This is a genomic window from Pseudomonas syringae, assembly GCF_000737245.1.
GTDB classification, from domain to species: Bacteria; Pseudomonadota; Gammaproteobacteria; order Pseudomonadales; family Pseudomonadaceae; genus Aquipseudomonas; species Aquipseudomonas syringae_J.
Genome location: NZ_JPQU01000041.1, coordinates 1 through 57671 on the forward strand (window position 1 = coordinate 1; position 57671 = coordinate 57671).

48 protein-coding genes and 2 pseudogenes (1 of these 50 running past the window's edge) are annotated in these 57671 nt (G+C 57.3%); 19 read left to right on the top strand and 31 right to left on the bottom strand.

The window, feature by feature from the left end:
- Positions 1-162: 162 nt before the first annotated feature.
- Together IV01_RS10705 and IV01_RS10700 are read right to left on the bottom strand one after the other, a co-directional pair.
- Complete coding sequence (locus IV01_RS10705) at positions 163-402, bottom strand: hypothetical protein (RefSeq protein WP_032629254.1); 240 nt, start codon at positions 400-402, stop codon at positions 163-165.
- Between the two features lie 156 nt (positions 403-558).
- Positions 559-2109, bottom strand: a complete 1551-nt coding sequence (locus IV01_RS10700; RefSeq protein WP_032629257.1) for a TerC family protein — start codon at positions 2107-2109, stop codon at positions 559-561.
- 422 nt (positions 2110-2531) lie between these two features.
- Here IV01_RS10700 and IV01_RS10695 point away from each other — a divergent pair, with 422 nt between their 5' ends.
- Positions 2532-3638: a Gfo/Idh/MocA family protein gene (locus IV01_RS10695; protein WP_032629259.1), complete on the top strand. Its 1107-nt coding sequence runs from the start codon at positions 2532-2534 to the stop codon at positions 3636-3638.
- 316 nt (positions 3639-3954) lie between these two features.
- Positions 3955-5532 (top strand): hypothetical protein, encoded by a 1578-nt coding sequence (locus IV01_RS10690; protein WP_032629260.1) that lies wholly within the window; start codon positions 3955-3957, stop codon positions 5530-5532.
- Positions 5533-5538: 6 nt separating this feature from the next.
- Here the strand turns inward: IV01_RS10690 and IV01_RS10685 are convergent, their stop codons facing one another.
- The 6 genes from IV01_RS10685 to IV01_RS10660 all read right to left on the bottom strand — a co-directional run bounded on the left by IV01_RS10685 (position 5539) and on the right by IV01_RS10660 (position 12458).
- Positions 5539-5943, bottom strand: coding sequence for a hypothetical protein (locus IV01_RS10685; protein ID WP_032629338.1), 405 nt, complete (start codon positions 5941-5943; stop codon positions 5539-5541).
- A 560-nt stretch (positions 5944-6503) separates the two neighbouring features.
- Positions 6504-7337, bottom strand: a complete 834-nt coding sequence (locus tag IV01_RS10680; protein WP_032629262.1) for an amidohydrolase family protein — start codon at positions 7335-7337, stop codon at positions 6504-6506.
- Positions 7330-8358, bottom strand: a complete 1029-nt coding sequence (locus tag IV01_RS10675; protein ID WP_032629264.1) for an NAD(P)-dependent oxidoreductase — start codon at positions 8356-8358, stop codon at positions 7330-7332. Before IV01_RS10675 ends, IV01_RS10680 begins: the two co-directional genes overlap by 8 nt.
- A gap of 6 nt (positions 8359-8364) precedes the next feature.
- Positions 8365-9417 carry a LacI family DNA-binding transcriptional regulator gene (locus tag IV01_RS10670; RefSeq protein ID WP_032629267.1) on the bottom strand — a complete coding sequence of 351 codons (1053 nt, stop codon included), beginning with the start codon at positions 9415-9417 and terminating at the stop codon, positions 8365-8367.
- 6 nt (positions 9418-9423) lie between these two features.
- Positions 9424-11367, bottom strand: coding sequence for a TRAP transporter large permease subunit (locus IV01_RS10665; protein ID WP_032629269.1), 1944 nt, complete (start codon positions 11365-11367; stop codon positions 9424-9426).
- A 74-nt stretch (positions 11368-11441) separates the two neighbouring features.
- On the bottom strand, positions 11442-12458 hold the full coding sequence (locus IV01_RS10660; RefSeq protein WP_032629270.1) for a TRAP transporter substrate-binding protein: 1017 nt from the start codon (positions 12456-12458) through the stop codon (positions 11442-11444).
- Between the two features lie 702 nt (positions 12459-13160).
- Here IV01_RS10660 and IV01_RS10655 point away from each other — a divergent pair.
- On the top strand, positions 13161-13451 hold the full coding sequence (locus IV01_RS10655) for a hypothetical protein (protein WP_032629272.1): 291 nt from the start codon (positions 13161-13163) through the stop codon (positions 13449-13451).
- Between the two features lies 1 nt (position 13452).
- Here the strand turns inward: IV01_RS10655 and IV01_RS10650 are convergent, their stop codons facing one another.
- Positions 13453-14217 (bottom strand): SDR family oxidoreductase, encoded by a 765-nt coding sequence (locus IV01_RS10650; protein WP_032629273.1) that lies wholly within the window; start codon positions 14215-14217, stop codon positions 13453-13455.
- A gap of 195 nt (positions 14218-14412) precedes the next feature.
- On the opposite strand from IV01_RS10650, the gene IV01_RS10645 reads away from it, so the two are divergent.
- A complete protein-coding gene (locus IV01_RS10645; protein WP_032629275.1) occupies positions 14413-14754 on the top strand; it encodes an FKBP-type peptidyl-prolyl cis-trans isomerase in 342 nt (113 codons plus the stop codon).
- Positions 14755-14949: 195 nt separating this feature from the next.
- Here IV01_RS10645 and IV01_RS10640 read toward each other — a convergent pair whose 3' ends face one another.
- The 3 genes from IV01_RS10640 to IV01_RS25930 all read right to left on the bottom strand — a co-directional run bounded on the left by IV01_RS10640 (position 14950) and on the right by IV01_RS25930 (position 19228).
- Positions 14950-15684, bottom strand: coding sequence for a hypothetical protein (locus tag IV01_RS10640; protein WP_032629277.1), 735 nt, complete (start codon positions 15682-15684; stop codon positions 14950-14952).
- A gap of 167 nt (positions 15685-15851) precedes the next feature.
- The gene (locus tag IV01_RS0125175; protein ID WP_050507678.1) at positions 15852-18701 is read right to left on the bottom strand and encodes a hypothetical protein; all 2850 of its coding nucleotides are present in this window, start codon (positions 18699-18701) and stop codon (positions 15852-15854) included.
- Positions 18674-19228 carry a toxin VasX gene (locus tag IV01_RS25930; protein ID WP_050507680.1) on the bottom strand — a complete coding sequence of 185 codons (555 nt, stop codon included), beginning with the start codon at positions 19226-19228 and terminating at the stop codon, positions 18674-18676. Before IV01_RS25930 ends, IV01_RS0125175 begins: the two co-directional genes overlap by 28 nt.
- Before the next feature lie 332 nt (positions 19229-19560).
- Between IV01_RS25930 and IV01_RS10635 the strand changes: the two genes are divergently transcribed.
- The 3 genes from IV01_RS10635 to ppk2 all read left to right on the top strand — a co-directional run bounded on the left by IV01_RS10635 (position 19561) and on the right by ppk2 (position 21522).
- The gene (locus IV01_RS10635) at positions 19561-19788 is read left to right on the top strand and encodes a hypothetical protein (RefSeq protein WP_032629279.1); all 228 of its coding nucleotides are present in this window, start codon (positions 19561-19563) and stop codon (positions 19786-19788) included.
- Positions 19789-19827: 39 nt separating this feature from the next.
- On the top strand, positions 19828-20532 hold the full coding sequence (locus tag IV01_RS10630; protein WP_032629280.1) for a YoaK family protein: 705 nt from the start codon (positions 19828-19830) through the stop codon (positions 20530-20532).
- A 72-nt stretch (positions 20533-20604) separates the two neighbouring features.
- Positions 20605-21522 (top strand): polyphosphate kinase 2, encoded by a 918-nt coding sequence (gene ppk2, locus IV01_RS10625; RefSeq protein WP_032629283.1) that lies wholly within the window; start codon positions 20605-20607, stop codon positions 21520-21522.
- A 27-nt stretch (positions 21523-21549) separates the two neighbouring features.
- Here the strand turns inward: ppk2 and IV01_RS10620 are convergent, their stop codons facing one another.
- Positions 21550-23400, bottom strand: a complete 1851-nt coding sequence (locus IV01_RS10620) for a pyruvate kinase (RefSeq protein WP_050507681.1) — start codon at positions 23398-23400, stop codon at positions 21550-21552.
- A 315-nt stretch (positions 23401-23715) separates the two neighbouring features.
- Here IV01_RS10620 and IV01_RS10615 point away from each other — a divergent pair, with 315 nt between their 5' ends.
- Positions 23716-24771, top strand: coding sequence for a permease (locus IV01_RS10615; protein WP_032629284.1), 1056 nt, complete (start codon positions 23716-23718; stop codon positions 24769-24771).
- Here IV01_RS10615 and mnmH read toward each other — a convergent pair whose 3' ends face one another.
- Both mnmH and selD read right to left on the bottom strand, forming a co-directional pair.
- A complete protein-coding gene (mnmH, locus tag IV01_RS10610) occupies positions 24772-25878 on the bottom strand; it encodes a tRNA 2-selenouridine(34) synthase MnmH (RefSeq protein ID WP_032629286.1) in 1107 nt (368 codons plus the stop codon).
- On the bottom strand, positions 25878-26912 hold the full coding sequence (selD, locus tag IV01_RS10605; protein ID WP_032629288.1) for a selenide, water dikinase SelD: 1035 nt from the start codon (positions 26910-26912) through the stop codon (positions 25878-25880). Before selD ends, mnmH begins: the two co-directional genes overlap by 1 nt.
- A 173-nt stretch (positions 26913-27085) precedes the next feature.
- Here selD and IV01_RS10600 point away from each other — a divergent pair, with 173 nt between their 5' ends.
- The 4 genes from IV01_RS10600 to IV01_RS10585 all read left to right on the top strand — a co-directional run bounded on the left by IV01_RS10600 (position 27086) and on the right by IV01_RS10585 (position 32205).
- A complete protein-coding gene (locus IV01_RS10600; RefSeq protein ID WP_032629341.1) occupies positions 27086-28021 on the top strand; it encodes an AEC family transporter in 936 nt (311 codons plus the stop codon).
- 67 nt (positions 28022-28088) lie between these two features.
- On the top strand, positions 28089-29045 hold the full coding sequence (locus IV01_RS10595; protein WP_032629342.1) for a class I SAM-dependent methyltransferase: 957 nt from the start codon (positions 28089-28091) through the stop codon (positions 29043-29045).
- Between the two features lie 230 nt (positions 29046-29275).
- The gene (locus IV01_RS10590) at positions 29276-30898 is read left to right on the top strand and encodes a methyl-accepting chemotaxis protein (RefSeq protein ID WP_032629290.1); all 1623 of its coding nucleotides are present in this window, start codon (positions 29276-29278) and stop codon (positions 30896-30898) included.
- A 74-nt stretch (positions 30899-30972) separates the two neighbouring features.
- Positions 30973-32205, top strand: coding sequence for an HD-GYP domain-containing protein (locus IV01_RS10585; RefSeq protein WP_032629292.1), 1233 nt, complete (start codon positions 30973-30975; stop codon positions 32203-32205).
- A 165-nt stretch (positions 32206-32370) separates the two neighbouring features.
- Here the strand turns inward: IV01_RS10585 and IV01_RS10580 are convergent, their stop codons facing one another.
- The 3 genes from IV01_RS10580 to IV01_RS10570 form a co-directional block, all read right to left on the bottom strand.
- Positions 32371-32805, bottom strand: a complete 435-nt coding sequence (locus IV01_RS10580; protein ID WP_032629294.1) for a nuclear transport factor 2 family protein — start codon at positions 32803-32805, stop codon at positions 32371-32373.
- Positions 32806-33056: 251 nt separating this feature from the next.
- Positions 33057-34709, bottom strand: coding sequence for a malate dehydrogenase (quinone) (mqo, locus tag IV01_RS10575; protein ID WP_032629296.1), 1653 nt, complete (start codon positions 34707-34709; stop codon positions 33057-33059).
- Between the two features lie 425 nt (positions 34710-35134).
- Complete coding sequence (locus tag IV01_RS10570; protein WP_032629299.1) at positions 35135-35839, bottom strand: GNAT family N-acetyltransferase; 705 nt, start codon at positions 35837-35839, stop codon at positions 35135-35137.
- A 186-nt stretch (positions 35840-36025) separates the two neighbouring features.
- On the opposite strand from IV01_RS10570, the gene yghX reads away from it, so the two are divergent.
- A complete protein-coding gene (gene yghX / locus IV01_RS10565) occupies positions 36026-36913 on the top strand; it encodes a YghX family hydrolase (RefSeq protein WP_032629301.1) in 888 nt (295 codons plus the stop codon).
- A 193-nt stretch (positions 36914-37106) separates the two neighbouring features.
- Here yghX and IV01_RS10560 read toward each other — a convergent pair whose 3' ends face one another.
- From IV01_RS10560 to IV01_RS10520, 10 genes are all read right to left on the bottom strand, one after another.
- Entirely contained in the window at positions 37107-37682 is a 576-nt protein-coding gene (locus IV01_RS10560) for a flavin reductase family protein (protein WP_032629302.1), read from the bottom strand.
- Positions 37683-37780: 98 nt separating this feature from the next.
- Complete coding sequence (locus IV01_RS10555) at positions 37781-39076, bottom strand: NAD(P)/FAD-dependent oxidoreductase (protein WP_032629304.1); 1296 nt, start codon at positions 39074-39076, stop codon at positions 37781-37783.
- 16 nt (positions 39077-39092) lie between these two features.
- Positions 39093-39824 carry an amino acid ABC transporter ATP-binding protein gene (locus tag IV01_RS10550; RefSeq protein ID WP_032629306.1) on the bottom strand — a complete coding sequence of 244 codons (732 nt, stop codon included), beginning with the start codon at positions 39822-39824 and terminating at the stop codon, positions 39093-39095.
- Positions 39821-40471, bottom strand: a complete 651-nt coding sequence (locus IV01_RS10545) for an amino acid ABC transporter permease (protein ID WP_032629307.1) — start codon at positions 40469-40471, stop codon at positions 39821-39823. Before IV01_RS10545 ends, IV01_RS10550 begins: the two co-directional genes overlap by 4 nt.
- Before the next feature lie 118 nt (positions 40472-40589).
- Positions 40590-41342 carry an ABC transporter substrate-binding protein gene (locus IV01_RS10540; RefSeq protein WP_032629308.1) on the bottom strand — a complete coding sequence of 251 codons (753 nt, stop codon included), beginning with the start codon at positions 41340-41342 and terminating at the stop codon, positions 40590-40592.
- Positions 41343-41422: 80 nt separating this feature from the next.
- Complete coding sequence (locus IV01_RS0125180) at positions 41423-42070, bottom strand: cupin domain-containing protein (protein WP_050507685.1); 648 nt, start codon at positions 42068-42070, stop codon at positions 41423-41425.
- A 590-nt stretch (positions 42071-42660) separates the two neighbouring features.
- Positions 42661-42909: a hypothetical protein gene (locus IV01_RS10535; RefSeq protein WP_032629310.1), complete on the bottom strand. Its 249-nt coding sequence runs from the start codon at positions 42907-42909 to the stop codon at positions 42661-42663.
- 69 nt (positions 42910-42978) lie between these two features.
- Positions 42979-43605: a glutathione S-transferase family protein gene (locus IV01_RS10530; RefSeq protein WP_032629312.1), complete on the bottom strand. Its 627-nt coding sequence runs from the start codon at positions 43603-43605 to the stop codon at positions 42979-42981.
- A 212-nt stretch (positions 43606-43817) separates the two neighbouring features.
- Complete coding sequence (locus IV01_RS10525; protein ID WP_032629314.1) at positions 43818-46196, bottom strand: TIM-barrel domain-containing protein; 2379 nt, start codon at positions 46194-46196, stop codon at positions 43818-43820.
- Positions 46193-47506: an MFS transporter gene (locus IV01_RS10520; RefSeq protein WP_032629317.1), complete on the bottom strand. Its 1314-nt coding sequence runs from the start codon at positions 47504-47506 to the stop codon at positions 46193-46195. The genes IV01_RS10525 and IV01_RS10520 overlap by 4 nt, the downstream gene beginning before the upstream one ends.
- A 152-nt stretch (positions 47507-47658) precedes the next feature.
- On the opposite strand from IV01_RS10520, the gene IV01_RS10515 reads away from it, so the two are divergent.
- A complete protein-coding gene (locus tag IV01_RS10515) occupies positions 47659-48780 on the top strand; it encodes a LacI family DNA-binding transcriptional regulator (protein WP_229636130.1) in 1122 nt (373 codons plus the stop codon).
- A gap of 102 nt (positions 48781-48882) precedes the next feature.
- On the opposite strand, the pseudogene IV01_RS0125185 reads toward IV01_RS10515, so the two are convergent.
- Positions 48883-49980, bottom strand: a pseudogene (locus IV01_RS0125185) (MFS transporter); the annotation flags it as partial.
- Between IV01_RS0125185 and IV01_RS0125190 the strand changes: the two are divergent.
- A pseudogene (locus IV01_RS0125190) lies at positions 49980-50495 on the top strand (TetR/AcrR family transcriptional regulator); the annotation flags it as partial. The pseudogenes IV01_RS0125185 and IV01_RS0125190 sit on opposite strands and share 1 nt — an antisense overlap.
- A 60-nt stretch (positions 50496-50555) precedes the next feature.
- On the opposite strand, the gene IV01_RS10510 reads toward IV01_RS0125190, so the two are convergent.
- Positions 50556-50954 (bottom strand): nuclear transport factor 2 family protein, encoded by a 399-nt coding sequence (locus IV01_RS10510; protein ID WP_032629322.1) that lies wholly within the window; start codon positions 50952-50954, stop codon positions 50556-50558.
- Positions 50955-51142: 188 nt separating this feature from the next.
- Between IV01_RS10510 and IV01_RS10505 the strand changes: the two genes are divergently transcribed.
- Genes IV01_RS10505 through IV01_RS10490 form a run of 4 tightly spaced genes read left to right on the top strand, consistent with a single transcriptional unit; the run spans position 51143 to position 56949 of the window.
- Positions 51143-52327 (top strand): ABC transporter substrate-binding protein, encoded by a 1185-nt coding sequence (locus tag IV01_RS10505; RefSeq protein WP_032629324.1) that lies wholly within the window; start codon positions 51143-51145, stop codon positions 52325-52327.
- Positions 52328-52352: 25 nt separating this feature from the next.
- Positions 52353-53222 (top strand): branched-chain amino acid ABC transporter permease, encoded by an 870-nt coding sequence (locus IV01_RS10500; protein ID WP_032629327.1) that lies wholly within the window; start codon positions 52353-52355, stop codon positions 53220-53222.
- Entirely contained in the window at positions 53219-55726 is a 2508-nt protein-coding gene (locus IV01_RS10495; protein ID WP_032629328.1) for an ATP-binding cassette domain-containing protein, read from the top strand. The genes IV01_RS10500 and IV01_RS10495 overlap by 4 nt, the downstream gene beginning before the upstream one ends.
- The gene (locus tag IV01_RS10490) at positions 55723-56949 is read left to right on the top strand and encodes an amidohydrolase family protein (protein WP_032629329.1); all 1227 of its coding nucleotides are present in this window, start codon (positions 55723-55725) and stop codon (positions 56947-56949) included. The genes IV01_RS10495 and IV01_RS10490 overlap by 4 nt, the downstream gene beginning before the upstream one ends.
- 267 nt (positions 56950-57216) lie before the next feature.
- On the opposite strand, the gene IV01_RS10485 is transcribed toward IV01_RS10490, so the two are convergent.
- On the bottom strand, positions 57217-57671 hold the 3' portion of the coding sequence (locus IV01_RS10485; protein ID WP_032629330.1) for a GntR family transcriptional regulator. 238 nt of this gene lie beyond the right edge of the window; only the last 455 of its 693 coding nucleotides appear in the window; the start codon falls outside the window, past its right edge; it ends in the stop codon at positions 57217-57219.

A 57671-nucleotide genomic window follows, 5' to 3' on the forward strand; every position in this document is an offset into this window, starting at 1 on the left:
GTCTGGAATGCAGCCTTCCCGGCTAAAGCCGGTCCCACGTCGTCACATTTTCTTGCGAGCAAACATAGAATCTCCCACAGAGATTCGGATCCACCTAAGCCTTCGTCACACAGCAAAAAGCCCGGTTTAACCGGGCTTGGGTTGCTCTACAAAAACCTGTAATCAATAGCGCTGATATTGGGAACCGAACTCTTTGCGGTTTTCCGCAACCACCACGGTTTTGCTCGACTCGACATGCGCACGGTCGAAGGTCTTGTTGCCAGGCCCGGCGATCTGTACTTGTCCGGCTGTAACGCTGGAAGAAGTCGCAGTGGCGGCAACCTGGGTGGGTGAGTTGCTGGCAAAAGCACCGGTAGCGGTCAGCAGGGAAAGGGCAAAACTCAAAGCGATAGTGCGTTTCATGATGTGGCTCCAAAGGTTGTTTCGAAGTGATGGGGCCAATCTAGATTCAACAACGCCTTATGAAAAACCAACTGTGCAGATACCGATTATCAGTCCCGCTGATGCTGGAGCGCGAGGCGTCTAGTCCGCGCTTGCCCAGCATCCACGGGCCATTGATCACTCAGGCTTGCGTAACAGGACCCGAGTCACCCGACGCTCTTCGACGTCTGTTACCGTCATGTCCCAGCCATCCCATTGCAGCGAGTCGCCCTTGCGCGGCAGGCGATCCAGCAGGCTCATGACCAGCCCGGCCAGTGTCTGGTAGTCCTCTGTGGCGTGCGCCTGAAAGCCGACCCGTTCACGCACCTGGCTGAGGTTCAAAGCACCGGAGACCAAGTAACCGCCCTGCTCCGCTACGATATCCGGCCCCTCGATTTCACTGGCATCCGGCAGCTCGCCAGCAATGGATTCAAGGATGTCGGTCATGGTCAACAGGCCAATGAAGTCACCGAATTCGTTAATCACAAACGCGATGTGCGTCGATTCCTTACGCATCTGTTCCAGCGCATTGAGGATCGTGAAGCTTTCCAGCAAGTTGATTGCCTTGCGCGCCATGAATTCCAGGTTCGGTTCGTTACCCGCCAGCAGCTCCTTCAACAATTCCTTCTTGTGTACGAAACCCAGCGGCTCGTCGACCCGGCCTTCGCGAATCAGCGGCAGGCGTGAGTAGGACGAATGCATCAGCTTGATACGCACGGTTTCCGGGTCATCTGCCAGGTCGATATGGTCGACTTCGGCCCTGGGGGTCATGGCTGAACGGATTGGGCGCTCGGCCAGTTGCAGAACACCACTGATCATCACCCGCTCGCGGCGATCAAACACTGCCGCAGTTTGCTCGCCTTCGAGCATGTCGGCAATTTCCTCACCCACCTCGTCAGCATCCAGCTTGCGACCGCCCAACAGACGCAACACCGCATGGGCTGTGCGCTCACGCATGGGCTTCATGCCATGCAGGGATTTCTTGCGACGCTTGCGAGCGATCTGGTTGAACAGTTCGATGAGGATCGAGAAACCAATCGCCGCATACAGATAGCCCTTCGGAATATGAAAGCCCAGGCCTTCTGCGGTCAGGCTGAAGCCGATCATCATCAAGAAGCCCAGACACAGCATGATCACAGTGGGGTGAGCGTTGACGAAGCGCGTCAGCGGCTTGCTGGCGATGATCATCAAACCGATGGAAATCATCACGGCAATCATCATTACAGCCAGATGCTCGACCATGCCCACGGCGGTAATCACCGCATCCAGGGAGAACACCGCATCAAGCACCACAATCTGCGCGACGATGGGCCAGAACCTGGCGTACGTCGAGTTGCTGGCGCGTTCGCTGACATGCCCTTCCAGCCGCTCGTGCAATTCCATAGTGGCCTTGAACAACAGGAACACACCACCAAACAGCATGATCAGGTCTCGCCCCGAGAAGCTGTGATCGAAGATTTCGAACAGCGGTGCGGTCAGCGTCACCATCCAGGAAATACTGGCCAGCAGGCCCAGCCGCATGATCAACGCCAGCGACAAGCCGATGACACGGGCCTTGTCGCGCTGCTCGGGCGGCAACTTGTCCGCCAGAATCGCGATAAACACCAGGTTATCGATGCCCAGAACCAGTTCCAGAACGATCAGGGTAAGCAGGCCAAGCCATGCCGTGGGATCAGCAATCCATTCCATACAGTTATTGAGTCTCTCGAAAACAGGTTTTGACGCACGCAGCAAGGTGCCGCGCATTCCGATTGGGCGCACGAGGCGAAGGGTAGAAAGGGACAGTCGGGGGAACTGATCCGCGTACAGCCATTCCGGCGACGGGATCGAAACTCAATTCAACGGGGGGATAACCAGAGCAATGGGGAGGCTCCTGAGCGGTGTTCATATGATCCTGACAGTGATAACGGACAGTGATCCTACAACGATAAAGTCACTTTCCTACGCATTAAAAGTATTACAAAGATTGACATCAATTTACCCCCATCTTTCTTGCCGATCGCCTTTAAGAACACCACGCCAGTTTTAAATTGGTTTGAACTTCCAGCCCCGATACGTGCCCCTTCTATAGGTGCCGGGCACACCGCCGGGCGATTCTGGAGGCTTATCTCATGCCAGATGCACAGGGCAAAGTTCGTTACGCAGTCGTCGCCGGGGGCTGGATTTCCCAAGGGGCGTTCATGCCGGGTGTTGATCAGACCGACAACTCGGTGATGACCGCGCTGGTGACCGGTGATCCGGTGAAAGCCGACAAGCTGGCAGAACTTTACGACTTGAAAAGCTACCACTACGACGAATTTGACACCCTACTCAAGTCCGGCGAAATCGATGCGATTTACTTGGCAACGCCGAACTTCAGGCATCGCGAATTCGCTGTACCTGCCTTGGAAGCCGGTATCCACGTGCTGCTGGAAAAGCCTATGGCGACCAGCGAAGAGGACTGCCTGGCCATCACCGAAGCTGCCGAGCGATCCGGCGCCAAGCTTATGATTGCCTACCGCCTGCACTTCGAACCAGGCACGGTGGAAATGATCAGCCGCATCCGGGCCGGTGATATTGGTGAGCCAAGGTTGTTTACCGCCACTTTCGCGCAAACTACCGACCCCAAAAACCATCGCATGCAAAGTGGCTATTGGGCGGGACCTGCGGCGGACATGGGGCCTTACCCGATCAACGCCGTACGCAGCCTGTTTGACGCTGAGCCATTGGAAGTCCATGCCGTAGGCGTTCATACCCCCGGCCGCGAAATCAATACACCGGATACCGTTTCGGTCACGTTGCGCTTCTCAGAAGAACGCCTGGCGCAATTCACCGTCAGCTTCAGCCTGCCGAGTACAGAGCGCTACCAGGTGATAGGTACCAAGGGCGAGTTTGAAGCCTCGCCAGCATTCGGTTTTGGTGAAGGCGTGGCGATCAGCTATAGAGCGATCATCGACAAAAAAACCAAAGAGCACACGCATCCGGTAGTCGATCAATTCGGAGGAGAAACCCAGTATTTTTCCGATTGCATTCTCCAGGACCGCGAGCCTGAACCAGACGGCGATGAAGGCTGGCGCGATGTACGAGTGTTGGCGGCTATCGAGCGCAGCCTGGCGACCGGCCAGACTCAGAAACTTGACCCGCTTCCTACTCGCCCCGGCATCAGCGTCGAACAGGCCCGCCGCCTGCCGCTGGCTAAAGTGCCGCAGTACATCAATACCGATGAGCCTAATGAGTGAATAGCGACACCGCTGTTCGCAGCCTGCGGTAGTTGCTAGAGCCAGCAGCTGCAAAGTTGTGCCCTGACTCAACCGCTGTAGGAGCGCGCTTGCCCGCGATTTGCGTCAGCTCAGGCAACACATTTTTCGCTGACACGCCGCATCGCGGGCAAGCGCGCTCCTACAAATAAAAGCATTCCAATTCGGGAAAGCGACGAACGCGGTTCATAGGGCACACCGCTGCTTGCAGCGCACGCACCTGCCAATCGCTAAAGTTTCCATAGCTCCGGCCGCTACAAAGTAGATACAAATACATTCAGGCCAGCATGGAAGCGCTATGAACTCGATATCGTTAATCACTGCAAACACGCCAGTCGTCGTCAGCCCTGCCACTCCAGCGGTGCCGCTTAACGAAGACAAAACTCGGCCCACACAGACCGACTCACCTGCCGCGGTGGTCATGCTTGGCCAGGACGTGAAGATCCCCAACTCCACCACGTACAACTCGTTGGGCGCGTTGGCCAGTTTCAATCCGGTCTACAGCCTCGAGCAGGATGTAAGCAATCCGCTGACCAAAGTACTGACCGGCAATATTCCTGCCGCATCGACGGCCAGCCGATTCCAGGGCCTCGGCGCAGCTTTGTTACAGCAGTTGGCCGAGGACGGCACCAGCAAGATTTCCCAATCGGTCATCCGGTCAGCCGCTGACAACGTGAAAAACGCCGCGGCGCTGGAGGTGGCCCAAAACCAGTTGCATGAAAAGGCAGATAACACCATCACCCTGACGCTGAAGACCAAAAGCGGCGCAACTATCACGCTGAACCTGACGAGTTCCAAAGATGGCCTCGGCGTGCAGGCCGATGTCAGCGGTGGCGAGCTGAGCGACAGCGAGCTTGAAGCACTGGGTTCACTAGCCGATTCCTTCCAGAGCGCGATCGACGGTCTCACTGCCGAGAAACCCCGCCTGAACCTTGGCGCGCTAGCCCAACTCGACCCAGACGTCTTTACGTCCGTTGACCTGAGCGCCCGTTTGAAACTGGGTGAGGATCAGTACCAGACCCTCAGTTTCAAAGCCGATGAAAAGAGCAAATCGGTTGAAATGAGCGGGCCAACCGGCAATGTTCAGTTGAGCGTCAAGAACAACAACGCCATTCTCGGGAACGCTCAACAACAGGCAAAAGCGGTACAAAGCTATCTTCAGCAGTTCGACGCCGCGCAAGAACGTGGCGAGGGTGATGAAGACCTGATGGCGCTGTTCAAGGACGCGTTTTCTTCGTTGCAGAACACCACCAAGAGCCTGACGACTCCGACCAGTAGCGTCAGCCTCAATCAGGTGGATCAAGCGATGTTGACCGGTCTTGCGGACTTCAGTGCATCGCTCACCCAGACCGCGAGCAGCCCCAACCCGATGCGCCCGAGCGAGGTCGACAAATTCTCATATAAGGCGTCCCAGACCACTGAGACCAAAGGAACTACGGCCGAAAACCGCTCAGTGGAGCAGAAGCAGACCTCCAGCCTGAATGCGGCCTACCACAAGAGCCTTTACCCAGGCGTAGCGTTGGCACTAGGGACGGACCCAGAGACGCAGAATTATAAGTACTACCTGATCGAAGACGAAGCCAGCAGCACGACCCGTATCGCCTACAACAAAGGCGCATTGGTAGAAGCCAGTTCCGTGCAATCCGCTCGCCAGTCCACCACCGTGCAGACCTACGAGCTGGCCAAACTGGTCGATACCGTGACAACCCCGAACGAAATTACCCATTCGCGCAACTTGATGGCCATGATCGACGCGGCCCTGCGCAACGACCGTAACTCCCAGCTGACCACAGGCAAGTCAACACTGGAAGATGATCTGAAGCCGGTGCATGACAAGGTACTGCTGCAATCCAATCCCTCTTCGATCGCCAGCTGATTGGCCTCAGGCATCGCGAAACAGATCGTGGGCATCCAGTAGTCGGTAGGCTATTTCAGGGTTCTTCTCCAGGCCGCGTCGGATGGCGGCCGGGATCGACTGCCGGGTCTTGCGACACAGGCCCGGTTGCTCGTCGATTTCAATAGCGATGCCGCGCATGGTCCGCACTTCGTTGAAGCCGGGCGCCACTTGCACGCGGATACCAAGCTGCTCCAACAGCCGTTGCTGCAGCCGCTGCAGATCCGCCAGGCTTTGCAGATTTTCCAGTCGTTCCAGCAGGCGTTTCTCCTCCTGACGGGTCAAGGCAAGAATCCGCTGCGCGGCCTCACTCTCACCGTCCAGCAGTTGCTCGCGTCCGCAAGTGCAGGCGCCGGGAGGACAAGGTTGGCGGATCGGGAATGAGACTTTCATGCAGCGCAGCATAGCGAGGCTCGCAGGCTTTGCACATCCACATCCGGATACTCGGCGTTCAGCAGCAGGACCGACCTCCTCCCCACCTTCTTGGTGTGCCAAACGTATCCAGAAAACCCCGCCGCCCACTCACAGTGGCCGGTTTTCGAAATCCGGCTCATCGATCAAGCCATTTAAAGCCTTGCGCCGGAAATCATTCAACACCGGGCTGACGGAATTTCTTTCCGGACTGCACGCCTGAGCACAGGCGGTCGGTCTATCCCTTGACTCTCATGAACGTTGGTATTTCCGCCAGGCAACCGGGGGATTTTTTATGCGCCGTATCAATCCCGGAGCAGCCGGAGTGGCCGCCTCACCTTCCGCGTCGACTAATTCGCGGACAAGCCAGAATGCTGCCCACAGGCTCCAACGAAAAAAATGCGCCCTCTGTGAGAGCGCCCTGTCCGAGGCCTCTGAAACACCGATGAAAAACACAGAACCTGTAGGAGCTCACGAGCAACGCGAGGCACCGATGGAGGCCTGTCTGAGAGCAAGCTGAAAGTGAACATCACCGGCTTTTATCAGCCACGCTCATCATCAAATCCATAAAGTTGCGCCGGGTTAGCGACCAGGATTTTGTGACGTACCTGCGGGTCAGGCGCCCACTCACTGAGCAACTCGAGCATCGCCAGATCATCCGGCAACGGGTTACGTCCAGGGTGCGGCCAGTTGCTCGCCCACAGGCAGCGATCAGGATGGATCTGCACCAGCGCGCGGGCCAGCTGGCTGACATCTTCGTAATGAGGTGCGCCAGTTTTCGACGTTTCGTACGGCGCTGAGACCTTGACCCAGACATCGCCGGTATCCAGCAACCGCAACAGGCTTTTGAAGCCCGCATGATCGCTGGCGACAGGCTCCAGAAACTTGCCGGTGTGATCGATACTCAGCGCGCTGGGCAATGCCCGAAGCCGCTGTTCGTAATCTGCCAACAGACGACCGTCGACCTGGAGATTGATCACCCAGCCGAGTTCGGCCACGCGTGCCGAAAGCGGCTCCAGCGCGTCCCAGTCCAACGCCCCCTGGGCATTCGGGACCAGCATGAAACGCACGCCACGCACCCCATTACGATGCAGCGCGACCAACTGCTCATCCGTGATATCGGGTTTGATCACCGCAATGCCTCGCGCAGCGTCTCCTGCCTGGATTAGCGCATCAAGCAGGCAGCGGACATCAAAGCCGTAGCCATTGGCCTGGACCAGCACGGCGCGCTCCAACCCCAGGCGTTGCTGGACCGTGCGGTAATCATTCCAACTGGCACGGGCGATTTGCTGGGTCAGCGGGAAGCGCTCCGGCTCATAGATATGCACGTGGCAGTCACAGGCACCGGGGATCAGTTGAGCCGTTGAGTCATTCATGGGACAGCTCCCTGGATGCATGGCTGGGCAGGCCAAATACCGCCGCTGCCCGGCTGGCATGTTCTAGATTGACAGCGCCCTGAGGTGCCTGCCCCGCCAGCAAGGCCTGAACCTGACGCACCGTGTCCATGGCCTGATGTTCACTGGCCTGCGGCGTCAGCCCGCCGATATGAGGATTGGCGATGATTTTCGGGTGTGCAGCGATATCCGGGCTGGGCATCTGATCTGCAGCCCGTCCCACATCCAGTGCGCAACCAGCAATCAGTGCCTGATCGAGTGCATCTACCAGGGCCTGTTCATCGACCAGCTCGCCACGGGAAGCGTTGACAAAAAAGGCGTGGGGCTGCATACGCCGCAGCGCGTTGGCGTCGAACAGATTCTGGGTTTGCGGACCTGCCGGAGCCAGACACACTACGTAATCCGAGGCCGACAAGAGTTGCTCGAAAGGCACCTGCTCGATGCCTGGCTCCTGAATGGAAAGCAGCGGGTCGCTGACCAGCACCTTCATATTCATCGCCCTCGCCATACCGGCCAGGCGCTTGCCGATAAAACCGTAGCCGACAATGCCCACGGTAGAACCGCGCAACTCCCGGCCCATGGCAATTTGCGGCGTGCGCCCTTGCCAGTAATCGGCAGCAGCGCGGCTCAGCCCTCGGCTCAAGTCGATCATCACGCCAATCACCCACTCGGCAACCGAGGTGTCGAAGCCGGGCGTGGCTTGAGTCACCAGCACCCCATGGCGGCTGGCAGCGTCGACGTCGATATTACGAATATCCACGGCCACTCTGCAGAAGGCAGCCAGCTCCGGCAGGCGTTCGAACAGCTCGGCAGGCGCTGCGGCATCCCGGCTGGAGACGATGATCTGACAGCCCTGTGCAGCCGTGACCAACTCATCCACGGAAAGCACGTGACGGGCGTTATTCAGTCTGACACTGGCACAACTGCGAAGCAGGGTCAGGGCGCGCTGCCCGTAATAATTTTCCAGGGTCTGCGGCGAATGGGTCAGGAAGATAGTGGTCATGTGCATTCATTCCCTATGCAGATTGGCCGGGCTGGCGACCGACTGACGATCGACCAACACCGGTTGAAAGATGAAATTGACTGGCCGCTGTCCCGGTTGACGAGAGCGATCAACGGCGCGCTGGACCATCGCGTCGGCCATCTCGGTAATCGGCATGGATACCGAGGTCAAAGCCGGATTGGTGAAGGCGGCAATCGACAAGCCGTCCATGCCCACCACTGACACATCCTCTGGCACCCGCAGTCCGGCTTGATGCAAACCTGCCATCAGGCCAATGGCGAGCATGTCATTGACGGTGACGATCCCGGTGGGCATGGGTTGCATGGCCTTGACCTGGCTCGCCATGGCAAAGCCCAGGTCGGCGAGTTCCGAGTCACCGAAAGTCTCTACCACCTGCCCCTCGATGACCTGAGCGCTGCCTTGCAAGCCAGCCTGACTGGCACGCTCCAGAAAGCCAGCAATCTTGTTGGCACGGCTCACGGTCTTGCCGCCCGGTACCAGAAATGCGAGGCGGGTGTGGCCGTAGCTGATCAGATGATCGGCAGCGATGTAACCGGCCTTGAAGTTGTCAGGCGACACGTGATCGACCGCCGAACCTTCCACCGGCAAAGTACTGCGGTCGTAACTCACCACCGCCAGCCCGCGCGCCACTGCGCCTTCAAGGTGGCGTTCGTCGTCCCGGGACGAGACGACGATCACCGCCTGCACGCCAAATGACAGCAGATCATCGAACATGCGCGCTTCATGCTGCTTGTCGCGATGAGTATTGGCCAGCAGCAGACGGTAGCCATAACGCTGCTGAGCCACCGCTTCGATCTTCAACGCCAGCTGCCCATACATCGGGTTGGCCGTGGACGGCACCAATAGACCGAGCATGGGGGTATGCCCGGTCTTGAGCTGGCGTGCTGCCCGGTTGGGTCGATAGTTGAGCTGGCCAATGGCGGCTTCCACCCGGGCGAAGGTGTCGGCACCCAGCTTTTCAGTACGCCCATTGAGTACATTTGACACCGAGCTAACCGACACGCCCGCCAGGGCTGCTACATCATGAATCGTTGCCATCTTTGCCTAACCCATATTGAAAGTGCGTGGCAGCCACAGGGAAATCGAGGGCACCAGGACCAACAGCACCAGCATCACAGCCAGCACCAGCAAGTATTTGAGCATCCGCCGAGACACGTCTTCGATTTTGGTCCCGGTCATTGCGCAGGTCGCGAACAGGCCCAGGCCAAACGGTGGTGAAAACAATCCCAGCCCCATGGCGATCACCGCTACTGTGCCGAAGTGCAGCGGATGTATCCCGACCTGAACCGCAATCGGCACCAGCAACGGGCCGAAGATAATCAGCGCCGGGGCACCCTCCAGCACCGCCCCGAAAATCACCATGATGATCACCGATGCAATCAGGAATGCCAGAGGACCAAAGTCGTGGGCCAAGGCCAGCATGAAGTCGGAAATGATCGCCGGGATTTGCAGGATGGTCAGGGCGAACGCCACGCTGGAAGCCGCCGCGATGATGAACAGAATGCCCGCTGCCATGGAGGCCGAACGCACGAATAGCTTGCCGATCGCCCGTGGCGTCAGCTCGCGAAACGTAATGCCACCCACCAGCAATGCGTAGACCACGGCGAATGCCGAAACTTCGGTGGAAGTCGCGACCCCGGAAGTTACGCCCTTGCCAATCATGCCGACCATGATCAAGGCCACCAAGGCCCCGCCGAGCAGCCGAAACAGTGGAGTGCGTTTGGGGAAGGCCTCGTCGGGATCCACCTTGCGGCCAAAGATCACCGCCAGCGTCGCCAGGCCCATGGCGAGAAATGCTGCCGGAACAATGCCCGCGAGAAACAAGCCACCAATGGAGATATTCGCCACGAAGCCCATGATGATCATGTTGATGCACGGTGGAATGGTCTCGGCCATCACTCCGGATGCAGCGAGTACCGCAGCCGTTTCGTTGGGGTCCTGGCGGGTGCGCCGAACTGCGGGCACTACGATGCCGCCCACCGCTGCGATGTCAGCCAGCTTGGAGCCGGAAACACCGGAGAAAAACGCCGTCGCCAGAATCGCGATCAGGTTCATCGAACCCCGGACCCGGCCGAAGATTCTGACCAGCAATTCGATCAGCCGCGAGGACATCCCGTTGACTTCCATCACCAGCCCGGCCAGCACAAAGAACGGAATTGCCAGCAGGACAAAGTGATCCATGCCAGCCATGACCTGCTGGGAATAGATCACCAACGGTAACGACGGATCGCCCATGAAATACAGCAGCGCGCACATGGCGAGCACAAACGCGATGGGCACACCGACCAGCAACCCGCCGACGAAACCCAGCAGCAGTAAGGTCCAGGGTTGGAGCGCCCATTCTTCAAACTGGCTGTTCCACGCCCAGATGGCACAACCCAGAGCCACACAACCAACCAGCGTCAGCCAAGTGGTACGAGTGGCGCCATGAATGGCATTGGCGACGCCCACCACGGTCATCAGCACTGCACCGACGAACACCGGCAACACGTTCAGCCACTGTGGCATCCCCATAGGGGTCGATACGTTGGTGGAATCCTCCAACAGCAGCCAGGAAGAAACCGCCAGACCGGCAGCCGTGCCTGCCACTGCCCAGCCACCGATCTGCAATGCGACCTGCTGCCAGGCGGCGGGTAGAAGCGCGCGGAAGAAATCCACGTGCACATGCTGACGCCGGGCAAGCACCGTCGCACCGCCCAGAAACACCAGCATCACCATCAGCCCACGAGCCACCTCCTCCGCCCAGTCCACCGGCTGATGGACGAAGTAACGCAGGATCACCGATGCGAATACCACCAGCACATCGACTGCCAGCACCACCGCGCATAAACGCTCAATGAAGGTACACAGCATCGCCAGCCACCGGCCGGTGGCAGCCTGGGTTTCAAAACCCCATTCCCTGGTAGGAATCAATGGACCGACCGCTTCCTGCGGATGCTCCTGTAAATGTTGCTCCGCGGCAGCGATTGCGCTCGTGGAAGTGGTCATGGCAGGCATCTCTTGTTGTTTTTCGAATGCGGCTTTCGCAAGGGCAAATCACTAGCGGCCATCACCAGGGATCATCAGCCCCTGGCCGCATCAATGGCGGCGAGTACCGGAGCAGTGACCGGATTGGTCTGGGTGAACGGCACCCACAGCTTTTCACGCATCAACTGCCGCGTGCTTTCTCGCTCGGCGTCGCTCATGGGGAAGAATGTCATGCCGCCCTTGGTCAACGCGGCGATGGCTTCTGCACCTTTAACCTTGGCGGCTTCGCGCTGATGGATGCTGGCGTCTCGTGCCGCCGCTATGAACGCCGGCTGCAAATCGGCGGGGATTTTCGCCAGCCCTCGCTTGCCGATCACCGCAATGCACGGGCTGAACAAGTGGTTAGTTTGCCAACTATTGCGCACCACTTCATCGAGCTTGTTGGCCAACACACTCGCGGCATCGTGCTCAAAGCCTTCGACCACGCCGGTTTGCACGGCGGTGTAGACCTCGTTGAACGCAATCGGCGTCGGGATCGCACCCATCAGCTTGAAGGTTTCGATGAATGCCTGGGTCGGCAGCACCCGCAGCTTGACGTTCTTCAGCGTGGCCAGGTCCTTGATCGGTGGCTTGGTATAAACACTACGAGCACTGAAGTGCGAGCCCCAGCCAATTACTGAACAGCCGGTGCGCTCCTGCAGCAGCTTGTTGTAAATCTCGCCTACCCCGCTGTCCACCGCCTTGGCGACGTGGGCATAGCTGTCGAACAGAAAGCCGAGATCCAGCAACGCCAGCTCCGGCAAGGCCGTGGCCCAGATCGAACTGCCGGTAACCATCATGTCGATGGAGCCCAGGCGCACTTGCTGAACCACATCCGCCTCCTTGCCCAGCTGACCGTTGGCGAAAAAGTCGATACGGACCTTGTCACCCAGGGACTGTTTCAGATTCTCGGCAAAGCGTTGGTAGAACAGGTAGTGCGCAGAGTTTTCGTCAGAAGTCATGGTGGACGACAACCGCAAAACAGGCGTGGCGGCATGACTGAAGGTTGGCAGAGACATGGCAGCAGCGCCGATGGCAGCCGTCTGGACGAAGCGACGTCGGGTCAGATTCATTGTGCTCACTCGATTGTTATTGTTTTAGGTTGAACAGAAGGTAAAACGGTTTACTAAACCGGTTTACGGAGCGTAGACAGGGATTCGGAAATGGCAAATAAATTTTTGCGAAATGTGAATTTCACTTGCCTGTGGGAGATTCTATTTTTACTCGCAAGTGGATGTGACGACGTGGGACCGGCTTTAGCCGGGAATGCGGCATTTCAGAGGTAAATATTGGATGGATGTACTACCTCTTCCCGGCTAAAGCCGGTCCCACGTCGTCGCGCCAATATTGAGATCACCCTTGTGCGGTGCTTGCCTGCGATGAGGGCAACGCCGATAGCAGGTCCATTGTTTCCAGCCTTATCGTCGGAATGCCGCCCAGACCAAGCCCCGCTCTCGCAGGGAATGCACCTCCAACAGGGCAATGCGCGACAAAATGCCACAGCAAAAATTCAACCAGTTGTCTGACAACTGCTGGACAGCCATAGCTGCGCATATCGTTTTGTTCTAAAATGTTGCAACACCGGCAAGCGGACGCGAATACGAACATCAACGACGACATTCGTTATTGAATTCGAACTCCCGGCGACTTGACCCGATTTATAAAAAGAAAAGCCCGTCATAGACGGGCTTTTTTCGTTTCCGGCTTACCGCAATTTCCAGACGGCCCCCATTGGGGCGGCCGACTGCCAGTTTATCTACCTTGAGGCTTACCCTATGTTGCGTCTTCTAATGTCTTACCTGTTCCACTGGTTCAAACGCGTTGCATCCAGCGCGGTTTCTCGCAATGGCAGCAATGATCGCTACACCGAGAACTTCTCCTCACGCGAAGACAGCGACAGCGGCCGTTGGACCTTCGTAACGATTTTCATCGTCTTCACCCTGAGCATCTACTCGCTGGCGGGCCTGGGCTACTACGCCAAGGTTCACGTCTGGGACGGCTTCACCGAAGCAGAAAAAACCAGCATGGCCCAGGCCATGGTGGTCGCCAGCCAAAACCTGAACTAACTCAGCCACGCCCCACAAAAGGCATCTTGGTGGCCATGACGGTCATGTTCAGCACGTTGGTGGAGAGCGGCAAGCCTGCCATGTAGCGCACTGCATCGGCGACTTCTTTGACGTCCATCATGGGTTCTACGGCAGTCTGGCCGTTGGCCTGACGAACGCCAGTGGTCATGCGCGCGGCCAACTCGGTCAGTGCGTTGCCAATGTCGATCTGGCCACAGGCAATGTTGTATTCGCGACCGTCCAGAGCAAAAGTTTTGGTCAGGCCCAGTACCGCGTGCTTACTCGCGGTGTAGGGTGAGCTGAATGGCCTTGGGGTATGTGCGGAAATCGACCCGTTGTTGATGATCCGCCCACCTTGGGGCACCTGCCTGCGCATCAGGCCAAACGCAGCCCGGGCACAGAGGAAGACTCCGGTGACGTTGGTGTTGATCACGTTCAGCCACTTCTCGACATCGAGCTCGTCAACCGGCACCGCCGGGGCACCGACACCCGCGTTGTTGAACAGCACATCCAGGCGGCCATAGTTTTTCTCGATCTCTGCAAACAATGCCTCCACGCTCTGCGGGTCGCGCACGTCCGTGGATACCGCTAGCGCCCTGCCCCCCACCTCGCGAATAGTCGCCGCCAATTCATCCAGCGGTTCCTGACGACGTCCGGCCAGCACCAGGCTGTAGCCATCCTCAAGCAACCCCAAAGCAACCGCACGACCAATGCCGCTCCCGGCGCCAGTAACAAGTGCGACTTTTGCAGCGGTGGTATCGGTCATCTTGTTGTTTTCCTCTTCTGATCAATCCGGGTTAGTTTCGGCAATGCTTAATCATCTGAATAAAGCATACTCGGCAGTCGCGATGTCTCCAGAGAGTGCCAGCCACGGTGGCCAAGATCAAACCCGAGGAAAAACCTTGCACACCCCGCACATTCCTGAGAAAAAGCCGCCTTTGTCTTTTATAGAGAAGCGACCATGAGCAACGAACTGTTGATCACAGACATCCGCACCGGCGACGGCAAGGCAGTAATCAAGGGCGCACTGATCACCACTCACTACACCGGCACACTTGAAGACGGTACGGTCTTCGACTCTTCCCATGAACGCGGCAAGCCGTTCCAGTGTGTCATCGGTAGCGGTCGCGTTATCAAAGGCTGGGATCAAGGCCTCATGGGCATGCAAGTCGGCGGTATCCGCAAGCTGTACGTCCCTGCTCACCTGGCTTATGGCGAACGATCCATGGGGGCGCATATCAAGCCCAATGCTGATCTGCATTTTGAAATCGAGCTGTTGGAGGTGTTGACTCGGGATGATTGAGTGACGGATGCACCCCGCGACACGAGAGTCTCGGGGGATGCCAATGCTGAGCGAATCTGAACCAATATGAATCAAGAAGGCGGTACGCACAGCGCTAATCGTTAACGCGTCCAGGCACTTTCTAGATAGGTTGCCTCTGCTGGCATACGCGGGCGAACAATTCTCCCAACAGAGCGAGTCGTCATCGGAGTGTTTCTAGAAAATGTTTCTACCTTCCTCAAAATCAACATGTGAAGGCGCATATTTTTTACAGCAGTCCAGAAATTCATCAATCCGGTGCTTCGGAAGAAATACCCTGAAGCACATGTAATTCTGCTCAAAGGGGATGTCGGGGTCATACCTTCGCTCAAGGATCACAAGATTTCTCTTTCGATCCGTCAATATCAGCTGCACTCTATCCCACTCAAAACTATCGCTATCAACTTCGTTCTCCCAAGCCAGCAGCTTCAACGCAGCCGGGATGGTGATAGCGCCAATGCCAACTAAAGCGAAAATCATCATCGGCATCATCGCGATTATGGCCAGTACGGTGACTAAAGCAAAAATCGCAATACCCTTCAATATCCACCCGGAACATTTTGGAAAGTGCAACCAGTACTTGACCTCGCCCCCCTTTTCGGTGAGGCGGTAAGAATAAAAGGTTTTTTGTCGGGCGATTCCTATCCACATGATAAAGACCAGCACCATGCCGAATATGGGTACATCCGTGAACAGATATCTGGAATTTTCATTTTCATGAAAAAAACACCCATAGAGAAAACATATTAATGGTATGAAGCCAAGCACCGCCATTCCGGCATCCATAAATATGACCGGGTGTGCATGGGCTTTTATCTCCCATCCCACTAACACCGAGCTGGAATTCCCTTGAAGGGTGACATTAGCGCCGCTGGGTGTTTCACAAATATGCGCATTTTCTTTCAGGCTCATTTACGTTATTACTCTTATACAAGACACATCAACAGTAAAAATCAACTACGGAACTCTGTCGCAGCAAGTTTGCTCACGAAGGGTCAAAAATAGCCGACAGATGTGGTGACTGACCCCAATCTATTCGCGAGCAAGCTCGGCTCCTACTTAGTAAGCGTTTTGAATGGCTAAAGCGGTACGGGAAGCAACAAAGCGTCTGCGCGAGAGCCTAACGACTCAACCGTCAGTGAGTTCTTGTTTGCCCCCACGACTCGACTATCACTGCCGTCAGTTTCACCCTCTGGAACCAGCCCCATCTGGTAGCGGAAGCCTTTGTCGCCTTCTCGGATGGTCAAGGTTTGTGCCGAGTACCAAACCTGTAATTCAAGGTATTGCGTGCTTTCGGTCAGCGGAACCCAGGTTTGCCAGATAACGTCTTCGTCCCCAGGAGGTGTGGCTTTTTGTTGAGGCTCGTTAAAACGGTTCTGAGATTTGAGCGGCGAAACTTTTCCCCACTGGGCCACGGCCTCAACCCGACCGTAACCACTGAACTCCTCTTTCAGGCTGTCGCCGACTCTCTGCACTGGAAAGCCGGGAAACGGCCTGCCGCTGGCAGTCAAGTTCACATAGGCCATCTCGCCTCGAATGGCTTCGGGTAAGCGCAGCTGCACCCAAGCGCCATTTTGGGTCTCGCTCGGTAGATAGCCAATGTCCGGAAAATATTGTTGGCTAGCATGGAATGTTGGCTTTACGAAAAGCCCTGGAGCGAGTTGGATTTCAAGGAAGGTCTGATTCTCCTCATTTTGGTCTCTAAAGCGATCTCCCGGGTATCGAGACCAGCGGCACTTGTGCAGCCAATGCCCGACCACATCCCGTTTCATGTAGTTGAGGGCCAATGTCGACAACAAATAGACAATCCCAATCAAGACTGTAAATCCCAAAAATATGGGGTGCATAACCACAGGAATGAATAATCCGAAGCCAGCTAATGCCGAAAGACCGGCGATGACCTGAGCACTCCCGACGATTAGAAACCCACCAACAACGTAGGACTTAACCATCAGAGCTTTTCTATCTAAAGCTATTTCCGATTGGTCGAGATCGTTTTGGATATCCCATATCTCCAAAGACGCAGCCACCACCGCAAACCCACCCAACCCAACCAACCTCGCGCCGAATCCTTTTATCAATCTCCCCCAGTCGGATTTACCCGCTCGTATCCACTTAGCTGACGACTGCTGGGTGATTTTGGTGGGTTTCGAGTCGGTACCAGAAACCGCCAAATCCTTCATCGCCTCCCACCCCGTCTCCACAAACACCGCCATCAAAGCATTCCCCGTATACGCCGCAGCAGACCCGATTTTGGCCCCGTCTTTCTCGCTCAGGTCTCCATCCCGGCTGGCGATTTCGTAGGTGATCATGGTGTTGAACAGGTTGATGGCCGCAATGCCCCAGGTAATTGCGGCAGCGTTGACCCCATGCTCGGCGCTCCAGGCTTTGGCTTGGTGGGTCCATTCCTGGGTAAGTTGGCCGTTGCGGGCGAAGAAGTTGGAGATCTTGTTTTGCATCGCCTCTGCGTAGCGTTTGCTGTGGTAGTCGAACGGTTTAGGTTCGTTGAGCAGGTGGCGTTTGAGCTCGTGCTGTATGTCTTGCATGAGTTTGGCGGTGGCGCGGCGGTCGTACTCCTTGGCTTGGTAGAGCCAGCGGTGTTGGGCGGTTTGGTAGAGGTCGCGCCCTTTCTTCAAGTCAGCTCGCCAGGCGGCGTGGCGCTTGGCGAAGTCTTCGTTGATCTGCAGTTTCTCGGGGTGGCTGAGCAGCACATGGCCCATCACAAGATTGCGCAGCATCAGTGCGGCGCTGTCACCCACTGCGCCTTTGGATAAGCGGCTATCGACGGGTAAGAACGCCAGCTGGATGTTTTCCAGTGCAGTTTTGCCCGCTCCTTTTGCCACATCGGCAATGGCGTTCAAAGTCAATTGTGCCGGTTCAGTCAGCGCTTTCATCCAGGGTTTTTCTGCAAGGGTTTCGTGGTTGAGAAATCCATTCAGCTCGCCAGCTCGACCGGCCAACGCAGTGAAGTCAGAGACGCCTTGCATCAGGCGATTGGCCTCGTCTGTCAGGGCTTGTTTGATCGAATGAGAGAAACCAAACCGGGCCAAGCCAAACAGGGTTTTGCTCTTTTCTTCTTCTTTCTGCAGCCAGCTTGAAAAGCCCAGATCCTGGCTCAGGTTGCACAGCAGATCGGACGCGACTTCCAGCAGACATAGCAGCGACGTGGTGTTGGTGGTGTCGATGAACAACCTTATCGGTTCGGTGCCGATCCATTCGGCGACAACCTTGATGTCTTCCTGAGTTTCAGTAACCCGTGTGCGCAAGGTCTTGAGCTGGGCCTGCTGGGTTTCCGAGTGATCGCGGGCGGCGTCCAGATCGACCTCGCGGCGCCATTTGCTGCGGTCCTGCCAGCTTTTGCGCAGTGCTGGATCAGGCAGTGCGCCATAGTCGGCCTTCAGGTCCTCACCCAGCATGTGCGACGGTCGCTCAGGCAGCCCGTAGGTCAGACTGTCCTGACCTTGGGTTGCATCATCTTCGACTTGAAGTTGCTCGAAATACGCCTCGACGTCGCGAATGTATTGCCGAGCTTTCACCTCATCGTCGCGCACCAAAGCAGGCAACAACGCCTTGTCGCCACCCACCCCGCAAAGCGATTCAACGACAGCTGCAATGTTGAGCGCATGTTCATGCTCGGACTGGAATTCATGGAGAGCAGCCTGATCAGCCGCAAGCTGCATACCCAGGTCTTCGAGCATCGCCAGCGGGTCGTCCAGCGCGATCAGTAGGGCGCTTGATTTGTCCGGGACAGTACCGGTCCAGAGCACATCGGCAGCCAACGCCACGCTGGGATATTTGCCCTCCTCGTCGGCCTCCGGAGGCTGGGCAGAATCAGCGAAACGCCCGTCATGATTGATGGGATAGGGATCGACATCTGCCACCACCCGCTTGCTCAAGCGCGTCAATGGCAGGGCATGGTGCACGGACATTGTTCGGCTGTATCCAGCTCCCGCATCCAGGACATGCGATTCACGCCGCTGGTGCTCATCAACTGACACATGCGACGGGTCCATTGCCAGGGCGAAAACGCGAGGCGCAGTTTGTGCGTCCGGGGGTACAGCAAATGTGTACGGCTCTCGCCATCAGCTGAGCGAATGTCGAGCGCTGGCGGGGTTTCATCCCAGACAACTCGCGTCAGGCTGGCATCCACGGCCAAGTAGCGATACTCGTGCAGCACTTCATCGGCTTCGTCGTAGACATACACAAAGCCATCGCGCAGTTGGCGCAAGGTGTAGCTTCGGCTTTGTAGCGGTTTGAAATACTCCCACTTGCCTTCAGCGCTCAGCGGCGTGAGTTGCGCGGGGTCGACGTCGTAGCGCGAGCGATCCAGCGCGTAGCGCATGGGCACGATGGCGATGTTCGGGCCTTTGAACGGGCAGGTTCCGGTGCCGGAAAGTGGACTATCAGGAAATATTGCATCTCGGCGTTGCTGCATGCTGCCGTTTTTATCAGCCATGAGCGCCGTCCTTTTGCACGGAGTGGCTCGTGTCGGCGACTCTCTTCGAGAAAAAAGCGCAACTGGCGTGATTTGGCATGGCGAGTCCTTGGCCTGAATTAAAGGGCAGGACTTTGCCGTTCCAAATCTGAGTCGTCAGTCAGAAAAAGCAGAGGCAAACTGTAGGATGCTTCCGAAACACCTGGAGATATTGCCACTTAGTCATTTATTAGGCGGTATTTCCCATGTGACGGAATGAGCCACGCATTGCTTGTTCCCACAGAAAAAGCCATGCTCGCGGTGTGACAATCGTCGGTAGTTATAAAATCAGTAGCTATAAAAAAGGAAAAGGTATGGCCCTGAACAAGCCAACTCTGGAACTCAAGCGCCACCTCAAAGGTACGGCCACCAATCTTGAAAGCACTGCCAACGACATTCTCAAGCTCGCCGAGCAAATGGAAGACGTCGATGTGACGGCGATCCTGCAATTGGTCAATCGGCTTTATAGCGATGCGGACCAGCTCAAGGCTTATGCCGACGAGGTCAAGGCCAAGCGTATTGTCCGAGCGAAGGCTCTCTAAGTTCTTTCGCGCCTAATCTGAACATACCGAGCACAGCCGATGCTTCCAGCCCCTGTAAAAAGCAGCGCCAGCCCGATGCATTTGCGGATGCAAATGTGGCGAGGCCGCGTCGGGCTGTCTCTGGCGGCATCGCTGTCGGTACTGGCGGGCATGACCGATGCCATCGGCTTCATGGCAACCGGCGATTTCGTCTCGTTCATGAGCGGTAACACCACACGTCTGGCGGTGGCGATCAGCGACGCGGATATCGGCACCACCGGTCGCCTGCTCCTGGCCATATTTACCTTTGTTGTCGGCAATGCGCTGGGTGTTATCGTCGCCCGACTTGGCGGCAGGCGCGCCCTGCCCTTGCTGCTGTGCATCGCAATGCTGCTGTGTGCCGCTGCTGCTTTCCCGCTGGACTCGCAGATTTCGACCATCGTCGCAGCCATTCTGGCCATGGGCATGCTCAATGCTGCTGTGGAGCAGGTCAATGGTCTGCCGGTGGGCCTGACCTACGTCACTGGCGCGCTGTCGCGCTTCGGCCGTGGGCTGGGGCGCTGGATGCTGGGCGAGCGCCGTGACGGTTGGCGTGTGCAATTGGTGCCTTGGGTCGGGATGTTCATCGGCGCAGTCATCGGTGCCTGGCTGGAGCACCACCTGGGTCTGAACGCGCTGTTGATCAGTGGCGGATTCGCCGCTCTGCTCGGCCTGGCGACCCTCGCAATACCCTATCGCTGGCAACGACGCTACATGCCGCGCTGAGTCAAACTGTCATCCGAGCGTCATGTGGGCTGCTTAACATCTGAGGACTTTTCCTACAGATGAGCGCGCAACATGTCCCCTACTCAAGAAAACCTGGCGCGTCGTATCCATCGTGAACTGCTTGATCATAACGATGAAGAACTTGAGCTGGAGCTGGCAGAAGACGAATACAGCCTGGACAAGCTGTTCGAAAGCGACATCCACAGCGATGACGAAAAGCAGGCGCGGCGGCTGTATTTCAGCGAGCTGTTCCGCCTGCAAGGGGAATTGGTCAAGCTGCAAAGCTGGGTCGTAAAGACCGGGCACAAAGTAGTGATTCTCTTCGAAGGCCGCGACGCAGCGGGCAAGGGCGGCGTCATCAAGCGCATCACACAGCGTCTGAATCCTCGGGTCTGCCGCGTCGCCGCGCTGCCAGCCCCGAATGATCGCGAACGGACCCAATGGTATTTCCAGCGCTACGTTTCGCACCTCCCCGCCGCCGGCGAAATCGTGTTGTTCGACCGCAGCTGGTACAACCGCGCTGGAGTCGAAAGGGTCATGGGTTTCTGCGATGACGACCAATACGACGAATTCATCCGCACCGTGCCCGAGTTCGAACGAATGCTGGCTCGCTCAGGCATTCAATTGATCAAATACTGGTTCTCGATCTCCGATCAGGAACAGCACCTGCGCTTTCTCAGCCGTATCCATGACCCCCTCAAGCAATGGAAGCTCAGCCCGATGGACCTTGAGTCCCGTCGCCGCTGGGAGGACTACACCAAAGCCAAGGAAATCATGCTCGAGCGCACCCACATCGCTGAAGCGCCGTGGTGGGTGGTCCAGGCCGACGACAAGAAAAAGGCCCGTCTGAATTGCATCCATCACCTTCTCGGTCAGATGCCCTACGAAGAAGTGGAACAACCCGCCATTGAGCTGCCCCAGCGTCAGCGGCGCGAAGACTACAGCCGTGTTCCGACACCGAACGAGTTGATCATTCCGCAGCTTTATTAACAGCGCCGAACCCGCCTGAACATCTGTTCAGGCGCTTTGCTCAGCCACATTGAGCTTGCGCAGCAGGTCACGCTTCTTGCTGCGGTGGGCCTGCATGCGGACCAGCAAATCATCCAGGGTGCCGATAGCCTCGATAATATGCGGTCCCTTGTTGAGCATCACGCACTCCGCTCGCACGCCCATGGCCGCATCAGTGATCTCAGCACGGGTTGCCGCGCCGGTCTTGGCCAGCGTATCCAGGACCTGAGTGGCCCAGATCACTGGAACATGCGCCGCTTCGCAAATGCACAGAATCTCTTCCTGCAACTCTGCTGTCCGTTCAAAGCCGTTCTCCACCGCCAGATCGCCCCGGGCGATCATCACCCCCAATCGCGGGCTTTGCATACCGGCCAGCAATAGCGCGGCAAGGTTTTCAAAGCCGCGCCGGGTTTCGATTTTCAAGACAATTCCCAGGTGCCTCGCTTGCAGCCTGTCCAGGTGGGCGAGCAACGACCTGACGTCCTCCGGACTGTTGATGAAAGACAGCTCCACGGCGTCCGCATGCTGGCTGGCGAACTCCAGCGCTTTCAGGTCCTCTTCAGACAACGCGTCCAGCTTGAGATCGCTGTCCGGTAAATTGATGCCCTTGTCGCTCTTGAGCTTGGCACCGCCGGGTGCGTGGGTAATGCGCACGCAGACAAGGTCTTTCTGCACGGACTGAATACGCCCGCCGATCTTGCCATCGTCGAACCAGACGCTTTCATTAGGGCGTAAATCTTCGAATACCTGGGCCAGGGTGCAACCGATTCGCGCCGGTGTCAGAACTTTGCCTGCCACATCGCGCACGGCAGGGTGGCCGCTTTCGGTATCTTGTGTCAGCAACAGCACATCGCCTTCGTGCAGGAGAATGCTTCGCTCAGGTAACGGAACAGCCGTAACCCGCGCGGACTTTTTCCGTGCCTTGGGCTTCTTCAGATACAGCTCAATGCCGGGGATGATGTAGGCCGTCTTGCGCAGCTCGGCCCAGCAGCCCTGCTCGGACACCTCAATGACCTGCAACGTGCGGCTGGAATCCCGCGCATCGTTGAATTGCAACTCGTCCCCGACCTGCAACTGGGCTAGCCACTTGTCCGGCAACTGCAAGTAATAATCAGCTTCAGATGCGGCCACTGGATCTACTGAGAGCCAGACTTTGGCCGGTGTCACCACCCGACCGAAATCATCCCGCTCGGGACGGATTTTCACCACTGCTGGACCGGGCTGGATCTGTCCGGTTCGCAGCTTGGGTCCGGCGAGATCCATCATGACCTGACAGGACTTGCCCAATTTGTCGGCAGCCGCACGGGCGTTTTCAATCATTTTCAGCCAGGTATCAGGCTCATCATGAGCGCAGTTGATGCGCTGGCAGTCCATACCGGCCTGCACCAGCGCACTGACAAGCTCAGGCTCGGTCGCGGCCTCTCGAGGCATGGTCACCATGATCCGAATGCCACGCTCAGGTGCCGGACCGCCGAAGAGCTGGTCGGCATGCTGGATCAGGCGCTGCTCACCGAGCCCGGACAACATAGTGCCGGATATATCCTTCGCCCCTTCTCCTGGCGTCAGGCGCCGCAGCACGTCGATCAGACGGTCCACAGCGGCCAGGCTGTTGGCTTCGCAGCGGCCCAATGAAGAAAGCCCTAGTTCTGCCAATTGACGTTGCAGCGGGCGAATGTCGTGGCGGCGCAGTGCAAGATAGCCGAGCAGATTGCGGGCGCTGTCCAGATAATCGGGATGCACCTGCATGCTCTCGATTGGCAGCTGCGCGGCGGCTTCCATCTTGACTCGCAGGAACGACAGGCGACGCAGCGCCGTTTTGATCTGATGATCATCCATCAAGTTCGACTCTACGGCGGTCATGGCAGGCCCTCGCGTTGAATGTGAGATGCAGCATTCAAGGCTAGGCAGCGAGTGTGACGATCTGCTTACGCTGGACGCTGAGTGGATGGACGGTGCCATAGGATGACGTGGGACCGGCTTCAGCCGGGAAGAGGCCAGTACATCCACTCAATATTCATCGTCTGAAATGCCGTCTTCCCGGGTGAAGCCGATCCCACGGGGTTAGCGATACCGCGTCATCGTTAACAACAAGGCGGTTAGTCCGCGCGTATACCTCTCACACAAGCCGACGGCTGTTATCATGCAGCGCTGTCCCCTACTGTCCGGAATCACCCCATGTCCAGCCTCTCTACCACCTCCGCGACCCGCGGCTGGTCGTTCTGGTGGAAACCCTTGCTGTTTCTTGCCGTCGCTGCTATCGGCTTGTATTACGTCAAATGGTCGCCCTACTACCTCAAGTCATTTGTCGCCGCCGACAGCCACAGCATCGGCGCATCGATCATCAACGATCAGTTGACCTCTCCCGTCGCCGCCGCACTGGCTTATGCCCAGGTGTACTTTCTGGCGATCTGGAAAGCTGCAGTGCTGGCGGTGATTCTCGGCTCCCTGCTGCAAGTGCTGATCCCCCGGGACTGGTTACTTCGACTGTTTGGCCGTGCCGGCCTGGGTTCCACGGTCCGTGGCGGCCTGTTCGCATTGCCCGGCATGATGTGCAGCTGCTGCGCCGCCCCCGTGGCCGCAGGCTTGCGTCGCCAGCAGGTTTCGGTGGGCGCCGCTCTGGCGTTCTGGATCGCAAACCCGGTGCTGAACCCGGCAACTCTGGTGTTCATGGGCTTCGTGCTGGGCTGGGAATTTACCGCTCTGCGTTTGGTCGCTGGGCTGATTCTGGTTATCGGTGTGTCGTTGATCGCCCAGCGCATCGCTCGCCCTGAAGCGGTTCCGGAACAAGCGCTGGAAGCGGCTGCGCAGGCCACTGAGGTCGATCAGCAAGGCTTCCTGAACCGCTGGGCCCGGACGCTCTGGCAGCTGTTCTGGAGCACTATTCCGATTTACGTGTTGGCGGTATTGATCCTGGGTGCGGCTCGAGTCTGGCTGTTCCCGCACATCGACATGTCCATGGGTAACAGCCTGCTCTGGCTGGTAATCCTTGCCGTGGTCGGCACGCTGTTCGTGATCCCGACAGCGGCGGAAATCCCTATCGTGCAGACCATGCTGTCCCTGGGTTTGGGCGTGGGTCCCGGTGTGGCACTTCTGATGACATTGCCGAGTATCAGCCTGCCGTCATTGTTGATGCTGCGTAAGTCGTTCGACGCCAGAGTGCTGGTGACGGTGGCGCTGCTGACGATGCTGGTGGGCATCCTCAGCGGGTTGCTGGCCATCGTAGTGCTCTGATCAACCCCGGCGGTTGCGGCGATCCTGTAGATACTCCAGGATTGCGCCGTGATCGCCGGCAAACTCGATGCGCGCACCTTTGCTGTCACGCTGGAAGGCGTACATCGGGTCGTAGTACTCGCCCAGCAGGCCGCTGATCCAGCTTCGATGCAGCTCTACCGAACCAGACTTTTCCTGCTCGATCAGGGCCTCGTCCATCAGTATCGCCAGACGCTGGTAACGTTCGCCGCCAAGGCGCTTGAGGATGCTCGCCAGGCTTTCGCGCAAACGCTCGGCAAAAACACCGAAGCCTGTCTCGATGCCTTGTACCTGAATGTACTCGGCGCAGAGGTCAATGACGTAGTCCTTGAGAATTCGCTCGACCCGCGCCTCAAACGTCTCTTCCAGCCAGACCATCGGGTACTGCTGCATGCCGCGAAACAGCTCCAGCGGAATGGCTCGGCTGCCCACCACACGGCCTTCATCTTCGAGCACAAACTGATTGATGCCGTTGGCGCGCTTTTTCAGGATGTCGATGGCCAAAGCGTTTTCAAAACTGATCTGGGCCGGTTGCGGTGTTGCATGCTTGCCGAAACTCGAGCCGCGATGATTGGCGTGGCCTTCCAGATCAAGTGCGTTATTCAGCTGAGTCAAAACCTCGGTCTTGCCCGAGCCCGTCAGCCCGCCGATCAGCACGAAATCGCACTCGGCAACCGCCTGATCAGTGACTTCAATCAGGTAGCTGCGTAGCGCCTTGTAGCCGCCAATGACACGCGGATATTCAATGCCCGCCTCGCTTTTGAGCCACTGCTGGGTGATTTGCGAGCGCAAGCCGCCGCGAAAACAGTACAAAAGCCCTTGCGGGTGCGCTTTGGCAAATGCCGCCCAGCTTTCGATCCGCTGTTGTTTGACCGACCCGCTGACCAGTTCGTGGCCCAGCTTGATCGCCGCCTCCTGCCCCTGCTGCTTGTAGCTGGTGCCAACCTGCTCGCGCTCAAGGTCGTTCATCAAAGGCCGACTGATTGCCAGCGGGAAAGCGCCTTTGTGGAATTCAACCGGGGCGCGGACGTCCATCAGGGGGACGTCATTGAGGAAGATATCGCGGTAGTCGGCGCTGTTGTCGCGCATCAGAACACCTCTACCGCGAGACGCTGTCGCTCAACGAATTCGCCAATCACCGCCAGTTCAAGGCCCAGCTCCTGCGCCAGGGCAAGGAACGTCGGCTGCTCGTCTGGTGCCACCGCAATCAGCAGGCCACCGCTGGTTTGTGGGTCACAGAGCAGCATTTTCTGTGCATCGCTCAAAAGATTGATCCGCTGGCCGTAGCTGTCGAAGTTGCGCAGAGTGCCGCCCGGCACACAGCCTTGTTCGATGTAAAATCCGACACTGGCCAGACGCGGCACAGCAGCATAGTCCAGGCGTGCCGTCAGCTGACTGCCGTCGGCCATCTCCACCAGATGCCCCAATAGACCGAAGCCGGTGACGTCGGTCATCGCCGTGACTCCGGCCAGCTTGCCGAAACGACTGCCAGGCTTGTTCAGGGTGCACATCATGTCCCGTGCTACCCCCTGGTCTTCGGCGCGCAGCAGGCCTTTTTTCTCGGCCGTGGTCAGGATGCCGATGCCCACCGGCTTGGTCAGGTACAGCTTGGAGCCAACGGTCGCGGTGTCGTTGCGCTTCATGAAACGCTTCTCGACCAGCCCGGTTACCGCCAGACCGAAGATTGGCTCAGGCGCATCAATCGAATGCCCGCCAGCCAGAGGGATGCCCGCCGCATCACAGACCGCGCGGCCGCCGCGAATCACTTCACGGGCAATCTCAGGGGCAAGCACGTTTACCGGCCAGCCCAGAATTGCAATGGCCATCAGCGGATCACCGCCCATGGCGTAGATATCACTGATGGCATTGGTGGCGGCGATGCGGCCGAAGTCGTAAGGATCATCGACGATGGGCATGAAGAAGTCAGTAGTCGACACGACGCCACGCTCATCGTCGATGGCGTAGACCGCCGCATCATCCCGTGAGGTGTTGCCGACCCACAGTTTAGGGTCCAGATTCTGCGCGCCACTGCCCGCCAGAATCACTTCCAGGACCTGAGGGGAAATCTTGCAGCCACATCCTGCACCATGGCTGTATTGGGTCAGACGAATCGGCTCGCTCATGTCACACCTCGCAAATCAAGGCGGCGATCTTAACAGAGCCGCAGCCCCAATCGGTCATGGGCGACCGCTGGCAATACTTCGGCAGGGACCGGGCACACGGAAAAATAGATTGGACGCTAACGATTTTCGTCCTTAATCTGCGGGTTCGTTAGCGTGCTATGGGTCTGGTCTGGATGTTCTCTGTTCTTAATGTGCTGCTGCCGATTTTCGCCCTGATCCTGCTGGGTTTCATCTGTCGCCGTACCCATCGCCTTGGGCCGAATGCAGCTTCGGAAATCAACCGCATGGTCGTGTGGCTGTGTCTGCCAGCGTTGCTGTTCAGTGTCACCGCAACGTCCACCTGGGAGCAGATCTGGCATCCGGGCTTCGTCATAGCCTTCACCTTGAGCACCCTGGCGGTGTTCGCCGTCACCCTGTTATTGCGCTGGAAGAAAGGTACCAATCTGGCCGATGCGAGCATCGATGCCCTCGGTGGCTCTTATGCCAATACCGGCTACATCGGCATCCCTCTGTGCGTGATGGTGTTGGGCCAGGGCGGGCTGGAACCCGCTTTGATCGCTTCATTGCTGGTGGTCTGCGTACTGTTCGCCCTGGCGCTGGTCTGCGTTGAAATCGGCTTGCAGACAGAACGCCAACCCCACCGCATTGCCCTTAAAGTGTTTCTGGCGCTGGCCAAAAATCCCATGGTGGTTTCGCCAATACTCGGCGCGTTATGGGCCAGCAGCGGTGCACCCTTGCCCGCAGCGCTGGATAAACTGCTGAGCCTGCTGGGTGCCGCAACCAGTCCCTGCGCGTTGATTGCCTTGGGTCTGTTTCTGGCGGAGAAACAGCAAGGACCGCGGCATGGCACCTCGCTGCTGGTGCTGATCAAACTGATCCTGCATCCACTGCTGACCTGGGTATTGGTGTTTCACGTATTCGACGTTCCTCTGCTGTGGGCCAATGCCGCGCTGCTGCTCAGCGCCCTGCCCACCGGCACCGGACCGTTCATGCTTGCCGAGTACTACAAGCGCGAAGCCTCGCTGGTGTCCAGCACGATCCTGATTTCGACCCTGGGTTCGCTGATCACCCTGTCGATTTGCCTGTACCTGATCAGCGGCCAGAGCTGAGGCCTTTGCCCGAAGCGGCGCAAATGCGTTTACCATGTCGCGCCCTTCGGACACTGAACCCTGCGCCATGACCCCAGAAGCACTCGCAATCCTTAATCAGCAGCTACTCGATGCCCTGCAAAAAGTCCCGACTGAAACACGTCGCCTGTTTCATGGCCGGGGCCGCGTGTGGCCAGGCCTTGAACACATCACCGCTGACTGGATGCAGGGCGTGCTGCTGGTTTCACTGTTCCGTGAACCGGCGCAGGCAGAACTTGAGGCGCTGAACTGCTTGCTGCTGGATCTGACGCAAACCCCTCAATGGCATCACAGCCAGGCTCATACGTTGTTATTGCAACATCGCTATCTGCCGGAAAGCACCACTGAATGGCTGCTGGGCGAGCGTGTCGAGCAGTGGAACATCACGGAAAGCGGCCTGCAGTTCATCATCGATCTGGGTAAAAAGCAGAATTGCGGACTGTTTCTGGACATGCGCTATGGCCGGGACTGGGTGCGAGATCAAGCACAGGGCAAGCGGGTATTGAATCTGTTCGCCTACACCTGCGGCTTCTCGGTGGCGGCGATTGCCGGAGGTGCCGAGCATGTGGTCAACCTGGATATGTCACGTGCGGCGCTGACTCGCGGGCGGGAAAACCATCGTCTCAACCAGCACGATCTGCGTCGGGTGACATTTCTCGATCACGAACTCTTCAAGTCCTGGGGCAAGGTCAAGAAGTCTGGTCCCTATGACCTGATCATCATCGATCCCCCGTCCTTCCAGCGCGGCAGTTTCCTGCTCGACAAGGATTACCAGAAAGTCCTGCGACGCATGCCGGATTTACTTGCGCCGGGTGGACAAGTGCTGGCTTGCATGAACGAGCCGAGCCTGGGTTCTGACTTCCTCATCGACCACACCGCCGTCGAGGCCCCGACGCTGAAGTTCGAATGTCGACTGGATAACCCGCCGGAATTTCCTGATGCGGAAGTTGAAGGTGGGCTTAAGGCGTTGGTGTTTAAAGACACTACCGCGACTGCCAAGAATTAAATGGTGGTCTTACTTATATAGTTAGTTAGCTTTGCAACTTTAATTGATCGCTAAACAGAATCAGTGTCATTACTGCTGGAGCCTCCAACAACTGTCCCGTCAGCACCACTAACTTTTTTCATCCGCATAATGTTTTTTTTACATCGCGGGGGATACTATGATGTCACGTAGCCACCATTCAGCTCAGTGAATATCAGGCTAGCGCGTTGTCGAACCAGAGGTATCCCGCCATGAATATAAGAAACATAAAACTTACCACCCGAGCCCTGTTGAGCTTCGGCATCATTTGCCTGCTATTGATCGGATTGGGTGTCGCCACACTGTTCAAAATGAACAGCATCCATGAGGCGGCTTCCGATCTGAACGACAACTGGATGCCCAGCGTCAGGCAGGCTGGCCGGATAGAAGTCGCGATGCTGCTGTATCGCTTGGATGCCAGACGGTTAGTCATGGACGATGCTCGTCAGAGCGACGCCTCAATCAAAAAAATCACCCAGCTCAAAGCCAACTTGAATAGTGTCATCAAGGATTATGCGCGGTTGGTGTCCGATCCTGCAGAACAACAACTTTTCAATACGGTGCAGGCCAATGCGAACGCTTATCAAAACAAAATAGATGAACTCATCGAGTTAAGTAAAACCCGTACCTACCAGGAAATGGCGCTCTTTATTCAGGACACTACCAAACCTCAGGCGCTGGCTTTGCAAGCGTCCATTGAGGCATTGATTGATATTAATCAGAAAGGCGCAGACCGGTCGGGTTTGACGGCCGATCAGAGTTTCTCCAGTGGTCGTAATATCTCAATACTATTCATTGTCATTGCAGTGATTATCACTGTGTTGGTCGCTGTAACGTTTACCCGCAGCATTACGCGGCCTATTCAGACATTGCTGGTCACCACCCGCAAGATTGCCGACGGCGATCTGCGGGCCACTGTTGAAATAAGCGGTACAGATGAACTGACTGAGTTACAGACTGCAACGGCGACCATGCTGGCCAGCCTCAAAGGCACCATTCAGCACATTTGCGACTCGTCGGGGCAATTGGCCTCTGCGGCAGAGCAGATGAGCTCGATTACCCGGGAGTCAAATAGCGGCATTCAGCGGCAGAACATGGAGACCGAGCAGGCAGCAACGGCAGTCAACGAGATGACGGCCGCGGTGGAAGAAGTCGCCCGCAACGCAGTGTCGGCCTCGCAATCCACACAAACCTCCGAGCGAGCGGCACATACCGGCCAGGAGCGCGTCAGCCAGACAATCGCCTCACTGGAAAGGCTCAGCGCCACCGTAGAGCGGACCGGTGTGGAGGTCGAAGGCCTGGCTGACCAGGCGCAGCACATCGCCAAGGTACTGGATGTGATTGGTTCGATTGCCGATCAAACCAACCTGCTGGCGTTGAACGCCGCCATTGAGGCAGCCAGGGCCGGCGAACAGGGGCGCGGTTTTGCAGTAGTGGCTGATGAAGTCAGAGCTCTGGCCCATCGAACCCAAACCTCGACCCGGGAAATCGAGCAAATGATCCAGGGCATTCAGAAAGATTCGCACCTTGCCGTACAGTCCATGAAACAAAGCACACAAGAGGCCGGTTCCACGCTGCAGATTGCCCATGAAGCCGGTGTAGCACTTGACCAGATAACCACATCCATTTCCGACATCAACGAACGAAACCTGTTAATTGCCACTGCTTCAGAGCAGCAGGCGCAAGTTGCTCGCTCAGTCGATCAGAATCTGGTGAGCATTCGTGACCTGTCTGCACAGAGCGCGTCGGCAGCGGGCCAGACCGCGTTGGCCAGTAGTGAGTTATCGCTACTGGCGGTGGATCTGAACCGCTTGGTTGCCAGGTTTTCAGTCTAGCGAAGCAGGACGCGGAGTGATTGGCCAATCCACCGATCACCCACACTCAGCGATAACAAAAGCGAGTAACCATCGTGCTGAAACATATCTCTGTGACCGAGCTTCGTCTCGGGATGTACGTACACGAATTCTGTGGCTCAGGGATAGAGCAGTCATTCTGGAAAAACGGTTTCATGCTCACGAACGTGCATGACTTGCAGCGGATTCTCGACACCAAAGTGGCTGAGGTGTGGATCGATGAAAGCCGTGGCATCGGCCTGCCCCCGAGCACGACCACGCAGCTCGACCCTGCTCTGCCCCCCATTTTGCAGGCCATGGCGAGCAAGCCGATCCCTGACCGAGTCGCCCTTAATCAGGAGATGTCCAGGGCAGTCAAGCTGTGCTCACACGCCAAGGCCGCAGTTGAGAAGATGTTCAGCGACTTGAGAATGGGCCAGGTCATCGAGATGGAACAGGTCAGCGAACTGGTCGGGGAGATTTCCAGTTCGCTATCGCGGCATCCCGATGCCCTCATCAGCCTTGCGCGCCTGAAAACCTGCGATGAATACACTTACATGCATTCGGTTGCGGTTTGCGCGTTGATGATCGCCCTCGCCCGCCAGCTCGGGCTACCTGAGAATCTGGTTCAAGATGCGGGTATCGCCGGCCTGATGCATGACGTGGGCAAGGTCGTGATCCCGCTGACCATCCTCAACAAACCGGGCGCGCTGACCGACGCCGAGTTCACAACCATGCGCAATCACGCCATGGCAGGCGCCAACATGCTGGGGCTGAGCCAACACTTCAGCGCGCGGGTCGTAGACGTCTGCCTGCATCATCATGAAAAAATCGACGGCACAGGCTATCCCCATCGATTGGCGGGAACTCAGATCAGCCTGTTCGCCCGCATGGGTGCAGTGTGTGACGTGTATGACGCTGTGACCTCTGATCGCCCTTATAAATCAGCCTGGGGGCCCGCGGAGGCGATCCATCGCATGGCGCAGTGGCAAGGTCATTTTGATGCGAAGGTATTTCAGGCGTTCGTCAAATGCGTCGGCATTTATCCGGTGGGTGCCCTGGTGCGCCTGCAAAGCGGCGTTATTGGCGTGGTAACCGAGCAACATGAGAAGTCGTTGCTGATGCCCAAAGTCAAAGTCTTCTATTGCGTAAACCGCCGGCAGGCCATCCCTCCTACCACGGTCAACCTCGCCGCGCTGGTCGGTATTGATCGGATTGTCAGCCTTGAGTCCGCAGAGGAATGGGGGTTCCTGAGTCAAAGCATGGCGGGGCCGGAAAAAACTCCACAGGAGCCTTCGCATTTCGGCTGAACACCTGCGCGGTTGGCTGATCGGCAGTAGAGTGCGCTTCCCACGTGATTAGCCTGACAAACCGAGGCACTCTCATCGCGGGCAAGCACCGCTCCCACAGGTTTGGGATTAACTGTAGGCGTGAGCTTGTTCGCGATGAACGATCAGGCGGTGTTTTTGTTCAGATCAAAACTTGAACGCCTGGCGACCAATCAACAGCCATTTGCCGTCTTGCTTCTGCCAAATCTGGAAGTTTTCGATTTCAGTCGGCACGACCTTCCCGCTGTTAACCGCCTGGGCAGAGAAATGATTACGCACCAGGGCGACGTCATCAGACATCGTGATTTTCTGATTGAGCATCTTCAGTTCGTTGAAGGCGCTTTTCCCGGTCTCGATATCCGCGATGAAGGCTTTCTTGTCCTGGATGTTGCCGCTGGAGTGACCATAGGTAAGGTTATCGGCAGTCAATGCCTGAAGTTGCGCAATGTCTTTATGCCACATTGCCTGAGTCAGCTTATCGACGGCCTGCTCCACGTCACTTTGATCCGACGCCTGAGCCACGCCCATATAACCACCTAACAAACACGCAAACCCGACTGCCAGCCTGAAACGCTTATTCATGGTTATTCCTTATTATTGTTAATTAAGTACGGTTAACGTCGCAGTCTGCATCTTTTTTAAAGATTAGTTATACGACGTCCCACAACATAGCCTACTTGCTGCATCTATGCGAATTGATTTCTTGGTCCTTGAGTTGGCTGCGACAAAAAAAAAACCCGGCACCGCCGTAAAGGCTGTGCCGGGTTTCTGGTTCGGGGTTCAAGTGGCCATTGCTTACAACCTGAAGCCGATCCTGCTGACGATAAGGCGTGTTACAGCGCCATATCCTGTGCAGCGTTGCTGGCCGCTGGCTTGGCCGGTTTTGCCGGTGCAGCGCTGGCAGCAGGGTAAGCCGCCGGGTCGAGCACGGGTGGCTTGGTCAACTGCAGAACTTCAGCAGTGTAATCCCACGACTGCTGAACGCGCTCTGGAGAACCGTTGAGCTTGGTGCCGTAGCTCGGAACGATCTGGCGCATCTTAGCTTGCCACTCTGGAGTAGCAACCTTGTCTTTGAAAGCCTTCTCAAGCACATCGATCATGATCGGAGGTGCAGTCGAGGCGCCTGGCGACGCGCCCAACAGGCCCGCGATGGAGCGGTCTTGCGAGAAAACAACCTCGGTACCCAACTTCAACACACCGCCTTTCTCAGCATCACGCTTGATGATCTGCACGCGCTGACCGGCTTGCCACAAGCGCCAGTCTTCTTTCTTGGCATGCGGGAAGTACTCTTTCAGCGCGTTGAAGCGGTCGTCATCCGACATCATCAACTGGCCCGCCAGGTATTCGATCAGCGGATATTGCTCAATACCCACCTTGGTCATCGGCCACACGTTATGAGTCGTGGTGGTCGACAGCAGGTCAAGGTAAGAGCCTTCCTTGAGGAACTTGGTGGAGAAAGTCGCGAATGGCCCAAACAGGATCATGCGCTTGCCGTCCAGGACACGCGTATCCAGGTGCGGCACGGACATGGGTGGCGCGCCAGTGGAGGCGATACCGTAGGCTTTCGCCATGTGCTGCAGGGCCAGGTCCTGGTTTTCAGTAACCAGGAACGAACCGCCCACCGGGAAGCCGCCGTATTCGCGCGCTTCAGGGATGTCTGCTTTCTGCAGCAGCTTCAACGCGCCGCCGCCAGCGCCGACAAACACGAACTTCGCGTCTGTGCCGTGGCTGCTGCCATCTTTCAGGTTTTTGTACTCGACGTGCCAGCTGCCGTCTTTGTTGCGGGTGATTTCCTGGACTTCGCTCGACAACTTCAGGTCGAAGACAGGCTTGGTCTGCAGGTTGGCAACGTATTGGCGAGTGACTTCGCCCCAGTTCGCGTCGGTGCCGAGTGGCGACCAGGTAGCGGCGATTTTCTGGCTTGGATCACGGCCTTCCATCATCAGTGGAACCCACTGCTTGATCTGCGCCTGATCTTCGCTGTACAGCATGCCGCCGAACAACGGGCTGGTTTTCAGCGCCTCGTAGCGAGCCTTGAGGAACTTGACGTTATCGTCGCCCCACATGAAGCTCATGTGCGGAGTGGAGTTGATGAACGAGTGCGGATTCTTCAGCACGCCGTTCTTGACCTGCCACGACATGAATTGACGAGTGACTTGGAACTGCTCGTTGATCTCGATTGCTTTGGCAATCTCGATCTTGCCGTCTTTACCCCAAGGGGTGTAGTTCGACTCAGCCAGGGCGGAGTGACCGGTACCGGCGTTGTTCCAGCCGTTGGAGCTTTCTTCGGCCACTTTGTCGAGGCGCTCGACCATTTCCATGGTCCAGGTCGGCTCCAGCTCGTTGAGCCATGTACCCAAGGTAGCGCTCATGATGCCGCCGCCAATCAGCAACACATCAACTTTTTTTGCTTCAGCTGCATGCAAAGGCGTAAGTCCCATCGACATCGCCAGGCCCAGCAGGGCCGTGTTCACTTTTTTTAACATACTGTGATTTCCAGGATAGAACGTCATCCCCCCATCAGTCTTCAGCATAAGCTGCCTTGCTTCACGCAATGCGACGCGGCATTTCGTGAGCTGCGGCAATTGACAGGACTGGCGGGCGGACATACAAGGCCGACAGATTGTGATCGACCTCACTCTCTTGTCTCTCCTGAGCTGACTTCTTGTTTGCCATTGTTTTCAGCTGCTGAGTGACATCGAATCTCTTGGTACATCGTCGGTATAAACAGCGCCGACAACCTTGTTACAACCAGTACCCAGGTCTTTCACGGAACAACATCTGATATTTGTGGCATCAGAAAATTATGCGAGGTTAAGCACACATGTACACGTGTTTCGGGAACCGCGAACCGCAATTGTAATCGGATAGAGGTTGCGGAGCGAACTTTTACCCATAATCAAACGTGCGTTCAGTTATGTGTATCGTTCGAAGCCGGTCTCAAACGGGCGTCAACCAGCGCTCTGGCCTGTCGCGTCAATTGATCAAGATGCCGATCACGCTGTTTCTCGGCTTCTATCATCGGCCGTTTTCCGTGCTGCTGAAGTAAATAAGAATGAATTTGCCGAATCTCCAGCGAATTGTAGATCGGCGCAACATCCAGAACAGCGACCAGCCCGTCAGTGCCGTGATCCCGGGTGTTCATCAGGACCTGAGGGCCGCGGGCTGCCAGCACCTGAAAGCCCATGGCTTCGAAGCGCGGCACCGCAGCCGGGCGACAGGCAAGCTCCGCATGGGGATAGCGCCCGGTCATATCCCTGAGCATGGCCCGCGCCACACCCTGACGCCGTCGGTTGGCCTGCACTGCCATGTAGGCGACCGTACACGCCTGGGGATCATCCTTGACCGGCAAATACAGCAGAAAGCCGACGACTTTGTCCGGCTCATCGGCATCCAGCACCACAATCAACTCTGCAGCAATCCCTTTAGCGCCGTCCATGCCCTCGATATAGAGGTGGACCTCAAAGCCGACCCCGTATTGATAAAGGCTGTAGAGGGGATTGCTGGGCGCGATGTTCACCATGCTGATGTCAGTGACGTAATCGACCACCATCTGCATGATCTGGCTCTTGATCAGCTCGGAGGGTGGGGCTTCGAAGCGGGTGACAGTGAACATCGAGATGGCGACTCCAGACTTTAAGACTTGCTCCGGGCAGCCGACATCGGCCCAGCGCGGTCGACATCATACCTTGCGCGTGAATCCGGGGCGATCCGCGGCAGCGGCATAGACTTTACCGAACGCATTTGCCCAGACACCAAAGGCTGCTTTAATCATCCGATTGACCGAAAAAGGAGCGAACAGATGGAGCGTCTCACCGCGAAAGATTTTTCCCCTGAACTGCTTGAGCTCTACGACTACTACGCCCATGGCAAGATCAACCGCCGCCAGTTTCTGGATCGTGCTGCTGCTTTCACGGCATTTGGCTTGACCGCGAGTGCAGTGCTCGCCTCCTTGAGTCCGAACTACGCTCTGGCCCAACAGGTGGAATTCACCGACCCGGACATCGTCGCCGAATACGTCACCTACCCCTCCCCCAAAGGCCACGGCCAAGTGCGCGCCTATCTGGTCCGTCCCGCCAAGGCCAGCGGTAAGTTGCCCGCTGTGGTGGTGGTTCATGAAAATCGCGGGCTCAATCCGTACATCGAGGATGTCGCCCGGCGTGTAGCCAAAGCCGGTTTCATCGCCCTGGCCCCCGACGGCCTAAGCTCCGTCGGTGGTTACCCCGGTAATGATGAAAAGGGTAAGGACCTGCAGCAGACAGTGGACCCGGAGAAGTTGATGAACGACTTTTTCGCTGCCATCGAATGGATGATGAAACACGAGTCAACTACCGGAAAAGTCGGCATCACCGGCTTCTGCTACGGCGGTGGCGTTGCCAATGCGGCAGCCGTGGCTTACCCGGAACTGGCCGCAGCCGTGCCGTTTTATGGTCGTCAAGCCAAGGCCGAAGATGTGCCGAAAATCAAGGCGCCGCTGCTTATCCATTACGGAGAACTGGACACCCGCATCAACGAAGGCGCAGCGGCGTACGATCAGGCATTGAAAGCCGCGGGCAAAACCTACGAGGCGTATGTTTACCCCGGTTGCAACCACGGCTTCCACAATGACTCAACGCCCCGTTACGACGATGCGGCGGCCAGGCTGGCGTGGGAAAGGACGTTGGGCTGGTTCAACAAGTATCTGGTTTGATGGGTATAGAGGAGATTCCATGTTGGCACGAAAGTGGATGTAACGACGTGGGACCGGCTTCAGCCGGGAAGAGGCCAGTACATCCATACCGTATCTATCGTCTGAAATGCCGCCTTCCCGGCTAAAGCCGGTCCCACGTCCTCACATCACCTTTTGCGCCAACATAGAATCTCCCACACGGATGTGAAAAATCTTATCCCTCAACATCCAACGCCTCGCCAATCGCATAAAAACGACCGCCGGCGATGTAGTGCAGGCTGCGAAACGCAGGATCGGCATCCTCAAAAAGCCAGTGTCCGTCTTTGAACACTCGAGTATCGGCCCATGCGCCAATCACTTCGCCGATAAACAAATCGTAAGTGCTCTGGTTGTGCGGTTCGGGGATGAGTCGGCAGGCCAGCCATGCCGAACAACCCGCAACAAAGGGCAACTCGAAGCCAGGCATCGAGAATAGCTCGACGTCGGCGCGCTTCAGTTTGTCTGGCTCGTCGGCCAGACTTCGGGTGCCCACCGTATGGGTCAGTTGCAGTTGCGCGACAGTCGGCACCTGGATGACGAACACGCCACTGTGTTCCACCAGCGCTCGGGTTGCCGCAATTTTGTCGAGGATCACGGTGAGCTTGGCAGGCATGAAATCCATAGCGCAGGCCCAGGCGGCGGCCATTACGTTGTTCACACCGTCATGCCTGGCCGAAACCAGAACCGTCGGCCCATGATTCAACAGCCGATACGCCTTGGCCGGGTCGACCGGAGCAATAAATTCGTTCACGCGATGCCTCGTTGAGTCAGCATTGATTGCAAACCACCCTCGGTTCGCTTCATGGGTCATGCTAACCGCTGGTTATAACCCGTAACACCCTTCAACCCTCACAATCCCCCGTCGGTCATCTTGTACCAGGCAATTGCTGCAGCAACGTAAGCGCGCCGCAGGCCATACAAAGGGAAGGTCTTGATGTCGGTCGGCGCAACTGGCAACGCATTGCGGTCGTTGCTGACCACGTAATTGGCCAGCGCCTGCCCCATTCGAGTTTGCAGACCGACACCGCGCCCCTGACAACCGATATCAATGAGCAAGCCCGGTGCCGGTTCGTGAATGTGCGGGAAATAGTCGCGAGTGACCGCTACCCGACCACACCAGCGATAGGCAAACGGCACGCCAATTGTCTGCGGAAACAGCTTGTGAACAGCGTTTTCCAGATGCGACCAATGGTCTGTCCGGGAAGGATCCGGGTCCTGAAACGTCCCGCGACCGCCCAGCATCAAGCGACCGGTATGGTCGATGCGGTAATACAGGAGCAGATTACGCGCATCCGATGAGACATGGCCTTCGGGCAAGATGGTACGGCGCACCGCCTCGGGCAGTGGCTCGGTGGCAACCTGGAAGGAGTTGGCGTCGATGATGGTCTTGCGCAAGTCCGGCCACAGATCGTCGGTATAACCGTTAGTGCACAACACTACTCGTTCTGCGCTGATCTGACAGCCCTGTGCCGTTTTGACCTGCCATTTGCCAGCTCCGGCCTTGAGGCTGGCCACCGGCGAATGGGTGTAGATTCTGACCCCTGCCGCCAGCGCCGCCCGAGCCAGACCTCGCACGTAACTCAAAGGCTGAATGCCACCGCCACGAGGGTCGAGCCAGCCGCCATGATACTTTTCGGTGCCCAGCAATCGAGCGGTCTCGGCACGATCAAGGAACCTCGCTGCAACCCCTTGCCCGTTCCAGTCCCGCACCCGACGCTCGGCCAGTTTCAGCGCAGCCGGCGTATGGGAACCCTGAATCCAGCCGTTGCGCACATGGGGCACATCCATCTGATGCTTGTCGATCAGATTGAACACCGCGTCGACGGTGCCAGCGGCGAAGTCGATCAAGGGCTGGGCTTTATCGGCACCCATTTTGCTGATCAGCTCACTGGGATCGTATTTAAGCCCCGGAATCACCTGGCCGCCATTGCGCCCCGAACCGCCGAAGCCGACTTCCCTGGCTTCCAGTACGGCGACACGCACCCCTTGCTCGGCCAGATGCAGCGCGGTACTCAAACCACAGAACCCGGCGCCGACGATCACCACGTCGGCCTGCTCGTCCTGCGCCAAGGGCTGCGTCAGGGGTGCATCGACAGCGGTGGCGGCCCATAGCGACGGGCCCAATGGAAAATATTCACGAGTCATGCGTCGGGCCTCGGGCTTACATCGGATGAAGGACGCGCCGCAGGAAATCCTGCGTGCGCAAATGCTGCGGATTGTTCAGCACATCGGCGGACGGCCCCTGCTCCACGACCACGCCTTGGTCGATGAACAGGACGCGATCCGCGACCTCTCGGGCAAACTGCATCTCGTGGGTCACCACGACCATGGTCATGCCAGTCTCGGCCAGGCGGCGCATGACATCCAGAACGTCGCCCACCAGCTCCGGGTCAAGGGCTGAAGTGGGCTCGTCGAACAGGATCGCCTTGGGTCGCATCGCCAGTGCCCGGGCGATGGCGATTCGCTGCTGCTGCCCTCCCGACAACTGCGCGGGGAAAGCCTCGGCTTTTTCAGCCAGACCTACGCTTTCAAGGAGCTCCATGGCGTGTTTGATGGCCTGTTCGCGGTTTTCCTTTTTGACGTACACCGGCCCCTCAATGACGTTTTCCAGCACCGTCCGGTGAGGGAACAGGTTGAAGCGCTGAAAGACCATCGCCACTTCAGTGCGAATCGCCTTGATCGTGGCTGACTTACGCTCGACCTTGATGCCGTCGATCTCGATCACACCGCCTTCATAGCTTTCCAGACCATTGATACACCGCAGGATCGTCGACTTGCCAGAGCCGGACGGGCCGACAATGCAGACCACCTCACCTTTGGCCACCGACGCATCAATGCCCTTGATCACCTGCAGGCTGCCGTAGGATTTGTGCAGTGAACGAATCTCGATCATTTGCCACCCCGTTTTTCGAAATGACGCACCAACAGAATCAGCGGTACGCACATGATCAGATAAAGCAGCGCCACCAGTGTGAATACCGTGGCGTTCTGGAAGGTCGAGGTGGCGATGAGTTTGCCTTGCAGCGCCAACTCGGCGACGGTGATGGTCGAGGCCTGCGAGGAGTCCTTGAGCATCATGATCATGGTGTTGCCATAAGGCGGGAGCACGATCTTCACCGCTTGAGGCAACACGGCGCGGCGCATCATCAGCCACCAGCCCATCCCCATGGATTGCGCGGCTTCAAGCTGGCCGCGATCGACAGCTTCAATACCGGCGCGAAAGTTCTCTGCCTGATAAGCCGAATAGGCGATACCCAGGCCAATGATCCCCGCCTGCAAGGCGCTCATGGTGATACCGAAATCGGGCATCACGAAGTAGATATAAAACAGCAGCACGATGATCGGGATACCGCGCAGCAGGTTGATGATGGCCGAACTGATCCAGGCCAGGACGGGGACGCCGGACACCCGCATCGCTGCCCAGACCAGTCCGAGCACCGTTGATAGCAGCAGCGATCCGATGGTCACCTGAATGGTCAGCCATGCGCCCTGCAACAGGATCGGCAGAAATTGCCATGATTGGGTGAGAAACTCGGACATTGATCAACTACTCGATGTAGGGGCGAACGTGTTCGCGATGATCGTTAACGCTGACCCCGGCGTGCTGCCCTCGACAGGCTGCACGCGACGTCATCGTTCCTGATGGCGGAAACCAGGTTTACAGCCCCCACTTCTTGAGGATCGCATCGATGCTGCCGTCAGCCTTGAGCGCAGCCAGCGCGGTGTTGATCTTGCCCATCAATTCGGTATCGCCCTTACGCCCCGCAATCCCGATGTTGTTGGGCATGGTCGCTTTGTAGCTGCTCACCAGGCGCAAGCTTGGAAAGTGCTTCTGGCTGATCGCGTAGGCAGCGATCGGGTAATCCAGCACCCCCACATCGATGCGTCCGGCATTGGCGTCGCGCATCAGATCCGCCGTGGTTTCATACAGCTTGACCTCGCTGAACAAGCCGCTTTTTTGCAATGGTTCAACAAAAGCTGTGCCCACCTGAGCGCCAACCCGCTTGCCTTTCATCTCGGTAAAACTGTTGTAAGCCGTGGTGTCGCTGACCGGCACCACGACGCCTTCGCCATAGCTATAGATCGGCGTCGAGAAATCGACGACTTTCTCACGGGTTGGCGTGATGAACATCGCCGCTGAAATCAGATCCACCCGGTTGGACGTCAGCGAACCGATCAGCGAGGCAAAGGGCATGGCCTCGATCTGGACCTCGAATCCGGCTTTCTCGGATACCGCTTTGACGATATCGACCATCACCCCTTCGACGGTGTTGGTCTTGGTATCCAGGAAGGTAAACGGACTACCCGTGGGCGTAGAGGCGACCTTCAAAACCGTGGCAGCGTGAGCTGCACCGGTGAAAGAAAGGGTCAGCGCGCAGAACAATGTGGCGAGTGCCAATGGACTTTTCATATGCGTTCCTCAAGTGAAAGTAGATGTATCCCCATGAAGCCGGTTTCTGCCTGATGCACAGCCGCAACCCGAGCAGCCGTTTATGGATCGATCTGCGTCACGCCCCACATGACGACGGTTTCGGTGGTTCCCGGATTGCGCCAGCGACGCGGCATGCTGCTGTCGTAGCAAAAACTGTCGCCGCCGTTCAGACGGAGCAGCTGATCATTGATGCAGAGCTCCAATTGGCCCTGAACCACGTAACCGATCTGTTCACCTGGCTGGGTGAAAAACAACTCCGTACCGGTGGAACCACCGGGGGCTATCAGCGCGCGGTACATCTGCATCTGGCCCCGCGCGGCAGGCGGCGTCAGGTTCACCTTCTGGATGCCCTTGTCTGCCAACTCGATGCGTGGATGTTGCCCGGCGCGCACCACCCACCCTTCGGCATCATGGCTGTGGGGCTGCGAGTTGCGAATCAGGGTTTCAAGTGGCAACTCCAGTTCGTGCGCCAAGGCGCTCAACGTGCGTAGGGAAATAGAACGCAAGCCGCGCTCGATCTGGCTCAACAGACTCACGGAAATGCCTGCCGCGAGAGCGACATGCCGCAAGGGCTTATCCAACGATTTACGGCGCTGGCGTAGCTGCTCGCCTAACCACAGGTCAATCAGCGAATTGATCCGATGCCCTGAGGTAACAGGCACATCCGGATCGGAGCCAAGGCTTGGCGTGAGCGTGAGATTGGGCATGGTGGTGTGTAACTTTCATTTATGTGTAATTTACACAGAGCAAGACGCGGGCCACTTCCATCTAGAAAATCTGTCAGGCAACGGCGAGGCCCCTAGCTAAAGGGCTGCAGGTTATGAGAGGGATTAATGGTCAGGACGTGCAAAACCACTGATGCACAGCGCCGGGGCGGATGCGCCTCGTTGTGGGTCAAAGGGGAACACTGCGGAATAAGACGATTGCCCGCAAACCAGGCGCCGCGGTCAGCCAGGCACGCCGCGTCATCGTTCATCGTCGGAATGCCGCCCAGACCAAGCACCGCTCCCACAGGATCAAGTTAGTCCGTAGGACCGGCTTTAGCCGGGAGGGCGTCAGTGCAGTCGCTGCATCTCCTTCGCTGCAAATACCGCTCTCCCGGCTAAAGCGGAGCGCCGCCCGGCCGGTCCTACGTAATTGCAGGCGAGCATAGAATCTCCCACAGATTCGGTGGTTTTTCTGTTGGAGCGGTGCTTGGTCTGGGCGGCATTCCGACGATGAACGATAACGCAGTTTATCTGCCGAGCCGCTGCGGACCAGATCAGGCAGCGCTCTCACAGGGTTGGTGGAGTGCCCATCACTCGTGACCGATCACACCTGTCATGGCGGTGAACTGACTCTGTTTGTTCTGGAGCTTGTCGAGCACTTCGGCAGGCGTCGACTCACGAAATACCACCATGTGCCCCACTTCCTTGCCACCCTCGGTGACACGCTCAATATCGTTGATCATCCAGGTTTTCAGCTCATCAACGCTGATGCCCAGCTCTGCCGCAACTTTGAGGTGGAAGCGTTCGGCATCGTACTGATTGAATTGGTCATTGTTCATCGGGTCATCTCCTCAGGTATCTGTGAATCCAGGGGCACGGCCGGCACGTCAGCCCCATGGCTCAAACTTCTATTTGGCAAACTGATACTCGCCACCCTGTTCCAAAGCCTTGCGATACGCGGCTCTCTCCTGGAACCTCTGCACCCAAGCCAGCACATTCGGATACGGCTGCAACATCTGTTGCGCTTTGGCGAATTCGCCGATGAAACTCATCTGGATGTCTGCGCCACTCAACTCTTCACCCAGCAGGTAGGGCGTCAAGCCCAGGGCGTCGTTCAGATAACCGAGGTAGTTAGCCAGTTCCGATTCGATACGAGGATGCAACGGCGCGCCCGCCTCACCCAAACGGCCAACGTACAAATTGAGCATCAACGGCAACATCGCTGAACCTTCAGCGAAGTGCAGCCATTGCACGTATTCGTCGTAGGTAGCGCTGGCGGGATCCGGTTGCAGCTGGCCATCGCCATGGCGGCGAATCAGGTAGTCGATGATGGCGCCGGACTCGATCAGCACGTGCGGGCCGTCTTCAATGACCGGAGATTTACCCAATGGATTAATGGCCTTGAGCTCAGGTGGCGCGAGATTGGTTTTTGAGTCCCGCTGGTACCGCTTGATCTCGTAAGGCAGGTCGAGCTCTTCGAGCAGCCACAGAATACGCTGTGAGCGTGAGTTGTTGAGATGATGGAGGGTGATCATGATTGCCCCGCAGTGCATGGATGGTTGTCTATGGAAGGACTGCACCGTTGCTCTGGAGTGCCATGAATCGAAGATATCTGCAAAAAAACGGACCATCGCCAACAAAACTGCCCCAGGTAGCGACCCCGTTGGCGATCGCTGTTCACGAGGTAGTATCACCGAAGCACCGACGAGGCATGAGGGAGTCCTCGCCAATGCTTGATGGACTGCGGTTAGCCCGGATTCTCATTTGGATACAACTTGAACGTTTTGCAGCGCTCGCCATTGATCCTCAATTGCCTCCCGTCTTCCTTGATCAAATCAACTTCAAGGTCTGACCATTCGGGACGGAATTCACCCGATTGAGATATCGTCAGGTCAATGAAATCCACGCCGTATTCGACGGTCCATTTGATCATCAGGCAGTTCCCGTCTTTCCATCCATGGCTCAAGCCATCATCCTCAAACAACTCGCCGCTTACAGCCCCTGTTGGCGTAGGGAAAAGCATGAGCTTGCGAGATCGATCAAGCGACGCATCATTCAATTTGTAGCAATCCCCTGTGGGTATCGCGGCGCCCCCTCGTACCAAGAGCGGCAAGCGATCCAACGGAGCATCCAGGTGAATGTACTGGCCGCCTTCGAACCACGCGCCAGTCTGCCAGTCACACCAGCCTGTCGTATTTGTCGGTAGCCAGAGTTTACGCTCACGAGCCCCCTCTTCTACGACGCTGGCAACCAGAATATCCCGGCCCAATAGAAACTCGTCGTTTTCTTCGAACGTATGCAGGTCGTGTTCATGGTCAAGGAAAGTCGGCCGGATGATGGGCTCATCGTCGTGACTGGCCTGCCAAAGCAGGGTGTAGAAATACGGCATCAGTTTGTATCTGAGCTGAATGGCCTCACGCACGGCAGCGGTAACCGATGGATGCATCCAGGGTTCATTGACAGTGCCGTCGTCGTTCCAGGAGTGAATCGTGAATCGAGGATGCATCACTCCATTCTGGACCCAGCGCACAAAAAGCTCGGGGTCCGGCTTGTTGCCGGAGAATCCACCCACGTCATGACCCACGTTGTATAGACCGGACAAGCTCATGCCAAGCCCCATGCGGGTGTTGTAGCGCAGCGCTGTCCAATTGGTGCGGTTGTCGCCACTCCAAGTCTGCACGTAACGCTGCATCCCGGCACAACCTGACCGAGAGATAAGGTAAGGACGCTCCAGTGGCGAAAAACGCTGTTGCGCTTCCAGAGAAGCACGCATCATCAACAGCGCCATGACCGGCCTGATGTGCTTGATCGCCGTCTCACGTCCAAACCCGTGGCAACGCGCCTGCGCATCCCAGATTTCATACTCGTTGTTGTCGTTCCACGTGCAGTCGATTCCCTTTTCCAGGAGCTGCGCAGTCACGTTCGACTGCCACCATCTGACCGTATCCGGATTGGTGAAATCCAGATGAGAACCCTCGTCGTCCCAAAAAACAGATCTTTCAGGAACGTTGTGTTCAGAGTCAGTGATGAACATCTTTTTTTCAGCCACTTCATCGTAGCGAGGATGGTCCTGCAACAGGCAAGGTTTGATATTCGCAATCAACCTGACCCCCGCGTCTCGATAGGCTTTGGCTAACGCCTTTGGGTCCGGAACTTTGTCGTCATTCCAGTTGAATACATAACGTTTATCGCCAATCGAGGTATAGCCCGAGGACAGTTGAAAAGAGTCACAAGGAATATCGTGTTTCTGACAAAGTTCGAGAAACTCCAGCAACTGTTCCTGAGCGTTGTCGGCATCGGTATAGCGCATGGTCGAGCCACTGTAGCCAAGACTCCACTTAGGCAGAAACAACGTTCGACCTGTCAGACGAACGAAGGCCTTGGTCACGTCCAGTATGCGTGGGCCCACAAGAACCCAATAATCCAGATCGCCGGCCTCTGCCCTGTAGCGACGATAAGGGCGATGGTAATTGTCCAGCTCATTACCCAGGTCAAACCAACTGGTATTCAGGTTGTCATAAAACAGCCCGAAGCTGGCACGCTCCTGATGGGTAATAACGAACGGAATATGTTTGTACAGTGGATCGGTGGTCGCGGCGTTATAACCCATTGCGTCCAGGTTGCGCATTTCGAAACGTCGGCCCGTACGGTTGAGATCGCCGGTTTTTTCACCTAATCCATAATAGCGGTGTTCAGGGGCACGCAACTGGTAATGCTCGACACCCTCACCCTGAGTATTGAGCAAATAAGCGCCGGTGGGACGATCAGAGACGAGCGGATTCCAGCGTTGGCCATCGTGATATTCCCACTCTAACCACAGCGGTTGATGCACTGTGATGCGAAGTTTATCGGTGGTCAGGACCAGTCTGTCTTGCAGCTGTTGAACACGGTATGCCGGTAAAGAAAAGTCAGCCATAGACTCCCGAGACCGCCCTTCCCACGGCACATCCTGCTGCGGCGCGATGCTCCAGGTGCGGTCAAGCGCCAAACTGCCTTCCCGCAACACCAGCACACGGGCCAGCCCCTCTTCCAGAATATAGATTCTGAAAATATGGCGCTCTTCAACGAGAAGTTCAACGTAGCCTTGTTCCTGTGACTGCAACTTCCAGGTTTTAAAGGTTTTCATGAGGCACTTACCGATGCAGTTTTCAAGGTTCTGTTGGCGATGAAATAAATCATAAAGACGGCACCAATCAAATCGAATAATCCCATGGCGATAAACAATGGATGAAAGCCGATCTTGTCCACACTGACACCGATAATCAGCGAGAAAATGAAGCTTGCAATCCAGGCACAAGAACCGCGCAATCCGTTGACGGTGGCCAGTTCATCTCGCTCGAACGTTTCCACTACCAAAGCGCTTAACATGCAGGAAATGACCTGATGACCAAACCCGCCGACCGAAATAAGTGCAATAGCGACATAAGGGTCCTTGACCTGCGTCATGATGGCCAACGAAAACATCAAGAACGCCCCCGTCACAGAACTTGCGACTATTGAGTTCACTCGAGTGCACTTGAAAATCCGATAGTAAACACGCGCCAGGTAACCGCTAGCGATACTTCCCAGGTCGGCAGCCAGGAAGGGAACCCACGCAAAGAGGACAATTTGCTTAAGGTCCATTCCTCTTTCGTTGGCCAGATACAGGGGCACCCAAAAGCTCATGACCGCCCACGCGGGTTCGGCCATGAATGCCGGAAGCGCAATCCCGTAAAAACGTTTGTCTCGACCAATCTTCTTGAGCGCTTTGAAAAAAGGCAGTTGCTGACCGCGAACTTCGCCGTCTTGTTGAATATGGGCTGACTCCGCTGGAGACAGATGAGGATGCACATCTGGCGCATGGTAGAGCCATGCCCAGAGACCCGCCCATACCAAACCAATGCCCCCGCAAATCAGGAATGCACCTTGCCATCCCAGCGTGATATGAGCCAGGTAGATAATAGGCGGCGCTAACATCGCCCCGAGTGAAAACCCCACTCCAGCCCAACCTGCAGCAATCGGCCTTTCCTTTTTCGGAAACCAGTCACCTATCGCTTTGGCATTGGCTGGCGTTGCTGCCGCTTCCGAAGCCCCCATGAAAAAACGCAATATCGCTAAATGTACCCAGCTCGCCGCGCCCGCATGGAGCAGGCACATGAGTGACCATATAACGGCGCAAATCAGGAACCCCATCTTCAGGCCGATGACGTCAATCAGCCACCCGCAAAGAGGTTGGAACAGTGTGTAGGCGAGCTGAAAGGACGCAACAATCCAGGAATACTGTTCCGTTGACATACCAAACTCGGTTTTTAGTTCCGAGGCCAATATCCCCAACGAATTACGGGTCAGATAGTTAACCGTAACCCCAAGCAAAAATAGAGACAGCATCCACCAGCGCAGGTGTGGAATATTTCTTTTTCGCATGGCAGAAGGTCGAGCATTACGTTCGATAATCATGTCTTCGCCTGTTACCGGCTGAACCGGCGTTTTGTTTTTATTGAGGTTCCACGCTAAGACAACTGCTCATGCTCGTACACAATCAGGCATGTATAAATTTACATATTCCGCGAGATTAGACCAAGAAACCCGCTGCAAAGCCTGATTCTATTGTGATCTACTACCATGAAAGCTTTTACATAAATAGTTTCAATGGGCGGGTGAAGATGGGAAAACTACGCATTACCGAGATCGCAGCTCAGACCGGGCTTTCCATCGCCACGGTCTCGCGGGTGCTGGCCGGCAAGTCGAATACCAGCCCTGCCACCCGCCAGAAAGTATTGCTGGCAGCCCGTCAGCAGGGGGTTATGGAAAATCTCTCCAATGGCCGATTTCTCCTCAATGGCCTGACCGTATTCGCACCGTCTCGCGCCTTCAATCTGCGCTCGGATATCTTCTACTACAAGGTCATACAAGGCATCGCGCAGGCGGTCATGCAACACGATGTCCGGGTGCGCTACTGCAATCTGGAGGAGGTCGACAGCGATGCAGCACTGTTCCTTGAAAAGATGAATCAAAAAGACACCGACGCCGCTATCCTTATCGGAATTGATGATCCCCACATCCACCAACTCGCTGCCGATCTGAGTAAACCCGCCGTGCTGGTCAATTGCCTGGATCGCACGATGCGCCTGCCTTCAATCTCGCCTGATCACTTTTTGATTGGTAATTTCGCTGCAAACTATTTGTTCCAGCTCGGGCATCGCAATGTGCTGACGCTGCAATGCCTTCGCAGGTATACGATGGATCTGCGCATGCGCGGCATTCGTGAAGCCTGGAAGGACCACAATCTGGAGTTCAGCGAAGCAAAACACCAGATAGTTGCCGAGGGCTTCAGCAGTGCCGAGTCTGAATCTCTGGTGACTGCCTACCTTGCCGGATGCACGCCTGCTGAAAGACCGACCGCCATTCTCGCCGGCGGTGATTTCATGGCCGCAGGTGCAGTAAAAGCACTCCAGAGTGCAGGCCTGAGAGTGCCGCAGGACGTCTCGGTGATGAGCATGGACGGTTTCAATCTGGCAGATATCAACGATGTGCCGTTGACAACCTTGCATGTGCCGCGAGATGAACTGGGGGCCGAGGCGGTAAGAGCGCTGAGACAAAGAATGCTGGAACCACAAACGCCCTGCGGGAATCTCCTGCTGGGCGGCCAACTTATCGCAGGCGCTTCAGTTCGTCGCATCAAGCACAGCGCCAGGCAGACGGCCATGTATCAAAGAAGCATTTACGATTGACCAGCGGTGAACAGGGAAACACCATTGCCCCCCTGCCTTGTGAGTGCTCGCAACACCACGAACCGCACCCCCTCTCAGGTCGAAACCTCCGTCAGCTGGACTTCAATGCCCGGCGACCAATTGACTGGACTGCCTGTCACCCTCTGCAAAGCCATGGGCTCGCGCTTTGGATGCAATGACCAGGCTGATCAGCAGCAATGCCAATAAGACCCAGGGAAAAGAACTTACCCCCCATTCACCGAGCAAAACGCCACCCGCTAATCCACCGCCTGCGATAGCACTGTTCCAGACCACAACGTTCATGGAAAGCGCTACATCGGCACCCTCACCTGCCGAGTCAGCGAGCGCGGTTTGCAAAAGCGTGGCGGCACCACCAAAGGTCAGGCCCCAGATAAAAACCCCGACGTAGACGGCAAAGGCAGAGTCGGAAAACAGACCAAAGAAAACAGAGACCGCTGCAAAGGTTGCAAGGCTGGCCAACACGGTCCTTCGTAGATGACGATCAACCAGCCGCCCTGTTACCCAGATGCCCGCCAGCGCTGCCACGCCAAATGCCAGCAATACCAAATCAATGTCACTCGTTAATCCGGCCGCGGAAACAAAGGGCGCGATGCAGGTGTAAAGAATGTTGTGAGCCAGCATCCAGGTGAAAACGACGCCCAGCACCGAGCGCACGCCGGGCGTCAGAAATACCTGACGCAACGCCATGCGCTGCGAGGAGGATTGGCCAGGGTAGTCCGGCACCTTGATCAGCACCCAGGCGATCAACACCAGGGTCATCCCGGACATCAATCCAAACGCCATGCGCCAGCCCATGAAGCCACCCAGCCAGGTTCCCAAAGGCACCCCGAGGGAAAAAGCGATAGGCGTTCCCACCATTGCGACCGCCAGCGCTCGACCCTGCAACTGGGGGTCTACCATACGTCGTGCATAACCCGCGATAAGGCTCCACGCCAGCCCCGCAGAGACGCCAGCGAAAAACCTTGCGATAAGGGTCAGCCAGTAATTGGAAGACAACGCAGTGATGGAGTTGAAAACCAGAAAGCCGACAATCGTCAGCAGCAAGACTGTTCTGCGGCGCCAGCTTTGCGTGGCGATGGTCAGCGGGATGGCCGCCAGCAGAGACCCCAATGCGTAAACAGTCACCATCTGCCCCGCCAACGATGCCGATACCCCGAGCCCGCTGCTGATCTCAGGCAGCTGGCATAGGCGGAGGCATCAGCGCGCCTAGCTTTTACGCAGCTTTTGGCTCGAAGCAGGCTTTGTTCAGCGAGGTCATGGAGCACTACCTCAATACCCATGGTCGAGTCACCGATAGCCTGTTTGATACGACAATGCCGCCCAGGGAGGCGATTGAACTGACCCTTCGCCGCTCTGCGAAAATGCAATGTGAGCCCGATCATCCCAAGGGTTGTCTGGTTTCGCTGGGCCTGATGACCACTTGCTCGGACGAAAGCAAAGCCATCTCCGAGCCTCTAGCGCGGGCCAGAAAAGCCAACCGAGCCGGCTTGGTTGCGTGCCTCGACCGCGCAATTGCCTCAGGCGAATTGCCCGGGACGGTGATACCGGAAACCCTCGCCGCCGTGTTCGACAGTTATATGCTGGGCCTGTCGACGCAGGCGCGCGATGGCGTTCCACATGCCACGCTGGATGCCGCAGTGACCCAAGTGATGGGGCTATGGGATAGCCTGCGGATTGTTGCGGGCGATCAATGAATCTGACGAATCGAGGCGCCTGCATCGCGGCAAGCGCGCTCCCGCCGCTCAGGCCTGTTATCAACCCTTGGCGATCTCAGGCGTGAGTATCCACTCAGCGCTGTCGTTCCAGACATCCATGTGGGTGATCTTGCCGTTGCGGACTTCAAAGCGATCCAGGTAACGGTTGCCTGAAAAGCTGCTGCCATCCGGCCACTCGCCGTACAACGTGCCGTTTGAATACACCACGGTGTGATCGCCGCGATCCATCCAGTCAAAGTTGCCCAATGCTTTCTTGACCCATGTATAGCGAGAGCCGTTGAACGCGGTAATGTCCTGGGGCGTTGGCATCACCCGTCCACCGGTGAAGGTGATCTTCACGTCAGGGCTCATGAACGTTGCGGCGCGGACCGGATCAGGGGCCATGGATGCCTCCAGGAAATTGCTAACAATCTGCACATCTTTATTGATTTCCGACATCGCTGATTCTCCTGACTCAAGGATTATGAATGCGGCCTGCCACGCCTTGACTTGGTGCGACACGCCACATATTGGCGCGTAAACATTCGGTATTTAGGCCGAAGACGGCGGTTTTCAGCCGCCGTGCTGACTGGCATCCTACTTGCTAGCAATAAATATGCAACTGCTAGCAATCAGGAGAATGACCTATGGCCATCCGGCTTCCAAACCTGCAACGTCTGCTGTTCCCCGTGGCTGCTGCAGTCACGCTCAACATCGCCATGTTCGGCAGCGCGCAAGCGGTCGAGCCGATCAAGGTCGGTCTGGTCGCGGCCCTTTCCGGTCAGTCGGCCAAATCCGGTGAAGCGCTGACCCGCGGCCTCACCATGGCCATCAATGAGGTCAACGCCAAAGGCGGCGTACTCGGCCGCCCGCTTGAGCTGGTGCGTCGCGACGATGAAAGCAACCCGTCCAAAGGCATGCTGGCGGCTCGTGAGCTGGTCCAGCGGGAAAAAGTCACGGTCTTGTTCGGCGGCCTGGATACCCCGGTTTCGCTGGCCATCGTGCCCTTGGCTAATCAGATGAAAGTGCCGTTCATGGGCATCTGGGCAGCAGGTACCAAGATCACCGAGAACGGCGCAGCCGATAACTACGTGTTCCGGGTATCAGCAGTCGACGAGTTGGTGGACGAAGCGCTGGTCAAATACGGCGTGGAAAACGGCATGAAGAAGCCAGGCATGATCCTCATCAACAACCCATGGGGTGAGTCCAACGAAGCAGGCTTCAAACGTGCACTGGAAAAACGTGGCCTGGCCAATGCCGGTGTCGAACGGATTCAGGACAGTGATCTGGACGTGGTACCGCAACTGACCCGTCTGAAAAACGCCGGCGCCGACACCCTCTTGATGGTCGGCAACGTCGGCCCTTCGGCGCAGGTGGTCAAGTCCCTGGATCGTATGGGTTGGGATGTGCCGGTGGTTTCCCACTGGGGTCCGGCCGGTGGTCGTTTCGGTGAACTGGCTGGCCCGAACGCCTCTCGCGTGCACTTCATCCAGACTTACGTATTCACCGAGCACAACAGCGCCAAAGGCGACGCCCTGCTGGCTGCGTTGAAAACCGCCTACCCGCAGATCAAAACCCTGGCTGACGTCACCCCTGCCGTTGGCATCGCCAATGCCTACGACGCTTTGCATCTGGCGGCCCTGGCCATCGAAAAAGCTGGCAACACCGACGGCAAGGCGGTGCGCGACGGCTTTTATGCCATCAGTGATTACGACGGTTTGATCAAGCATTACAAGCAGCCGTTCACGGTACAGAAACACGACGCGCTAGGCCCGGACGATTATCTGTTCACGCACTTCGTCAACGACCAGATCGTACCGCTCAAGCCGTAAGCCAAGTCTTTAAGGAGTCATCACCATGTTTACCGCCGCCATTGTCACCGGCCTCGGTCTGGGCAGCATGTACGCGTTGCTGGCGCTCGGGTTTCACCTGACCTACGTCGTCTCGCGCACCGTCAACTTTGCCCAGGGCAGCGCCATGATGGTTGGCGCGGTCTTGGGCTACACGTTCTGCATCACCTGGGGCTGGTCGCTGTGGCTGGCTTTACCGCTGACGCTGCTGCTTTGCGCCGTGTACGGCCTGGTAATCGAGCGCTGGCTGGTGCGGCCCTTCCACAGCCGCGGCTCACAGGCCTGGTTGATGGCGACGGTGGCAGGCGGGATTCTAGTGGACAACCTGGCGCTGTTTACGTTTGGCAAGGAGCCGCGTCAGTTCGAGAGCAGCCTGGTGAACCTCAATGTTGAACTGTTCGGCAACAACGTGGGGGCATTGCAACTGTTGATTCCGCTGGCGGGGGCAGCCATTGCCCTGGCGCTGTATCTGGTGCGTCGTTACACCCGACTGGGCAAGGTGCTCGAGGCCTGCGTGCAGAACCCTAGGGCGGCAATGCTGATGGGCATCAACGTCAATCGCGTGGTGGCCATCGCGTTCGCCATCTCCACGGTGTTCGCGGCTATTGCCGGTTTGTTGATTGCGCCGCTGTTCAGCGTCAATGCAGAAATGGGCATGTTGTTCGGCCTTAAAGCCTTCGCAGTGGCGATCCTCGGCGGCATTGCCAGCGCCGGGGGCGTGTTTGCCGCCGGCCTGCTGTTCGGTCTTGCCGAAGCCTTGATCACGTTGTATTTCGGCTCGGCATTCACCCAGATCTTTACCTTCGCGCTGGTCATTCTGGCCCTGGCAATTCGTCCCAATGGCCTGTTCGGCAGCAAGGCACTGGTGAAAGTATGAAAGACATCAAATCCCTGGCGGCTCCGGTTTTCATCGCCCTGCTCGCCGCCACCTGTGGCGTCATGGCCTTCACGCTGGACAGCTACTCCTTACTGGTTTTCACCCTCTGCGCCCTGGCGGCGGTGGTGGGTGTCGGCCTGAATATCCTGATTGGCCTGAGCGGGCAGATTTCCTTCGGCCATATCGCGTTTTACGCCATTGGTGCCTATGTGTCGGCACTTCTGACCATGGCTGGCTGGCCGCTCTGGCTGGCGCTGCCGCTGGCTGGGGTGATCGCCGGGCTGGTAGGTGCATTGCTGGCAATTCCGGCATTGCGGGTCAGCGGCCCATATCTGGCGATGATCACCATTGCCTTCGCCTTCGTCGTGCATCACAGCCTGATTGAATGGCGGGACTTCACTGGCGGCTCCAACGGCTTGATGGGCATCCCATTGCCAGAGTTTGCCGGTCTTGATCCGGCAATCCTCCTCGCCCTGCTTTCCGGAGCGCTGATGATTGGCGCGCTGCTGTTTTACCAGCGTTTGAGCCACAGCAGCTGGGGCAAAGCCATGCGCGCTGTCAAAGCCTCGGAAATCGCCGCGCGTTCGCTGGGTTTCAATCCGGTGCTGAGCAAGACCCTTGCCTTTGCCCTGTCTGCGGCATTGACGGGTTTGGCCGGCGGCTTGCTGGCGCCGTTGCTGATGTTCATCAACCCCGAATCCTTCCCGTTTTCGCAGTCGATTCTGTTTGTCCTGGCGGTGATCGTCGGCGGCAGCGGCATGCTGTTCGGGCCGCTGATTGGTGCACTGTTGATCGTGCTGGTGCCTGAGCTGCTGTCGGATTTCGCCGAATACCGCCTGCTGATTTTCTCGGTCCTCCTGCTGCTGGTGCTGTGGATCGCGCCCAACGGGCTGCTGGGCGCCCTCGCCCGTCGCTGGATCAAACCGACCCATTTGCTGCCCCCAACAAAGCTTAATCGCGAACGCATCGCCGCCCATCTGCGCAGTCGTGGCCCGTCGTCCGGCTTGCGTGTTACTGATATCGGTATACGTTTCGGCGGCGTTCAGGCTGCGCAGCATGTGAACCTGCATGCGTCTGCCGGGAGCATCACCAGCATCATCGGCCCTAATGGCGCGGGCAAAACCACGGTGCTGAACATGATCAGTGGTTTTTATGCGCCAGACAGCGGCCAGATTGATCTGCAACAACCACTGGCTGGTCTGCCTGCCTGGAAAAGCGCCCGTGCCGGGATTGCCCGCACCTATCAGACCACCCTGTTGTTCGGCGAAATGTCGGTGCTGGATAACCTGCTGGTGGCCATGCAAAAAGGCCGTCTGGGTTTGCCATTCAGCCGCTCCAGTGCCGAGCAGCGCAGCCTGGCCCTGGACCTGCTGGCCCTGGTCGGTTATCGCGGCGAAGTGAACATCGCTGCCGACGACTTACCCCACGTGGACCGCCGCCTGGTGGAAATCGCCCGGGCACTGGCCACCGCGCCGGCGGTTTTACTCTTGGACGAACCGGCTGCCGGGCTGAGCCGTCGCGACACGGACGAATTGGCCGTGCTGTTGCGCGAACTGGCAGGATTCGGTCTGACGGTAATTCTGGTGGAACACGACATGGCGCTGGTGATGTCGGTCTCCGAACATTTATTGGTGCTGGATGCGGGCAAACCCATCGCCTCTGGCCCACCCGCTGAAATTCGCCAGAATCAGCAGGTCATCGCCGCGTATCTGGGCGGCACCGATTATCAGGCGACACCTCGCCAACAAGCCTGGAACGGCAGCCGTGATGCGCGCCTGTACGTCAAGGACCTGGTCATCGACTACGGCGCTTCAGCGGTGGTGGACAAGGTCAATCTGCTGGTCAATCCCGGTGAGCTGGTGGCGATTCTGGGGGCCAATGGGGCTGGTAAGTCGAGCATCCTGCAATGCCTGGCCGGACTGCATCGCGCCACCAGTGGCAGCATCCTGCTGGACAACGAAAGCATCGAACAGGCCAACGCCAGCACCATCGCCGCCAAAGGCCTGGCACTGGTGCCGGAAGGTCGTCAGGTGTTCCCTTACCTCAGCGTGCGCGACAACCTGTTGCTGGGCGGCTATTCACGTCGGGAAACCTTTGATGCCGAGGCCGAAATCGAGGCCATCCTCAAGCGCTTCCCACGCTTGCGGGATCGCATCGACAACCCGGCCGGACTGCTTTCCGGCGGCGAGCAGCAGATGGTTGCAGTGGGTCGGGGGCTGATGGCCAAACCGAAAATCCTGTTGCTGGATGAACCGTCGCTGGGTTTGTCGCCCGCCATGATCGGCGAACTGTACGACGCCCTCTCAGCCCTGCGCGACGAAGGCGTCACCATTTTGCTGGTCGATCAGATGGCCAACCTTGCCTTGCAAGTGGCCGACCGAGCCTATGTGCTTGAAACCGGCTGCATCGTCAAATCCGCCAGCGCCGCCGAACTGCGTGAAGACAAAGAGCTGGCGGCAGCCTATTTAGGCGAGAGCACCACCAGCCAGGGAGCCTGCGCATGAACCCTTTGCATATCATCAATGCCCGCGTCGGTGAGCTCACCAATGTTCAGCTGTATGTTGAGGACGGTCATTTCGTCGAAAGTTTTAGCTCTGAACTCAAGCACTGGCAAACCCTCGACTTGCAGGGCATGTTGCTGATGCCGGGGCTGATCGAAACCCATATCCATCTGGATAAAGCCTGCATCATGCAGCGCTGCCATTTACAGGAAGGCACTTTGGGCGAAGCAGTGGCTCAGACCCGAGCTGCCAAAGCTGAATTCACTGAGGAAGATGTCTACCAACGCGGTGCTCAGGTGCTGGACAAGGCGATCCTGCAAGGCACCACCCACATGCGCACCCATGTGGAGCTGGATCCGCAGATCGGCCTGATCGGGTTCAACGCGATTCGCCGTCTGCAAGCGGATTACGCCTGGGCGATCAGCCTGGAGATCTGTGTCTTCCCTCAAGAAGGGTTGCTCAACAATCCCGGCACCGAACAGCTGTTGTGTCACGCCTTGGAAAACGGCGCGACGGTGCTCGGCGGCTGCCCTTACATGGACAGTGACCCGAACGGGCAAATCCAGCGTTTGTTTGAACTGGCCGTGCACTACGACTGCGATCTGGACCTGCATCTGGACTTCGACCTGAACCCGGAAGGCATGACCGTCATGGAAGTAGCCCGCTGCACGCAACTGTATGGCTGGGCCGGTCGAGTCACCATCGGCCATGTGACCAAGCTCTCGACCTTGCCCAAGGAGCAGTTAACTGTGCTCGGCCTGCATCTGGCCAAGGGCGGGGTGCAGGTAACCTGCCTGCCCAGCACGGATCTGTTTCTGATGGGGCGTGAGTCATTTCACAACAAGCCGAGAGGTCTGGCGCCTCTGGCCCACCTGCACGCCTGTGGCGTGACCTGCTCTGTCTCCACCAACAACATCGGCAACCCCTTCACACCTTATGGGGATGCGTCGCTGATTCGTCAGGCCAACCTGTTCGCTAACGTCAGCCAGATGGGCACCGTGCCGGAGCTGCTGCAGTGCCTGGCCTGGGTGTCCAGCGAGTCGGCGCGCATGCTGAGATTGAAGGACTACGGGCTGTTACCGGGCTGCCGCGCCGACTTCATCGTCTTCGACGCCCTCTCGCCTGCGGCAGTGATAGCCGAGATCAGCGCGCCGTTGATGGGGTTCAAAGCGGGACGGCAGACGTTTAGCCGGCCGGTTGGGAAATTGCTTAAGCCAGAAGGCTAGCCCTGTGTAGGAGCTGCCGAAGGCTGCGAAAGCGTTGGGTCTGACACAATGCGTTCGCAGCCTTCAGCAGCTCTCATCAAACTAAACAGGAGCCAGATGATTTAGGTGATTTTGTGGGAGCGAGCTTGCTCGCGAAGAGGTCAGAATTACCAAGCATCTATCCAAACCTGAATACCGCCTTCGCGAGCAAGCTCGCTCCCACACGCCCACCGTTTGATGCGCGACGGAGCGGCGTCCGGATGAAGGGCGCACAGAATACTTCGACCCTCAATCACTCAACGCCTGCCTGAGGTTGAACTCCTCGGGCGCGGACTCTTCGAGAGCCAGCTGACCTTCCAGCTCGTCAAGGTGCTCGATCATTACCGCAACAGCGCGTTCGGTATCGCCGTTTTCCAGGGCAGTGATGATCTCCTGATGCTCATCCGAAGCGCAGGACGGCACGTCATTGCGTTGGTACAACGCCACGATCAGCGAGCTGCGCACCATCAGGTTGGCGAGGATGTCACTCAACACAGCGTTGCCGCTAATCTCGCCCAGCATCAAGTGAAACTCGCTCAGCTCGCGAACGATGGCCCGGCGGTCCGTGTCGTTGGTGGCGTTGCGTTCGTTGTTCATGTGATTGGCGATACGCTGGCGCTGCTTGCGCATGATCGCCGGCGTGATGGCTTCGACAATCGCCCGTTCGATGGCCCGTCGGGCGCTGAAGATATCTCGCGCTTCCC

What these genes read in the sequence shown, in the direction of transcription:
- mnmH (WP_032629286.1), bottom strand. Translation starts at nt 25,878, where the DNA reads ATGCGCGACAACAGCGCCGACTACCGCGATATCTTCCTCAATGACGTC.
- IV01_RS10525 (WP_032629314.1), bottom strand. Translation starts at nt 46,196, where the DNA reads ATGAAAACCTTTAAAACCTGGAAGTTGCAGTCACAGGAACAAGGCTAC.
- IV01_RS10520 (WP_032629317.1), bottom strand. Translation starts at nt 47,506, where the DNA reads ATGATTATCGAACGTAATGCTCGACCTTCTGCCATGCGAAAAAGAAAT.
- IV01_RS10540 (WP_032629308.1), bottom strand. Translation starts at nt 41,342, where the DNA reads ATGAAAAGTCCATTGGCACTCGCCACATTGTTCTGCGCGCTGACCCTT.
- IV01_RS10545 (WP_032629307.1), bottom strand. Translation starts at nt 40,471, where the DNA reads ATGTCCGAGTTTCTCACCCAATCATGGCAATTTCTGCCGATCCTGTTG.
- IV01_RS10680 (WP_032629262.1), bottom strand. Translation starts at nt 7,337, where the DNA reads ATGAATGACTCAACGGCTCAACTGATCCCCGGTGCCTGTGACTGCCAC.
- selD (WP_032629288.1), bottom strand. Translation starts at nt 26,912, where the DNA reads ATGAGCGAGCCGATTCGTCTGACCCAATACAGCCATGGTGCAGGATGT.
- IV01_RS10600 (WP_032629341.1), top strand. Translation starts at nt 27,086, where the DNA reads ATGTTCTCTGTTCTTAATGTGCTGCTGCCGATTTTCGCCCTGATCCTG.
- IV01_RS10570 (WP_032629299.1), bottom strand. Translation starts at nt 35,839, where the DNA reads ATGTTCACTGTCACCCGCTTCGAAGCCCCACCCTCCGAGCTGATCAAG.
- IV01_RS10595 (WP_032629342.1), top strand. Translation starts at nt 28,089, where the DNA reads ATGACCCCAGAAGCACTCGCAATCCTTAATCAGCAGCTACTCGATGCC.
- IV01_RS0125180 (WP_050507685.1), bottom strand. Translation starts at nt 42,070, where the DNA reads ATGCCCAATCTCACGCTCACGCCAAGCCTTGGCTCCGATCCGGATGTG.
- IV01_RS10550 (WP_032629306.1), bottom strand. Translation starts at nt 39,824, where the DNA reads ATGATCGAGATTCGTTCACTGCACAAATCCTACGGCAGCCTGCAGGTG.
- IV01_RS10670 (WP_032629267.1), bottom strand. Translation starts at nt 9,417, where the DNA reads ATGGCAACGATTCATGATGTAGCAGCCCTGGCGGGCGTGTCGGTTAGC.
- IV01_RS10530 (WP_032629312.1), bottom strand. Translation starts at nt 43,605, where the DNA reads ATGATCACCCTCCATCATCTCAACAACTCACGCTCACAGCGTATTCTG.
- IV01_RS10630 (WP_032629280.1), top strand. Translation starts at nt 19,828, where the DNA reads ATGCTTCCAGCCCCTGTAAAAAGCAGCGCCAGCCCGATGCATTTGCGG.
- yghX (WP_032629301.1), top strand. Translation starts at nt 36,026, where the DNA reads ATGGAGCGTCTCACCGCGAAAGATTTTTCCCCTGAACTGCTTGAGCTC.
- IV01_RS10690 (WP_032629260.1), top strand. Translation starts at nt 3,955, where the DNA reads ATGAACTCGATATCGTTAATCACTGCAAACACGCCAGTCGTCGTCAGC.
- IV01_RS10695 (WP_032629259.1), top strand. Translation starts at nt 2,532, where the DNA reads ATGCCAGATGCACAGGGCAAAGTTCGTTACGCAGTCGTCGCCGGGGGC.
- IV01_RS10555 (WP_032629304.1), bottom strand. Translation starts at nt 39,076, where the DNA reads ATGACTCGTGAATATTTTCCATTGGGCCCGTCGCTATGGGCCGCCACC.
- IV01_RS10505 (WP_032629324.1), top strand. Translation starts at nt 51,143, where the DNA reads ATGGCCATCCGGCTTCCAAACCTGCAACGTCTGCTGTTCCCCGTGGCT.
- IV01_RS10675 (WP_032629264.1), bottom strand. Translation starts at nt 8,358, where the DNA reads ATGACCACTATCTTCCTGACCCATTCGCCGCAGACCCTGGAAAATTAT.
- ppk2 (WP_032629283.1), top strand. Translation starts at nt 20,605, where the DNA reads ATGTCCCCTACTCAAGAAAACCTGGCGCGTCGTATCCATCGTGAACTG.
- IV01_RS10635 (WP_032629279.1), top strand. Translation starts at nt 19,561, where the DNA reads ATGGCCCTGAACAAGCCAACTCTGGAACTCAAGCGCCACCTCAAAGGT.
- IV01_RS10490 (WP_032629329.1), top strand. Translation starts at nt 55,723, where the DNA reads ATGAACCCTTTGCATATCATCAATGCCCGCGTCGGTGAGCTCACCAAT.
- IV01_RS10685 (WP_032629338.1), bottom strand. Translation starts at nt 5,943, where the DNA reads ATGAAAGTCTCATTCCCGATCCGCCAACCTTGTCCTCCCGGCGCCTGC.
- IV01_RS10495 (WP_032629328.1), top strand. Translation starts at nt 53,219, where the DNA reads ATGAAAGACATCAAATCCCTGGCGGCTCCGGTTTTCATCGCCCTGCTC.
- IV01_RS10615 (WP_032629284.1), top strand. Translation starts at nt 23,716, where the DNA reads ATGTCCAGCCTCTCTACCACCTCCGCGACCCGCGGCTGGTCGTTCTGG.
- IV01_RS0125175 (WP_050507678.1), bottom strand. Translation starts at nt 18,701, where the DNA reads ATGTCCGTGCACCATGCCCTGCCATTGACGCGCTTGAGCAAGCGGGTG.
- IV01_RS10660 (WP_032629270.1), bottom strand. Translation starts at nt 12,458, where the DNA reads ATGAATCTGACCCGACGTCGCTTCGTCCAGACGGCTGCCATCGGCGCT.
- mqo (WP_032629296.1), bottom strand. Translation starts at nt 34,709, where the DNA reads ATGTTAAAAAAAGTGAACACGGCCCTGCTGGGCCTGGCGATGTCGATG.
- IV01_RS10650 (WP_032629273.1), bottom strand. Translation starts at nt 14,217, where the DNA reads ATGACCGATACCACCGCTGCAAAAGTCGCACTTGTTACTGGCGCCGGG.
- IV01_RS10510 (WP_032629322.1), bottom strand. Translation starts at nt 50,954, where the DNA reads ATGTCGGAAATCAATAAAGATGTGCAGATTGTTAGCAATTTCCTGGAG.
- IV01_RS10535 (WP_032629310.1), bottom strand. Translation starts at nt 42,909, where the DNA reads ATGAACAATGACCAATTCAATCAGTACGATGCCGAACGCTTCCACCTC.
- IV01_RS10700 (WP_032629257.1), bottom strand. Translation starts at nt 2,109, where the DNA reads ATGGAATGGATTGCTGATCCCACGGCATGGCTTGGCCTGCTTACCCTG.
- IV01_RS10655 (WP_032629272.1), top strand. Translation starts at nt 13,161, where the DNA reads ATGTTGCGTCTTCTAATGTCTTACCTGTTCCACTGGTTCAAACGCGTT.
- IV01_RS10580 (WP_032629294.1), bottom strand. Translation starts at nt 32,805, where the DNA reads ATGAATAAGCGTTTCAGGCTGGCAGTCGGGTTTGCGTGTTTGTTAGGT.
- IV01_RS10640 (WP_032629277.1), bottom strand. Translation starts at nt 15,684, where the DNA reads ATGAGCCTGAAAGAAAATGCGCATATTTGTGAAACACCCAGCGGCGCT.
- IV01_RS10620 (WP_050507681.1), bottom strand. Translation starts at nt 23,400, where the DNA reads ATGACCGCCGTAGAGTCGAACTTGATGGATGATCATCAGATCAAAACG.
- IV01_RS10500 (WP_032629327.1), top strand. Translation starts at nt 52,353, where the DNA reads ATGTTTACCGCCGCCATTGTCACCGGCCTCGGTCTGGGCAGCATGTAC.
- IV01_RS10705 (WP_032629254.1), bottom strand. Translation starts at nt 402, where the DNA reads ATGAAACGCACTATCGCTTTGAGTTTTGCCCTTTCCCTGCTGACCGCT.
- IV01_RS25930 (WP_050507680.1), bottom strand. Translation starts at nt 19,228, where the DNA reads ATGGCTGATAAAAACGGCAGCATGCAGCAACGCCGAGATGCAATATTT.
- IV01_RS10645 (WP_032629275.1), top strand. Translation starts at nt 14,413, where the DNA reads ATGAGCAACGAACTGTTGATCACAGACATCCGCACCGGCGACGGCAAG.
- IV01_RS10590 (WP_032629290.1), top strand. Translation starts at nt 29,276, where the DNA reads ATGAATATAAGAAACATAAAACTTACCACCCGAGCCCTGTTGAGCTTC.
- IV01_RS10665 (WP_032629269.1), bottom strand. Translation starts at nt 11,367, where the DNA reads ATGACCACTTCCACGAGCGCAATCGCTGCCGCGGAGCAACATTTACAG.